The organism is Lysinibacillus sp. RS11 (assembly GCF_042019215.1).
GTDB classification, from domain to species: Bacteria; Bacillota; Bacilli; order Bacillales_A; family Planococcaceae; genus Lysinibacillus; species Lysinibacillus xylanilyticus_A.
The window spans coordinates 2,825,241-2,882,911 of the sequence record NZ_CP168124.1; the positions used below are offsets into that span (position 1 = coordinate 2,825,241).

Annotated in this window: 62 protein-coding genes and 5 pseudogenes (1 of these 67 only partly in view); 14 read left to right on the forward strand and 53 right to left on the reverse strand. The window is 37.4% G+C overall.

The genetic code is table 11. From position 1 onward, the window contains the following. Positions 1-66: 66 nt before the first annotated feature. The 10 genes and pseudogenes from leuC to AB9L17_RS14540 form a co-directional block, all read right to left on the reverse strand. A complete protein-coding gene (gene leuC / locus AB9L17_RS14495; RefSeq protein ID WP_068984642.1) occupies positions 67-1,476 on the reverse strand; it encodes a 3-isopropylmalate dehydratase large subunit in 1,410 nt (469 codons plus the stop codon). Between the two features lie 261 nt (positions 1,477-1,737). Beyond that, positions 1,738-1,884, reverse strand: a complete 147-nt coding sequence (locus AB9L17_RS14500; protein WP_375200798.1) for a zinc ribbon domain-containing protein — start codon at positions 1,882-1,884, stop codon at positions 1,738-1,740. A 775-nt stretch (positions 1,885-2,659) separates the two neighbouring features. After that, a complete protein-coding gene (gene leuB, locus AB9L17_RS14505; protein ID WP_068984643.1) occupies positions 2,660-3,760 on the reverse strand; it encodes a 3-isopropylmalate dehydrogenase in 1,101 nt (366 codons plus the stop codon). A 302-nt stretch (positions 3,761-4,062) separates the two neighbouring features. Next, positions 4,063-4,170 (reverse strand): annotated as a pseudogene (locus AB9L17_RS14510) (hypothetical protein); the annotation flags it as partial. Then, positions 4,157-5,191, reverse strand: coding sequence for a ketol-acid reductoisomerase (gene ilvC / locus AB9L17_RS14515; protein ID WP_068984644.1), 1,035 nt, complete (start codon positions 5,189-5,191; stop codon positions 4,157-4,159). The pseudogene AB9L17_RS14510 and the gene ilvC, both read right to left, overlap by 14 nt. Positions 5,192-5,289: 98 nt before the next feature. Further along, entirely contained in the window at positions 5,290-5,805 is a 516-nt protein-coding gene (gene ilvN / locus AB9L17_RS14520) for an acetolactate synthase small subunit (protein WP_068984645.1), read from the reverse strand. Next, positions 5,802-7,568: a biosynthetic-type acetolactate synthase large subunit gene (ilvB, locus tag AB9L17_RS14525; RefSeq protein WP_375199304.1), complete on the reverse strand. Its 1,767-nt coding sequence runs from the start codon at positions 7,566-7,568 to the stop codon at positions 5,802-5,804. Before ilvB ends, ilvN begins: the two co-directional genes overlap by 4 nt. 567 nt (positions 7,569-8,135) lie before the next feature. Beyond that, positions 8,136-9,806 carry a dihydroxy-acid dehydratase gene (gene ilvD / locus AB9L17_RS14530; RefSeq protein WP_068984647.1) on the reverse strand — a complete coding sequence of 557 codons (1,671 nt, stop codon included), beginning with the start codon at positions 9,804-9,806 and terminating at the stop codon, positions 8,136-8,138. 344 nt (positions 9,807-10,150) lie between these two features. Then, the gene (locus tag AB9L17_RS14535) at positions 10,151-11,473 is read right to left on the reverse strand and encodes a D-arabinono-1,4-lactone oxidase (protein ID WP_375199305.1); all 1,323 of its coding nucleotides are present in this window, start codon (positions 11,471-11,473) and stop codon (positions 10,151-10,153) included. Next, positions 11,461-12,636 carry an amino acid deaminase/aldolase gene (locus tag AB9L17_RS14540; RefSeq protein ID WP_375199306.1) on the reverse strand — a complete coding sequence of 392 codons (1,176 nt, stop codon included), beginning with the start codon at positions 12,634-12,636 and terminating at the stop codon, positions 11,461-11,463. Before AB9L17_RS14540 ends, AB9L17_RS14535 begins: the two co-directional genes overlap by 13 nt. A 583-nt stretch (positions 12,637-13,219) precedes the next feature. Between AB9L17_RS14540 and AB9L17_RS14545 the strand changes: the two are divergent. The 3 genes and pseudogenes from AB9L17_RS14545 to AB9L17_RS14555 all read left to right on the forward strand — a co-directional run. Then, positions 13,220-13,310: pseudogene (locus AB9L17_RS14545) on the forward strand (isochorismatase); the annotation flags it as partial. 246 nt (positions 13,311-13,556) lie between these two features. Beyond that, positions 13,557-13,805, forward strand: a pseudogene (locus tag AB9L17_RS14550) (cysteine hydrolase family protein); the annotation flags it as partial. 116 nt (positions 13,806-13,921) lie between these two features. After that, complete coding sequence (locus tag AB9L17_RS14555; protein WP_068984652.1) at positions 13,922-14,179, forward strand: GlsB/YeaQ/YmgE family stress response membrane protein; 258 nt, start codon at positions 13,922-13,924, stop codon at positions 14,177-14,179. A 159-nt stretch (positions 14,180-14,338) separates the two neighbouring features. On the opposite strand, the gene AB9L17_RS14560 is transcribed toward AB9L17_RS14555, so the two are convergent. After that, positions 14,339-15,037 carry a lytic transglycosylase domain-containing protein gene (locus AB9L17_RS14560; protein ID WP_223553240.1) on the reverse strand — a complete coding sequence of 233 codons (699 nt, stop codon included), beginning with the start codon at positions 15,035-15,037 and terminating at the stop codon, positions 14,339-14,341. A 38-nt stretch (positions 15,038-15,075) separates the two neighbouring features. Beyond that, positions 15,076-15,219 carry a hypothetical protein gene (locus AB9L17_RS14565; protein ID WP_375199307.1) on the reverse strand — a complete coding sequence of 48 codons (144 nt, stop codon included), beginning with the start codon at positions 15,217-15,219 and terminating at the stop codon, positions 15,076-15,078. A 347-nt stretch (positions 15,220-15,566) separates the two neighbouring features. Between AB9L17_RS14565 and mscL the strand changes: the two genes are divergently transcribed. From mscL to metC, 3 genes are all read left to right on the forward strand, one after another. After that, positions 15,567-15,956, forward strand: a complete 390-nt coding sequence (mscL, locus tag AB9L17_RS14570) for a large conductance mechanosensitive channel protein MscL (protein WP_068984654.1) — start codon at positions 15,567-15,569, stop codon at positions 15,954-15,956. Between the two features lie 355 nt (positions 15,957-16,311). Then, positions 16,312-17,427 carry a methionine biosynthesis PLP-dependent protein gene (locus AB9L17_RS14575; RefSeq protein ID WP_068984655.1) on the forward strand — a complete coding sequence of 372 codons (1,116 nt, stop codon included), beginning with the start codon at positions 16,312-16,314 and terminating at the stop codon, positions 17,425-17,427. Between the two features lie 2 nt (positions 17,428-17,429). Further along, complete coding sequence (gene metC / locus AB9L17_RS14580; RefSeq protein ID WP_375199308.1) at positions 17,430-18,590, forward strand: cystathionine beta-lyase; 1,161 nt, start codon at positions 17,430-17,432, stop codon at positions 18,588-18,590. An 80-nt stretch (positions 18,591-18,670) separates the two neighbouring features. Here the strand turns inward: metC and AB9L17_RS14585 are convergent, their stop codons facing one another. Beyond that, positions 18,671-19,099: an NUDIX hydrolase gene (locus AB9L17_RS14585; RefSeq protein WP_375199309.1), complete on the reverse strand. Its 429-nt coding sequence runs from the start codon at positions 19,097-19,099 to the stop codon at positions 18,671-18,673. Between the two features lie 100 nt (positions 19,100-19,199). Here AB9L17_RS14585 and AB9L17_RS14590 point away from each other — a divergent pair, with 100 nt between their 5' ends. Further along, entirely contained in the window at positions 19,200-19,499 is a 300-nt protein-coding gene (locus tag AB9L17_RS14590; protein ID WP_375199310.1) for a hypothetical protein, read from the forward strand. Between the two features lies 1 nt (position 19,500). On the opposite strand, the gene AB9L17_RS14595 is transcribed toward AB9L17_RS14590, so the two are convergent. The 11 genes from AB9L17_RS14595 to AB9L17_RS14645 all read right to left on the reverse strand — a co-directional run bounded on the left by AB9L17_RS14595 (position 19,501) and on the right by AB9L17_RS14645 (position 25,470). Beyond that, positions 19,501-19,839 (reverse strand): cupin domain-containing protein, encoded by a 339-nt coding sequence (locus AB9L17_RS14595; RefSeq protein ID WP_375199311.1) that lies wholly within the window; start codon positions 19,837-19,839, stop codon positions 19,501-19,503. A 43-nt stretch (positions 19,840-19,882) separates the two neighbouring features. Continuing rightward, the gene (locus AB9L17_RS14600) at positions 19,883-20,044 is read right to left on the reverse strand and encodes a hypothetical protein (protein ID WP_375199312.1); all 162 of its coding nucleotides are present in this window, start codon (positions 20,042-20,044) and stop codon (positions 19,883-19,885) included. Between the two features lie 202 nt (positions 20,045-20,246). Further along, positions 20,247-20,720 carry a hypothetical protein gene (locus tag AB9L17_RS14605; RefSeq protein ID WP_375199313.1) on the reverse strand — a complete coding sequence of 158 codons (474 nt, stop codon included), beginning with the start codon at positions 20,718-20,720 and terminating at the stop codon, positions 20,247-20,249. 14 nt (positions 20,721-20,734) lie between these two features. Further along, complete coding sequence (locus AB9L17_RS14610) at positions 20,735-21,613, reverse strand: YwqG family protein (RefSeq protein WP_068984660.1); 879 nt, start codon at positions 21,611-21,613, stop codon at positions 20,735-20,737. Positions 21,614-21,754: 141 nt separating this feature from the next. Further along, positions 21,755-21,907 carry a YpzG family protein gene (locus AB9L17_RS14615; protein WP_068984661.1) on the reverse strand — a complete coding sequence of 51 codons (153 nt, stop codon included), beginning with the start codon at positions 21,905-21,907 and terminating at the stop codon, positions 21,755-21,757. A gap of 69 nt (positions 21,908-21,976) precedes the next feature. Continuing rightward, complete coding sequence (locus AB9L17_RS14620; RefSeq protein WP_375199314.1) at positions 21,977-22,771, reverse strand: nucleotidyltransferase domain-containing protein; 795 nt, start codon at positions 22,769-22,771, stop codon at positions 21,977-21,979. 89 nt (positions 22,772-22,860) lie between these two features. Beyond that, positions 22,861-23,109 carry a hypothetical protein gene (locus tag AB9L17_RS14625; RefSeq protein ID WP_375199315.1) on the reverse strand — a complete coding sequence of 83 codons (249 nt, stop codon included), beginning with the start codon at positions 23,107-23,109 and terminating at the stop codon, positions 22,861-22,863. Beyond that, positions 23,102-23,605, reverse strand: coding sequence for an RNA polymerase sigma factor (locus tag AB9L17_RS14630; protein WP_375200799.1), 504 nt, complete (start codon positions 23,603-23,605; stop codon positions 23,102-23,104). Before AB9L17_RS14630 ends, AB9L17_RS14625 begins: the two co-directional genes overlap by 8 nt. A 7-nt stretch (positions 23,606-23,612) precedes the next feature. Beyond that, positions 23,613-23,993, reverse strand: a complete 381-nt coding sequence (locus tag AB9L17_RS14635) for a group-specific protein (RefSeq protein ID WP_068984664.1) — start codon at positions 23,991-23,993, stop codon at positions 23,613-23,615. Positions 23,994-24,001: 8 nt separating this feature from the next. Next, the gene (locus AB9L17_RS14640) at positions 24,002-24,751 is read right to left on the reverse strand and encodes an ABC transporter permease (protein WP_375199316.1); all 750 of its coding nucleotides are present in this window, start codon (positions 24,749-24,751) and stop codon (positions 24,002-24,004) included. Continuing rightward, entirely contained in the window at positions 24,748-25,470 is a 723-nt protein-coding gene (locus AB9L17_RS14645) for an ABC transporter ATP-binding protein (RefSeq protein ID WP_068984666.1), read from the reverse strand. The genes AB9L17_RS14640 and AB9L17_RS14645 overlap by 4 nt, the downstream gene beginning before the upstream one ends. A 360-nt stretch (positions 25,471-25,830) precedes the next feature. Here AB9L17_RS14645 and AB9L17_RS14650 point away from each other — a divergent pair, with 360 nt between their 5' ends. Beyond that, positions 25,831-26,418, forward strand: a complete 588-nt coding sequence (locus AB9L17_RS14650; protein WP_375199317.1) for a hypothetical protein — start codon at positions 25,831-25,833, stop codon at positions 26,416-26,418. 75 nt (positions 26,419-26,493) lie between these two features. On the opposite strand, the gene AB9L17_RS14655 is transcribed toward AB9L17_RS14650, so the two are convergent. The 11 genes from AB9L17_RS14655 to AB9L17_RS14705 all read right to left on the reverse strand — a co-directional run bounded on the left by AB9L17_RS14655 (position 26,494) and on the right by AB9L17_RS14705 (position 37,772). Then, complete coding sequence (locus tag AB9L17_RS14655) at positions 26,494-27,597, reverse strand: C45 family autoproteolytic acyltransferase/hydolase (protein ID WP_375199318.1); 1,104 nt, start codon at positions 27,595-27,597, stop codon at positions 26,494-26,496. An 86-nt stretch (positions 27,598-27,683) separates the two neighbouring features. Then, entirely contained in the window at positions 27,684-28,553 is an 870-nt protein-coding gene (locus AB9L17_RS14660) for a MerR family transcriptional regulator (protein ID WP_375199319.1), read from the reverse strand. Positions 28,554-28,972: 419 nt separating this feature from the next. Further along, positions 28,973-29,260: a DUF3784 domain-containing protein gene (locus tag AB9L17_RS14665; protein ID WP_375199320.1), complete on the reverse strand. Its 288-nt coding sequence runs from the start codon at positions 29,258-29,260 to the stop codon at positions 28,973-28,975. 161 nt (positions 29,261-29,421) lie between these two features. After that, the gene (locus AB9L17_RS14670; protein WP_375199321.1) at positions 29,422-30,711 is read right to left on the reverse strand and encodes an alpha/beta fold hydrolase; all 1,290 of its coding nucleotides are present in this window, start codon (positions 30,709-30,711) and stop codon (positions 29,422-29,424) included. 13 nt (positions 30,712-30,724) lie between these two features. Further along, on the reverse strand, positions 30,725-31,804 hold the full coding sequence (locus tag AB9L17_RS14675; RefSeq protein ID WP_375199322.1) for a DUF1648 domain-containing protein: 1,080 nt from the start codon (positions 31,802-31,804) through the stop codon (positions 30,725-30,727). A 7-nt stretch (positions 31,805-31,811) separates the two neighbouring features. Beyond that, positions 31,812-32,189 (reverse strand): GntR family transcriptional regulator, encoded by a 378-nt coding sequence (locus AB9L17_RS14680; RefSeq protein WP_375199323.1) that lies wholly within the window; start codon positions 32,187-32,189, stop codon positions 31,812-31,814. A 379-nt stretch (positions 32,190-32,568) separates the two neighbouring features. Further along, positions 32,569-32,724 (reverse strand): hypothetical protein, encoded by a 156-nt coding sequence (locus AB9L17_RS14685; protein WP_223553269.1) that lies wholly within the window; start codon positions 32,722-32,724, stop codon positions 32,569-32,571. A gap of 210 nt (positions 32,725-32,934) precedes the next feature. Then, positions 32,935-34,308 (reverse strand): argininosuccinate lyase, encoded by a 1,374-nt coding sequence (argH, locus tag AB9L17_RS14690; RefSeq protein WP_375199324.1) that lies wholly within the window; start codon positions 34,306-34,308, stop codon positions 32,935-32,937. Between the two features lie 74 nt (positions 34,309-34,382). Next, positions 34,383-35,576, reverse strand: a complete 1,194-nt coding sequence (locus AB9L17_RS14695) for an argininosuccinate synthase (RefSeq protein ID WP_068984675.1) — start codon at positions 35,574-35,576, stop codon at positions 34,383-34,385. Between the two features lie 442 nt (positions 35,577-36,018). Further along, positions 36,019-36,768 (reverse strand): SDR family NAD(P)-dependent oxidoreductase, encoded by a 750-nt coding sequence (locus AB9L17_RS14700; protein ID WP_223553272.1) that lies wholly within the window; start codon positions 36,766-36,768, stop codon positions 36,019-36,021. A 14-nt stretch (positions 36,769-36,782) separates the two neighbouring features. Next, positions 36,783-37,772 carry an MBL fold metallo-hydrolase gene (locus AB9L17_RS14705; RefSeq protein ID WP_375199325.1) on the reverse strand — a complete coding sequence of 330 codons (990 nt, stop codon included), beginning with the start codon at positions 37,770-37,772 and terminating at the stop codon, positions 36,783-36,785. A 249-nt stretch (positions 37,773-38,021) separates the two neighbouring features. On the opposite strand from AB9L17_RS14705, the gene AB9L17_RS14710 reads away from it, so the two are divergent. From AB9L17_RS14710 to namA, 3 genes are all read left to right on the forward strand, one after another. After that, positions 38,022-38,201: a hypothetical protein gene (locus tag AB9L17_RS14710; protein WP_375199326.1), complete on the forward strand. Its 180-nt coding sequence runs from the start codon at positions 38,022-38,024 to the stop codon at positions 38,199-38,201. Between the two features lie 24 nt (positions 38,202-38,225). Next, complete coding sequence (gene proC / locus AB9L17_RS14715) at positions 38,226-39,029, forward strand: pyrroline-5-carboxylate reductase (protein ID WP_068984678.1); 804 nt, start codon at positions 38,226-38,228, stop codon at positions 39,027-39,029. Positions 39,030-39,236: 207 nt separating this feature from the next. Next, positions 39,237-40,247 (forward strand): NADPH dehydrogenase NamA, encoded by a 1,011-nt coding sequence (gene namA, locus AB9L17_RS14720; protein WP_375199327.1) that lies wholly within the window; start codon positions 39,237-39,239, stop codon positions 40,245-40,247. A gap of 157 nt (positions 40,248-40,404) precedes the next feature. On the opposite strand, the gene AB9L17_RS14725 is transcribed toward namA, so the two are convergent. From AB9L17_RS14725 to AB9L17_RS14745, 5 genes are all read right to left on the reverse strand, one after another. After that, complete coding sequence (locus tag AB9L17_RS14725) at positions 40,405-41,019, reverse strand: Imm43 family immunity protein (RefSeq protein ID WP_068984680.1); 615 nt, start codon at positions 41,017-41,019, stop codon at positions 40,405-40,407. A gap of 237 nt (positions 41,020-41,256) precedes the next feature. Then, the gene (locus AB9L17_RS14730) at positions 41,257-41,808 is read right to left on the reverse strand and encodes a hypothetical protein (RefSeq protein ID WP_068984681.1); all 552 of its coding nucleotides are present in this window, start codon (positions 41,806-41,808) and stop codon (positions 41,257-41,259) included. A 34-nt stretch (positions 41,809-41,842) separates the two neighbouring features. Beyond that, entirely contained in the window at positions 41,843-42,349 is a 507-nt protein-coding gene (locus AB9L17_RS14735; protein ID WP_223553286.1) for an imm68 putative immunity domain-containing protein, read from the reverse strand. A gap of 218 nt (positions 42,350-42,567) precedes the next feature. Further along, positions 42,568-42,894: a DUF5713 family protein gene (locus AB9L17_RS14740; RefSeq protein WP_302621793.1), complete on the reverse strand. Its 327-nt coding sequence runs from the start codon at positions 42,892-42,894 to the stop codon at positions 42,568-42,570. A gap of 65 nt (positions 42,895-42,959) precedes the next feature. Further along, on the reverse strand, positions 42,960-43,388 hold the full coding sequence (locus AB9L17_RS14745; RefSeq protein ID WP_375199328.1) for a hypothetical protein: 429 nt from the start codon (positions 43,386-43,388) through the stop codon (positions 42,960-42,962). A 749-nt stretch (positions 43,389-44,137) separates the two neighbouring features. On the opposite strand from AB9L17_RS14745, the pseudogene AB9L17_RS14750 reads away from it, so the two are divergent. Next, positions 44,138-44,455 (forward strand): annotated as a pseudogene (locus tag AB9L17_RS14750) (NADPH dehydrogenase); the annotation flags it as partial. 233 nt (positions 44,456-44,688) lie between these two features. On the opposite strand, the gene AB9L17_RS14755 reads toward AB9L17_RS14750, so the two are convergent. Then, positions 44,689-44,976, reverse strand: a complete 288-nt coding sequence (locus AB9L17_RS14755) for an Imm51 family immunity protein (protein ID WP_254660156.1) — start codon at positions 44,974-44,976, stop codon at positions 44,689-44,691. A gap of 393 nt (positions 44,977-45,369) precedes the next feature. Here AB9L17_RS14755 and AB9L17_RS14760 point away from each other — a divergent pair, with 393 nt between their 5' ends. Then, the gene (locus AB9L17_RS14760; RefSeq protein ID WP_223553293.1) at positions 45,370-45,465 is read left to right on the forward strand and encodes a putative holin-like toxin; all 96 of its coding nucleotides are present in this window, start codon (positions 45,370-45,372) and stop codon (positions 45,463-45,465) included. A 330-nt stretch (positions 45,466-45,795) separates the two neighbouring features. On the opposite strand, the gene AB9L17_RS14765 is transcribed toward AB9L17_RS14760, so the two are convergent. Beyond that, a complete protein-coding gene (locus AB9L17_RS14765) occupies positions 45,796-46,677 on the reverse strand; it encodes a LysR family transcriptional regulator (protein ID WP_223553295.1) in 882 nt (293 codons plus the stop codon). Positions 46,678-46,923: 246 nt separating this feature from the next. On the opposite strand from AB9L17_RS14765, the gene AB9L17_RS14770 reads away from it, so the two are divergent. After that, on the forward strand, positions 46,924-47,949 hold the full coding sequence (locus tag AB9L17_RS14770; protein WP_375199329.1) for a DUF2332 domain-containing protein: 1,026 nt from the start codon (positions 46,924-46,926) through the stop codon (positions 47,947-47,949). Positions 47,950-48,018: 69 nt separating this feature from the next. On the opposite strand, the gene AB9L17_RS14775 is transcribed toward AB9L17_RS14770, so the two are convergent. From AB9L17_RS14775 to AB9L17_RS14825, 11 genes and pseudogenes are all read right to left on the reverse strand, one after another. Next, complete coding sequence (locus tag AB9L17_RS14775) at positions 48,019-48,585, reverse strand: NADPH-dependent FMN reductase (protein ID WP_375199330.1); 567 nt, start codon at positions 48,583-48,585, stop codon at positions 48,019-48,021. 12 nt (positions 48,586-48,597) lie between these two features. Then, positions 48,598-49,653 (reverse strand): LLM class flavin-dependent oxidoreductase, encoded by a 1,056-nt coding sequence (locus AB9L17_RS14780; protein ID WP_375199331.1) that lies wholly within the window; start codon positions 49,651-49,653, stop codon positions 48,598-48,600. A gap of 15 nt (positions 49,654-49,668) precedes the next feature. Beyond that, positions 49,669-50,610, reverse strand: coding sequence for a ring-cleaving dioxygenase (locus tag AB9L17_RS14785; protein WP_068984689.1), 942 nt, complete (start codon positions 50,608-50,610; stop codon positions 49,669-49,671). A 51-nt stretch (positions 50,611-50,661) separates the two neighbouring features. Continuing rightward, positions 50,662-51,105 (reverse strand): MarR family winged helix-turn-helix transcriptional regulator, encoded by a 444-nt coding sequence (locus AB9L17_RS14790; RefSeq protein WP_375199332.1) that lies wholly within the window; start codon positions 51,103-51,105, stop codon positions 50,662-50,664. 98 nt (positions 51,106-51,203) lie between these two features. Further along, positions 51,204-51,824: a sporulation-specific diadenylate cyclase CdaS gene (gene cdaS, locus AB9L17_RS14795; RefSeq protein WP_083227000.1), complete on the reverse strand. Its 621-nt coding sequence runs from the start codon at positions 51,822-51,824 to the stop codon at positions 51,204-51,206. 287 nt (positions 51,825-52,111) lie between these two features. Then, a complete protein-coding gene (locus AB9L17_RS14800; RefSeq protein ID WP_068984691.1) occupies positions 52,112-52,342 on the reverse strand; it encodes an acyl-phosphate glycerol 3-phosphate acyltransferase in 231 nt (76 codons plus the stop codon). Between the two features lie 96 nt (positions 52,343-52,438). Then, complete coding sequence (locus AB9L17_RS14805; protein WP_375200800.1) at positions 52,439-53,386, reverse strand: methyl-accepting chemotaxis protein; 948 nt, start codon at positions 53,384-53,386, stop codon at positions 52,439-52,441. After that, positions 53,387-54,433 (reverse strand): annotated as a pseudogene (locus AB9L17_RS14810) (HAMP domain-containing protein); the annotation flags it as partial. A 353-nt stretch (positions 54,434-54,786) separates the two neighbouring features. After that, positions 54,787-55,719 carry a ribonuclease Z gene (gene rnz / locus AB9L17_RS14815; RefSeq protein ID WP_068984693.1) on the reverse strand — a complete coding sequence of 311 codons (933 nt, stop codon included), beginning with the start codon at positions 55,717-55,719 and terminating at the stop codon, positions 54,787-54,789. 95 nt (positions 55,720-55,814) lie between these two features. Next, positions 55,815-56,651, reverse strand: coding sequence for a class I SAM-dependent methyltransferase (locus AB9L17_RS14820; RefSeq protein ID WP_375199333.1), 837 nt, complete (start codon positions 56,649-56,651; stop codon positions 55,815-55,817). Continuing rightward, positions 56,648-57,671, reverse strand: partial view of a cobyric acid synthase gene (locus tag AB9L17_RS14825; RefSeq protein ID WP_375199334.1) — the 3' portion only. It continues 476 nt past the right edge of the window; 1,024 of the gene's 1,500 nt are visible here — the last part of the coding sequence; its start codon lies beyond the right edge, outside the window; the stop codon is at positions 56,648-56,650. Before AB9L17_RS14825 ends, AB9L17_RS14820 begins: the two co-directional genes overlap by 4 nt.

Here is a 57,671-nt window from a genome sequence, read left to right on the forward strand (position 1 = left end):
GAATAGAAATTACAATCGTAATAATCTCACCACAAATATGAGGTGCCTTCTGAATGAAGATAAAAATTACACAGTTTCCTTTACGAATTCACGAACATCCACAAAGTGACCAGCAATTGCTGCCGCCGCTGCCATTGGCGGTGATACTAAGTGTGTACGAGAACCAGCTCCTTGACGGCCTTCAAAGTTACGGTTTGATGTTGATGCACAGCGTTCACCAGCTGGTACTACATCATCATTCATTGCTAAACACATGGAGCAACCTGTCTCACGCCATTCAAAGCCTGCATCTGTAAAGATTTTATCTAATCCTTCTGCTTCTGCTTGTTTTTTCGTCGAATGTGAACCTGGTACAACGATAGCTGTTACATTCTCATGCACCTTACGTCCTTTGATGATATTCGCTGCTGCACGTAAATCACTGATGCGTGAGTTTGTGCAAGATCCGATAAATACGTGTTGGATATCGATGGAAGTTAATGGTTGACCTTCCTCTAAGCCCATGTAGGCAAGTGCTTTACGAAGAGCGGCTTTATCTGACTCATCTTCATAATCTGCCTGTGTTGGAACATTACTTGAAACACCTGAACCCATTGACGGATTTGTTCCCCAAGTAATGATTGGTTCAATTTCTTCTGCTTGAATGATTCGAACTGTATCATATGTTGCGTCTTCATCGGATGCTAAACTTAACCAATAATCTGCTGCTTCCTCAAACTTTTCTCCTTGTGGTGCATGTTTACGTCCACGGATATAGTCAACAGTCGTTTGGTCAGGGGAAATTAGCCCTGCCTTTGCACCTGCTTCAATCGACATGTTACAAATTGTCATCCGTTCTTCCATAGATAGCTTGTGGATAGCCTCTCCAGTGAATTCCACAATATGTCCTGTGCCGACACCGATACCGAATTTAGAAATAATCGCTAAAATAATATCTTTGGCCGCTACCCCTACAGAGAGCTCACCTTCTACACGAATTTCCATTGTTTTTGGCTTGTTCTGCCATAACGTTTGCGTTGACAATACATGTTCTACCTCGGAAGTACCAATACCGAAGGCAATCGCTCCAAAAGCACCGTGTGTAGAAGTATGGGAGTCACCACAGACAATCGTTTTACCAGGTTGAGTTAAACCTAGCTCTGGTCCAATTACGTGAACGATTCCTTGGTCAGGATGCCCCATCCCTGCAAGCTCAACGCCAAACTCTTCAGCGTTTTTTGCCAACGTTTCGATTTGGTTTCGTGCAATTGGATCATGGATTGTTGGTAGATTTTTTGTAGGCACGTTATGATCCATTGTCGCAAAGCTTAATTCTGGACGACGCACTTTACGTCCGTTCATTCGTAAACCTTCAAAGGCTTGCGGAGAAGTTACTTCATGAATTAAATGGAGATCAATATATAACAGGTCCGGTTTGCCCTCTTCCTGATAAACGACATGTTTATCCCAAATCTTTTCAATTATATTTTTGCCGATACGAAAAACATATACATTTCTTAAAAAATGTAGACATCTCTACTGTGACACAACTTATATCTTTTGACATTCGTTTTGTGTCTTCCTTATTCACCGAGCCTGGTTTCGCCGAAGCTACTGCCATTTTGTATGACTCTCCAAAGGCTTAAATTCCGCAGTATCGTTGCGTACACATCCAAGGCTTAGTTTCAGTTAAGCTCCTTAGATTGAATAATTTGCTAAGTTAATGCTTGTGTTCAAATCTCTATCCAACTTTAATCCTCAAGAGCAGATAAATAATCTGTCTTTCAGTCTCAAATCGGATTTGATTTGTCCACAACTAGAACAAGTTTTTGATGATGGTAACCATCTGTCGGTTTCAACAAATTCAATTCCGTATTTTTTACATTGCCTTCGCCAGATGTTTATTTTTCATCAACCCTTTTACCTTTAAATGTTCCATTACAATACGAGATGGCTTGGTTTTCACAATCTCATTAGAACACTGATGTAAATGATTTGTTCGAATGTCGTTAAGTCGCTTATAAAAATTAAGGATTTCAGCGTTTAGCAAATTTCCCAATGGACATTAATTCCATGTGCACCACCTCTCTTTCACTAAGATAAAATACTTTACCCTATTTAGAGAGGTTGTTAACATTTTTATAGTTGTATATATTTTTCTTGTTCACACAAAGGCGCAACCCTTCATGCAGTCTTTCTCTCACGAGTAGACCTCTTATGCTTTCACATAAGCGCAGACTATATCTTCATCTTATCTTTTAATAAGAGCCACATTTTTCTTCCGCCATTCGCTTGCGGTTTTACTCTCCCTCAAGGAGATAGTCGTTGAACGTCTTCCTTGTCTCATTAGAGATTTAGGAGTTCGCTGCTAAACATCCATTGCCAAAGCACTTAGCGCCACCGTTTTCCGTTGTCACGATGATCCTTTACGGACACTGAGTAATTTTTTTCAGCTTATGCCATCCTTGTTGTTTTTTCTGCTTTCGCACCGTTACGTCTGCCGTTTCCAGCTCCGCTTTGGTCACAAGGCTTTAGGAGTTAAAAGCAATTAACGTGGAGTTCGCACCAATCGCTTGATACGAAGGGTATTCTGTTATCAATCTATGCTTCTATACAGATTTGTATAGCTTTGTCTAAATTTGTCGTAACAGTTTAGTTACCCATCATCTTCACCTATTTCCTAAATGTATGTTGTCATAATGCTTTCCGAAACAAAGCTAGTATCAATCTCATTCATTACTTTATCTGTCCATTCGTTTGTAGATAGTATACGATCGCCATCTCGTGCAAGATCTGCAGTGAAATAGCCATCATCAAATACTGCACTGACAGCACGTTCAATTTCTGCAGCCTCTTCTTTTAAGCCAAATGAATATTGTAGCATCATGGCAACTGAAAGAATGGTTGCTGCTGGATTTGCTACACCTTGGCCAGCAATTTCTGGTGCGGAGCCATGTACTGGTTCATATAGACCAAAATTATCACCCCGAATAGATGCAGATGGTAATACACCTAAAGAACCTGTAATAACCGATGCTTCATCACTTAAAATATCTCCAAACATATTTTCAGTAACTACTACATCATAATGACAAGGATTTGTAATTAATTTCATCGCAACGGAGTCTACTAAATTGTGCTCCACTTGCACATCCGGATAATCTTTTTTCTTCGCTTCTACAACTTCGCGCCATAAACGACTTGTTTCAAGTACATTTGCTTTATCAACAGAGCATAATTTGCCTCCACGTAAACGTGCTAATTCAAAGGCATTTTCAACGATACGCTCAACTTCTGCAGTTGAGTAAACCGTTGTATCAATCGCGCCATTCTCAGTACGCATACGTGGTTCCCCGAAGTATACGCCGCCTGTTAGTTCACGTACAATCATTAAATCGACGTTTTCGGCTACTTCACGTTTTAATGGTGAAGCATCTAGTAAACTCGGGAACGCCTTTACTGGACGTAGATTTGCGAATAAGTCAAAGTGCTTGCGAATACGTAATAATCCTTTTTCTGGACGTAATTCAGGTGGGTTATGGTCCCATTTCGGCCCACCAACAGCTCCCAGTAAAATAGCGTCACTATTTTCACACATCTCGATTGTTTCATCTGGCAGTGGATTATTGTGTTGGTCGATGGCAGCGCCCCCGATTGTTGCATAACCTAAATGGAATGTATGGTTGAATCGCTTACCAATTACTTGTAATACACGAACAGCAGAAGCAACAACCTCTGGTCCTATTCCGTCACCAGGAAGTACTGTAATTTTTTTCTCCATCGTCAAAACACCTTTCTTTGTATAGCGTTGAATCCGCTATTTTAGTAAAGACTCTCACCTATATTTATAGATGAGAGTCATCAACTACGTCTTTGCGTAATTGAAATGCTTAAAATACACAACGGCCTAATTGCGTCTGGAATGTGAAGTACACTAATACCATTCACTACCATCTAAATCTGTGACATTTACCAGTTGCCTACTAATCAATTAACTCACATACTGTGCACCAAGGCTTGCTTGAATTAAATGACGGTTAATAGCATTTAATTACGCTTTTACTGATGCGTCTAATACATCTGCCGCCCCAGTTGCTTGGCGATTTCAATTTTCTCTGCTGTGTTTAGGTTCATACCAGCAGATTGTTCGCCGTCGCGAAGTGTTATATCGAAAATATCAATTTTTCGCACTTGCAGCTACTTCTCTCACAACTTTTTCCTTACCTTCGTTGATGAATGGCATCATAGCACGTAATTTAGCACCAACTTCTTCGATTTGGTGATTTGCACCCGCTTCTTTGAATTTTGTATATTCTGGACGACCGTTTTCATTTTCCTGAATCCAACGGCGAGCAAATGTACCATCTTGAATATCTGTTAATACATCTTTCATTCGAGCTTTTACAGAGTCATCAATGATACGTGGTCCTGCAACATAGTCACCCCACTCAGCTGTATCGGATACGGAGTAACGCATTGTTGCCATACCACCTTCAAACATTAGATCAACGATTAATTTCAATTCGTGAAGTGTTTCAAAGTATGCTAACTCTGGTTGGTAACCTGCTTCTACTAATGTTTCGAAACCTGCTTTTACTAATTGTGTAGCACCACCACAAAGTACTGCTTGCTCACCGAATAGATCAGTTTCCGTTTCTTCTTTGAACGTTGTTTCAAGTAATCCACCACGCGCAGCACCGATTCCTTTACCGTATGCAAGGGCTATATCTTTTGCTTGACCAGTTGCATCTTGGTGAATTGCGAATAAGCCTGGTACACCAGCACCTTCTTGGAACTGACGACGCACTAAGTGTCCTGGACCTTTCGGTGCAACTAAGAATACGTCAACATCTGCTGGTGGTGTAATTTGACCGAAGTGAATGTTGAAGCCATGTGCAAACATAAGTGCTTTACCTGCTTCAAGATGTGGAGCGATTTCAGCCTCATATACAGCTTTTTGACGCTCATCAGGAAGTAAAATTTGGATTACATCTGCTTCTTGTGCTGCTTCAGCAACAGTTTTTACATCTAATCCATCCGCTTTTGCTGCATCGAAAGATCCGCCTGGACGAACTCCTACTACTACATCGAATCCTGATTCTTTAAGGTTTAATGCATGCGCATGACCTTGTGAGCCATAACCGATGATTGCGATTTTTTTTCCTTTTAATACTTCCTCGTTGATGTTTTGATCATAGTACATTGTAGCCATAGTTTGTTTCCTCCTAAATTTGGGTTAATTTTTTTTAACTCTAGATGCACGGTACCAAAAAGTGCTATGCATCTAAAGCTATCCATTTTATATGCCAACTATTTTAAAATAGAGAGCTGCGTATTTGAGATTTTTTGTGTTTCACGTACTGATGCAGTAGCTCCTGTACGCGTTAATTCTTTAATACCATAAGGTCGAATTAGTTCAATAAATGCATCAATCTTATCTGGATGTCCTACTACTTGATATGTGACAACGTTTTTCGCTGTATCAATAATTTGTGGACGGAATGGTTCAACAATTGAATTCATTTCCAGTCGTAAGTTTGGTGGTGAAATTACTTTCACAAGTGCTAACTCGCGTAATACGATCGATTTATCTGTAATGTCATTGACCTTCAGCACATCAATTTGCTTTGATAATTGCTTCACTAGCTGTTCAATTTTACACTCATCCTCTACGTGTACAACAAAAGTCATTTTCGAAAAGTTTGGCTGTTCAGTATGACCAACTGTGATGGATTCGATATTGAATTGACGCTTCATAAGTAAACCTGTTACACGGTTTAACACACCGCTCTGGTTAATCACTGTTACTGTAATTACTCGTTTCACTTCTTTTTCACCCCAATCATTTCATGTAAACCTTTGCCTGGTGCTACCATTGGGTAAACACATTCCAGCTGTTTCACACGACAATCTATTAACACTGGATCATCAGAAAGTAGTGCTTCACGGAAAATACTTTCCGCCTCGTCGATTGTGTCAATTCGATAGCCTTTAATGCCATATGCATCAGCTAATTTAACAAAATCTGGTTGAATCGGCATAAGCGATGATGAATAACGCTCCTCATAGAACGTCTCTTGCCATTGGCGTACCATTCCAAGACAGCTATTATTTAAAATCACCACTTTTACTGGTAAGTTGAATTCTTGTAGCAGAGAAAGTTCTTGTGCAGTCATTTGGAATCCTGCATCCCCTACAATGGATACAACTTTTTTGTCTGGCTTCGCAAACTGGGCGCCAATTGCAGCTGGGAAACCGAAGCCCATCGTACCAAGTCCACCAGACGTTACCCATCCATGATCATTGTTTAAGCGATAATACTGTGCAGCCCACATTTGATGCTGCCCAACGTCTGTAGTGACAATCGCGTCACCTTCTGTAATTTTATGCACAAGCTCTAATGCTTCCTGCGGTAAAACTTCTTTATCGCCCTGCTTCTTGCTATACCATAATGGATATTCGTTTGCATGATTATTTAAGAATGCTAGCCATTCTGTTGTGTCCGGACCCTTGAAGTCTTTTTTCAATAATGCTTTTAATGCTTCTTTGGCATCTGCAACAATTGGAATATCGGTTGGAACATTTTTTCCAATTTCCGCCGGGTCAATATCAATGTGTACGATCGTTGCATTCGGAGCAAATGTTGCTAAATCACCAGTTAAACGGTCATCAAAACGCGCACCAATATTCAACAATAAATCTGATTTTGTAATAGCTGTATTCGCTGTTACAGTTCCATGCATTCCAGCCATTCCGATGAATAATTCATGTTCTCCATGAATTGAACCAAGCCCTAATAAAGTGTTCGTTACTGGGATACGATATTTCTCAGCCAATGCTGTTAGTTCCTCACGTGCATCTGCAAAGAGTACACCAGCTCCAGCTAAAATTAGTGGATTTTTAGCCAATGAAATTGCTTGAATAGCCTTTTGAATTTGTAAATAGTTCGGTTTGTATGTTGGCTGATAACCCGGTAAATATATTTCTTCAGGTGCTTGAGGTGGATTCTCCACATCAAATAACATTTGGGAAACGTTTTTCGGGAAATCGACAACAACAGGACCCTTTCGACCAGTGCTTGCAATATGGAACGCTTCTTTTACAATACGTGGGATATCATTGACATCTTGCACCTGATAGTTGTGCTTTGTGATTGGTGTTGTAATTCCCATAATGTCTGCTTCTTGGAAAGCATCTGTACCAATTACAGAGGTTGCTACTTGGCCTGTGAAAATAACTAATGGGATGGAATCAATCATCGCATCAGCAATACCAGTTACTAGGTTTGTTGCTCCTGGACCACTTGTTGCAATTACAACACCAGGTTTATTGGAAACACGTGCATATCCTTCCGCTGCATGGATTGCACCTTGTTCATGTCTAGTTAAAATATGACGAACCGGATTTTTATACATTGCATCATAGATTGGTAGTACCGCTCCACCTGGGTACCCAAAAACAATTTCAACGCCTTGTTCATGCAATGCTTGCACTAATACGTCCGCACCATCTTTCGCTTGATAGGTTTGTTCAGCTTTTGCTGTTGTTGCTAATTCTTCTTTTTCATTGATAGAAACATTCGCACTCATCAAATCTGCCTCCTTCTTATCATTCAATTTCACATTAGCGATGCGCATCATTGAAGTGTCACTAGCTGGATGTCTCCTTGAAAAGGGACTCTTGCTAACATCGTCAAAAATAATAAAAAGCCTTTTTCTCCACACGCAAAGAACTACCTTACGTAGGGATGAAAAAGACTTTCCATGGTACCACCCTTCTTTATAGCAAATAATTGCTACCTCGTGAACAAATGTAAGCATTTATGCACCCATACGAGAAAAATTCGCATTCAATACCGTGTCATAAATCATTTATTCATTAATAACGAGCACTTCGATTATGCCCGGAGCTATCTAATGGCGAAAACGCGTTTAATAGCTCGCTCCGAGGGGATGTCAGATCTAGTTGTATCGCCGGCTTCCAGCACGACCGGCTCTCTGGTAAATACAAGGCTCTAGAACCTTTAACCTCATCAACGCTTTATCTTTTTCAATTGTGCCTTGGCATAATTGCGTCTGGAATCGGCTTTGTGCTTGCACAAAGAACTCCTTTCCGATTCCATGACATCCGCCGGAGGCTTTAACTTCTGAAAGAAGTTAAATTTTCATAACGCCACCTGTAGAAGCGTTTGTTACTAATTTTGAATATCTTGCTAGCCAACCGCGTTTAATTTTCGGTTCAAATACCGGTAGTTTTGCACGACGTTCAGCTAATACTTCATCTGAAACTTCTAAATTGATTGTTCGATTTGGTAGATCAATTGTGATCACATCACCATTTTCTACTAAAGCGATTGGACCGCCTTCTGCTGCTTCTGGTGAAATATGACCGATTGAAATACCGCGAGATGCACCTGAGAAACGACCGTCAGTAATTAATGCAACTTTTGTTCCGAGACCACGCCCTTGAATTGCAGAAGTTGGTGCAAGCATTTCAGGCATCCCTGGGCCACCTTTAGGTCCTTCGTAGCGAATGACGACTACATGGCCCTCTTTAACCGTCCCATTATCGATATTTTCCTGTGCTGCTTCCTGCGAATCAAAGACGATTGCTTCGCCTCTGAATACTTTAATAGAAGGGTCTACAGCTCCTACTTTAATAACAGATCCTTGCGGAGCGATATTGCCAAATAACACCGATAAACCACCAACTGGGCTATAAGGATTGTCTTTCGTACGAATAACTTGATCATTTGTAATATGATAATCCTTTACAAGCTCAGCCATTGTCACTCCTGCAACTGTTGGACGATCAGGATGAATAGCACCTGGAATAGATGTCAATTCATTAATGATGGCACTAACGCCACCTGCTTTATTAATATCATCCATTGAAATATCTGAAGCAGGCATAATTTTTGCTAGATATGGAACACGCTCTGCAACTTTATTAATATCTTCAATGTTATAATCGATTTCAGCTTCATTGGCGATTGCTAAAGTATGGAGGACTGTGTTTGTCGAACCACCCATCGCCATATCGAGTGCAAATGCATCATCAATTGCTTCTTTTGTAATAATGTCACGTGGCTTGATGTCCTCTTTAATCATACGGACTAATTGTTTAGCAGCTTCTTTAATAAGCTGATGACGTTCTTCAGAAGTAGCTACGATTGTGCCATTACCTGGTAATGCTACTCCTAGCATCTCCATTAAGCAGTTCATAGAGTTTGCTGTAAACATTCCTGAACATGAACCACATGTAGGGCATGCATTGTTTTCAATATCTAACAGCTCTTCAGCTGACATTTTTCCTGATTTAAGAGCCCCTACACCTTCAAAAACCGAAGTTAATGAAAGTTGCTTGCCTGTAGCAGAAGTACCAGCCTCCATTGGACCACCAGAAACGAAGATTGATGGTACGTTAGTACGAACTGCTGCCATTAACATTCCAGGTGTAATCTTGTCACAGTTTGGGATATAGAATACACCATCAAACCAGTGTGCATTAATAACTGTCTCTGCAGAGTCTGCGATAATTTCACGACTTGGTAATGAATAACGCATACCTATATGACCCATTGCTATACCATCATCTACACCGATTGTATTAAATTCGAATGGAATACCACCCGCTTCAATAATGGCCTCTTTGACAACATCAGCAAATGTACGTAAATGAACGTGACCTGGAATAATGTCGATATAAGAATTACAAACCCCAATAAATGGCTTGCCTAAATCTTTTGCTTTTACTTTGCCTGTTGCATATAAAAGACTTCGATGTGGCGCACGATCTACGCCTACTTTAATCATGTCACTTCTCATTTTAAACGCCCCTCATTTATTGCTATGTTCGTTGCTTTATACAAAATGTTCTGTCTATTTTGTATTTGTGTATAAGTTAATTGACTTAAAGACAACTAACTGCTGTAACGAACGTGTTAAATTGTTGTAATCATAGTACGAAAAAAAGGTCTCGTCAACACTATTTTTGAATTATTTAAACAATTCAAACAATCCAATAAATTTTGAAATCGTTTTCATGCTGACTAAGCATCACTTTTATCTCGATTTGATAAATATTTTGACATTTCGTTCAAATTTAAATTTTTTCAATAATCTTTTAAATTATTCAAAAGCAATTGGTTAGCTAGATAATAAGATTACACTTACAATGTGAATAATTTTCTTAAGTAGCCTGTAAAAAACACATGTTCTGGATCATATTGACGACGAATCGCTAAAAATTTTTCGATATCTGGATATAACTCATACACGTATTTAGCTGTTAAATGATTTTGTTTACCCCAATGTGGTCGTCCCTTATACTTTTTCATCATTGTGTGAACCCATTCAAAATAGGGCTCTTCTGGCAGTCCTTTATACATGTGAAAGGCAATAAATGCTGATTCTTGACCTTGGGTAGGACTTAAATAACCTGCTTCGCCTGCCGATGTCCGACATTCTAACGGAAAATGTACATTAAAAATCCCTCTTTTCAAGGTTGCGTGTATCTCTTCCATGCATGCCTCAAATTGCACTAATGGAATAGCATATTCACTTTCTTGGAACTTTACGCTACGTGGAGACGGATATATTTCATAACTGATCCCCGTTTTCTCACCTTCAACAACATTGGCTGCTGCTAATTTACTCATAGCGCCACTTAGCGAAGGTCTCCATTTACAAAGCTCTGAAATAGCATAAAAAGCACCGTTCTCTACTATTTGAAGTTTCAATGTTTCCATTCTCTTACTCCAATCACTCTGATAAACAGGTGCTACAGCATTCATACGCTTCACTTGAATGGTTTCACTACCAGGGAAATAAAACCACTCAACATGTCGATATTGTCGAATATCTTCAGAAAATATTGCCAGTCCATTTGCTAAAGTATCTCTGGTGCCCACATAATGTAAGCTGTATAGCGGCATCACCCTAATCGTTACTTGCACAAGCACACCAAGCATGCCAAGTGAAACATGCAAAGCTTCCGATAAATCATCCATTCCTCTAGTATGCTCTCTATAAGTCCCTGTGCCATCAACAAAGCCCCATCTTGTTACGGTAGAAGATAACGAACCAAGTGTTACACCTGTTCCATGGGTGCCTGTTGATACCGCTCCTGCAATCGTTTGCTCCTGAATATCCCCCATATTTATAAGGGCTAAGCCATATTGCGCAAGTAATGGTCCAATTTCATATAAATACGTGCCAGCCCAAAGTGTCGCTTCTTGCTTCTCCTTATTCACAGCTATGAGCCCACGCATATTATGTAAAGAAAGTGCTATATGCTCAGGCATTGCAACAGCGCTAAAGGAATGAGCTGCACCTGTTACACGAATCGTTTTTCCTGATTCACGTGCATGCTTCACGATTTTTGTAACTTCTTCAATGGATTGAGGTAAGTACATCTCGGACGGATATGAGATGACATTATTAGCCCAGTTCGTCCACTTCTCTCCATTTTTCCACTTATCTATAGAAAACATTGTCCATCCCCCCTATAGGTTGTATAAGTTCCTATATACTTGTCCCCTCTAATTCCATGTAACACTTGAAATCTTTCACACAATTCACCAGCCTTCGCATGTCGAAAATACAGCGTGTCTCCCACATTAACTTTTTTACGATTAACTTTAACGGGTGTCTGAACTTCTCCTACTCCTTCTAAACTAAGATACGAAAAAAAGGTTGGTTCATAGAATACAGGTAATCGATCAATACTGATTGCACCCGAGGCGGTATAACCCCCACCATGACAAACAACAATATTTTTTTCTGGTTTTCTTGTTACCCTTAAAGCAAATCCAGCTGCTTTTTCAAGCTGTAAATGCGTAAATTGGTCAAATAAAGCTGGTGCATAAAACGCGGAACCAACCGTAATTTCTGTTACCTCCTTCTGTTGTGCCGTGTAGGCCATACTTCCTGAGCCACCACCATTTACAAAACGTAAGTTTGGGAAATACGCTTTTACATGGGCAATTGCTAATCTACGAAACTGGGTAACTTGCTTTTTTGCTTGCAATTGCATGACTTCTATAATTCTTCCTTTAACTGTATTTGCTGGACGATTACCGACTCCTGCAATTTGAGCCTCGTAACCCATCGCACCTACTACTTCAATAAACGGTTGATTTTTAATATATTCGAGAAATAGTGTTAGTAGCTCAAGTGAATGAAGTGAAGAGCGTTTTGTACCAAAATAAAGGAGCTTAAAATCATTGGATACATTAATATCAATGCATACACGCGCACGAACGCCTAACTCTTGCCCTAGCTCAGCTAAAAATTCGACATGCTCCTGCTTATCCACCATAAAAGTGACGGTTTTCCCTTCTTTTACAAAGTGCAATAACTGTCGAACAGCAGCTTCTTCCATCACTGGGTATCCTAGTAGTAAATCATCAAAATGCTGATGAAGTAGAAATATTGTTTCTGCCGCAGTAAACGTCATAAATCCCGTCACATTTGGGAGGTTTTTTTGTAAATAGCGTAATATTTCTACAGAACGAACTGATTTCGTAGCAAGGCGAATATTTTTCTCCCCACAAGCGTTGTGTACAGTTGTAATGTTGTTATCTAGCGCATCAAAGTCCAACCAAGCAAATGGACGCTCTAGTTCACGGAACACTCGATCAAATCTAGTTGTCATCCTATCACTCCTCTTTTTGTACTATATATCTGATATTCGTTAGAGACATTCCTTTTATTAGGTGCTATTTAGTATCCTCTATGCAAATTCTGGTTCATCATCATAACGTGTGGTTTATTTCCGTTCCGACTGGGGCGTCCAACCTCCACTCCAATTAACTTATATACAAGGTATATGTCTTAACAAATGTCATCCATAATTTTGGATAATGAGCACAAATTCTCTCAAGACAATAAAAAACAACCGTGGACATAATCTAATTTGTCTTCACGGTTGTTTTAGAATTGGACAAGCATTTAACTCACCTTTCTATTTTATTTAAGAGATTACGAGGCTAATAAAAAATCTGCTGCTATATTTAACATTACTAACAAATGTAAGCCTGCAATAAGAAATCCTTGTCGATTTAAACGTTTCATAGCTGTCATATTCATATAAAACACTCTCCTTTTTTCACATTATACTCTCAGAAAAATCAATTTTCAAACTATTCTTAATATTAAATTAGAATCATTTTTCTGACAAACAGGCCCAAATATGGCATGAAAAAAGTGAAATTATACCTATTAGGAGAGTGAAAAAGTTGAAAAAGGCTCTATTAGTTGTTGATTATACGTATGATTTTGTAGCCACTGATGGAAAACTAATATGTAGTGAGCCCGGTCAAGCATTAGATCAATCTCGCCTTGGCGTAATTGCCACTGACGCTTTGCTTTCGCTACAGAAAACATTTGCCGCTTTCGCGCAGAAAAAACCGTGTTGCTGACGCTTCGCTTTCGCACAGATAAATTGCCACTGGATGTGCGCTCTTAGACTGAGTTCCTCTATTCCAGTAGATGTTGTTGGACACCACTGAAAAGGAATCACATTCGCATTCATCTAACACCTTTAGAGGCGGGAGTTTTACGCTGAATGAAGGTAAAACACGTTATAGCGCATTTGCCGGAACCAATTTATCGATTTTATTCAATGAAAGAGGTATCAAAGGAATTCATTTAGTTGGCGTTTGTACTAATATTTGTATTTTACATACAGCAGTTGATGCTTATAATTTGGGCATTTCAACGGTTGTTTATGCAGATGATGTTGCAAGTTTTGATGCTGCAGGTCATGAATGGGCATTACGTCATTTTGACCATAGGTTAGGCGCAACAGTTGTTAAGTCATAAAAACCAATTCGCGAAATTGTAATGATTACCAAAGAAGCTGGACGCGTTTAATCTGTTCCTTTCAGGGCATAACTAAGCAATCGCCATTATATCTTAATTTTAAGGAGATGAAAAAAATGATTAGCTTCATTTGGTATTTAATCATTGGCGGGCTTTTAGGTTGGTTAGCAGGCGTCATTATAGGTAAAGATGTACCTGGCGGCATCGTTGGAAATATTGTTGCAGGGATTGTCGGTTCTTGGATCGGTAGTATGGTTCTTGGGAACTGGGGTTGGCAAGTTAGTGATTTTTACGTATTCCCAGCATTAATTGGTGCTATCGTGCTGATCTTCATTGTAAGCATTATTTTAAAAAGTATGCACAAAGCAACCTAAATATGAATAAAGAGCCATCTTTTTTGATGGCTCTTTATTTGTTTTTGAAAAACCTGATTCAAGGAAATGATGAGAATAATTAACTCGCTTTCTTATGGGTGCCGAGTATTGAAATGGAACGTAAACCAACTTAGGTACCTTTTTGAATGGCACTTTATTTTACTTTTCTTTATTTAAAACGACTGCTTCCTTTAGCTCATCATGATAGTCATTATACAGATTGAAATAATATAACACATCTTCAACATATTCATCACTGTGATTGTACTGAAATACGGCTTGCTTCACATCTCCATCTGCCGCACCATTTTTCGCTAAATAATTCGCTGCACTAAATATAGCGTCCTCAATATCATAAGGATCCGCAACGCCATCCCTGTTAGCATCTACACCAAAACCACCATATTTTTTTATCGTTCCTGGATTCATTAATTCAGCTTTCGGTATATCTCCTTTTCCGAGTCCAGAGCAGGAAGGATGTTGCCAGCCAACAAATGTACAGGGCATAAATTGTAAATGACCTTCTGCCCCGGCTGGTGAAACAAGTGACTTCATCGTGGAAAAGCGTGTTTCAATTCGATGATGGGCGGCAAGTAAAGTCCAGGGTACACCGTATTTCTCTTCCGCCGCTACATAAATGGGAATATACTGCTCAGGAATTTCCATATCAAAATTTTGTTGAATTTCTTCTATTGCCTTTTGTTGCGCTAAATCTTCAAATATCGGTAATGTTTGAAGCTCCTTCCATGCAAAAAAAGCAAATACATAAACAGTTATCGCTATTGGTATTAATAATGCTATCATTCCCAATTGGGCGGAAGACGATAACATCGGTTTTTTCTTCTTTTTTTTCGCCATATGTCACACCTAATCTTGTATTCTATCAGGTGTGTTGATTAACCATTTTTATACATTCGAATAGGCTGATTTCCGCTACGGGCTACTCGCTTTCCTTCGAGCGAGCGCCGAGCCGCTTCCTCCGCTAAAGGAACGAAGGCTAAGAGCGTCACGTCCTGTGACAATACCTTCGTGACCAACATCGTGTTGGCCCCAGGGTCTCGTCTGTCTCTCTTTTACGTGGGAAGCTTTGCTCTACGACGTGAGCGAAGCGGCAGGAGCACTCGAGTAGCCCTACGCTACAATCAGTTAAAATGGGTATATATTTACAAAACAGCAACAAAAAAATCTTTTATATCGCTCAATAATAAATCTATTTTTCCTAATCAACACAACTGATAATCTCTTTCTATATTACCAAAATTTCCGTTTTATGTAGTAGATTTTTCAGTATATGTTTACCACTTTAATAATAGTTGAAAAGATAGGGAAAAATATAGTAAAATATAGTTTGATTATTTTATAAGGATAAAAATAGGAGGAATTTATTTTGTGGAAAGACTTTAAAGAATTTGCTATGAAAGGCAATATTGTCGATCTAGCAGTGGCAGTTGTAATTGGTGGTGCTTTCGGTAAAATTGTTACCTCCTTAGTTGAAAATATCATTATGCCGTTAGTCGGTGTTTTAACTGGTGGTATTGATTTAACAAAAAGCTTTGTTTATGGTTCAGGCGAAGCGAAAATTCAATTAGGTGTATTTTTACAGTCAATCATTGACTTTTTAATAATTGCCTTTGCTATCTTCATGGCATTACGAATTATGACAAAGTTAACTCGTAAAAAAGAAGAGGTTGTTGTAGAGGAACCAGCACCAGAATTGGATGCTAAAGAAGAGCTTCTAAAAGAAATTCGAGATTTATTAAAAAAAGAGCAAGCTTAAATTATATTTAATTAAGAATCTGTTTTTTTCTTGGATCAACCGAGGAAATAGGCAGATTCTTTTTGTTTAATAGATTTATTCCCTTTAAGGTAGGAATTTCATGGTTCAAAAATAGTAACCTGATGACTTTACTTTTTAACCCTAAAAAACGTCCTTCAATTCTCCTCCTTTTAACATATCCTACTATTCCTAGGTGATTTCCTATAAATAATATCACCAATTTTCTGAAATTATCTTGTTCTTCTTTAGTATACATGTTAAATTGATAACAATTATTTAGAATATGGGAAATGAGTTCTAGTCTAACAGTATTTTTTTGACTTCCCGTTATTATGATGAAGAAAAGAGTGACGACATGACAAACAACAGAAGCATTGAAACAAAACTTGTACAACTTGGTAATTTAAGTGATCCGAGAACAGGCGCTGTCAGCCCACCAATTCATTTATCGACAGCATATAAACATACAGGAATCGGTGAATCCACTGGTTTTGATTATGCACGTACCAAAAATCCAACTCGTGCCCTATTAGAAGCTGGAATTGCTGATTTAGAGGGCGGAGACATGGGCTTTGCCTGTAGCTCTGGTATGGCAGCCATTCAACTAGTTCTATCATTGTTTAAGCCTGGTGATGAATTAGTGGTACCTGATGATTTATATGGAGGTACATATCGACTTTTTAATTTCTTCGAAGAGACATATAATATTAAGCCTGTTTACTCTAAATTTGAATCAGTTGAGCAAGTAGAAGCTGTAATCACTGACAATACACGTGCCCTTTTCATCGAAACGCCAACAAACCCACTTATGCAGGAATTTGATTTAGAAGTGTATGCTGAATTAGCTCATAAGCATGGCGCATGGTTAATTGTAGATAACACATTCTATACACCTTATTTCCAACGCCCTATCGAGTTAGGTGCAGATATTGTCCTTCATTCAGCTACTAAATATATCGGCGGACATAATGATGTATTAGCTGGTTTAGTTGTTGCAAAAGGAGCAGAATTAGCTGAACGTATTGGCTTTATTCACAACGGTAGCGGTATGGTATTAGGTGCGATGGATTCCTGGTTGCTGATTCGTGGCTTAAAAACGATGCATCTTCGATTAAAGCAGCACGATGCAAATGCGAAAGCAATTGCTGCCTATTTAGAGGAAGAAGAACTTGTGACAGACGTGCTGTATACAGGAAAAGGTGGCATGCTATCATTCCGCTTGCAACAAGCTGAGTGGATTGACCCATTCCTTCGTAACTTGAAGCTAATTACTTTTGCCGAAAGTCTTGGTGGTGTTGAAAGCTTTATTACATATCCTGCCACTCAAACACATGCAGATGTGCCTTACGAAGAACGTATTGAACGTGGTGTATGTGACAGATTACTGCGCTTCTCAGTTGGAATAGAAGAGGTTGAAGATTTAATTGCTGACTTAAAACAAGTATTCGATATCCTTAGAAAAGAGGCATAAAGATGAAGCAACATATTGAAACAAGCCTTATTCACGCTGGGGTTCGTGACGGCTATGAAAATAAAAAGGGTGCGGTTAATGTGCCTATGTATTTATCATCTACTTTCCATCAAGAGAGTATCGATGAATTTGGTGAATATGATTATGCGCGATCTGGAAACCCTACACGTGATGCACTAGAAAAAGCAGTCGCAGAGCTTGAAGGTGGTGTACGTGCACATGCATTCTCTTCTGGGATTGCTGCAGTTTCAGCGGCATTAATGCTACTTTCTCAAGGTGATCATATTGTGATTACTGAGGATGTTTATGGTGGAACGTACCGCTTTGTTTCCAAAGTTTTACCACGTTTTGGTATTTCCCATACTTTCGTTGATTTTACAGATTTAGCAGCGGTTGAAGCAGCCATTACTCCAGCAACAAAGCTGCTTTATATGGAAACACCGTCGAATCCAACACTTGGCATCACAGATATTCGCGGAATTGTTGCTCTAGCCAAACAGCATCATTGTTTAACGTTTTTAGATAATACTTTTATGACACCTTTACACCAACGTCCACTTGAGTTAGGCGTCGATGTTGTTATTCATAGTGCTACAAAGTTTTTATCTGGGCACTCCGATATTATCGCAGGATTGACAGTAACTGCTGACGAAAAGCTTGGTCAGGAGCTGTACTTTATCCAAAATTCATTCGGCAATATATTAGGTGTACAGGACTGCTTTACTCTTTTGCAAAATATTAAAACAACAGATGTGCGTTTTAGTCGTTCTGCTGAATCAGCACAAAAGATTGCGGAATTTTTAGCTGAAAATTCCCTTGTCGAGCAAGTATACTATCCAGGACTTGCATCTCATCCTGGCTATGAGATTCATCATCGTCAAGCCACGAGTGCAGGTGCAGTACTATCCTTCCGTCTACCAAGCTATGAAGCTGCAAAAGCACTTGTAGAAGCGATGAAAATTCCTGTTTTCGCGGTCTCTCTTGGTGGTGTTGAATCAATTTTATCCTACCCTGCTAAAATGAGCCATGCAGCCATGGAACCCGAAGAACGAGCAAAACGCGGTATTACGGATGGACTATTACGTTTCTCAGTAGGACTAGAGCATGTTGATGATCTGATTGCAGATTTCGCTCAAGCATTAGATGTTGCCGCAAAAGCTTAGAAAATGACAAAACAACCGCGTCTCTTTTATTAGAGACGCGGTTTTGTTCAATTAAATGTAGCTTTTATATAGATGACAAATCAATTTTTCACACGAGCCAATACTCGATGCAAATAATCTCCATGTCCTTGTGCTAGTGTCACTTCCTGCTCGCTTGAGATCCAGTAAAATGAAAACACAAAACCTGACTCGTTTACACCTGTAGGACAATGCTGCCATGTATCTCGATTTTCATTCGTAGTTAAATGATAAAAATAACGTTTTTGCAGAACCCCTGAATGATGATTAAAATAATCTTGAGCAATTAACGCCTTAACTGTTAAATGGGATAAACCTGTCTCCTCAAACATCTCTCGGGTTACAGCCTCTAACGGTGTTTCCCCTTTCTCTACCGTGCCTTTAGGAATTTGAATTCCTGCTCCTTCTGTATTTTGCTCAAATACTAGCACCTGTAACCGACTCTCATGCTCTCTCGTAATATAGCCAAACGCTTTTTCAACAACTTGCATGAAGTCATCCCCCTTCGAGTAATTTAATGTTACAATAAATAGAAAATTTAGAATTGCGTGTGAAAAATGTTGACATTAATTATACGACAGATGGTAGAGAATGACATCATTTTTGTGCAAGAAATTGCCAAGAAAAGCTGGCTTGAGCATACTCTCACTTCGTTCTAGTGATTCTGATTTTTTTATCAGCGATGTTCTAGGTTTTATCAGCGATTCTGGCACTTTTATCAACGATGTTCCAGGTTTTATCAGCGATTCTGGCACTTTTATCAGCGATGTTCCAGGTTTTATCAGCGATTCTGGCACTTTTATCAGCGATGTTCCAGGTTTTATCAGCGATTCTGGTACTTTTATCAGCGATGTTCCAGGTTTTATCAGCGTTTGTGGTTCAAGTATGTAATTTAAGCAAGATTAATATGCTCGGATTGGATGACTAATGCTGTTAACCCTGTACTACTCCTAGATTCATGTGCCTCTCCCGTTTGCCAAAGAACACCGTCTCCAGTCTTTATACTTACTTTCTCTCTATCTTCACCACAAATCCATCCTTCGCCTTGAATAACAATAAATAACTGTGGGACGGGTGCCTCATGCATTCCAACAACACCACCTGGCTCTATATAAATGAAGCCAATATTTGCAGGCTCCACTGTTTTCATGATTTTCGTATAAAAAGCATCTATCGATTGATAATTGTTAATTTGATTGGCCAACTCTTGTGTGAAATTATATATTTTCATGTGATTTGCATGCTCCTTTCTATTAAAAGCTAAAATAGGCTTATCACCAAAACGTGTGGTTGATTTCCGTTCCGACTGGGCGCTTTGTTGCTGTCGCTTCGCTTTCGCACAGATAAAACATTTGCCGCTGACGCTTCGCTTTCGCGCAGAGCAGAGCTTCCTGGGGGCGTCCGATGAGCCGCTTCGCTTCGCTGCAGGGTTTCATCTGTGACGCTGATCCCCAAGGAGTCGCCCAGCATCCACTACAATCAACTAATATACAGGGCATATATTTTAAAAAATGTCGTCCACAACTTTTGGTGATGAGCCATTTGCGAACCATTCTATACATTAAAACATCATCTATATATTCATTGTCATGTAGCTTTATTTTCAAAGCTTTCTTTCCAACTTTATTTTTAACGGTTCTACAACAACTGCTCGACATCATCATAGGTTTGTCGGAATATTTTTGTATCAGGCGTAATACTCATAAAATACTCTTTTACGTTTTCTAACCCGAATTGCTGTTCAAGGGATGACCATTCAGCAGGTGTTAGGAAAACAAAGCCTAATGTATCTGAACCTCTTGATTCCATCCACATGCGTATTTCATAATCAGGCTGTAAAATCTCGTTTAAAGCAATGATAGTTGGATCACAGCTATCATCGGCCTCCATCACCACAAGGGATTTTTTATCACCATAGATAATATATAAATCAACACCTCTCTCATTGTCTACAACATGCTCATACGTCAGCTTCCCTGTATTTAAGAGTTTCTCGCTATAATGGACAATATCAGCATTATCTTCACGCCAGTCAATCCAAAAAACGTGTTCCTCAAATTTTTGATAATCAGTATCAGTTAGATAGTTTTGAATAAATGTAATATCTCGCATTCCATCATCCTCCTTTAAAAACACTGTAAAACAACCCATGCTTTATCAAATTGCTTATTTTTACAATCTTCCTCACGTATCCAGAAGTACAATCTGCCACTATCGCCCCACATTAACCCTAGATCATCCTCGGAATCAAATTGCAGCAGTAATCGCCAATCAGTTGCTCCAGCTTCTAATTCTTTTCGCAAAGGGTCGCTATACCCTGTTGAGTCGCCACAATATAAGCCATTTGTCACCAGTTGACATTCCAAATACATGTCGCCTTGAATCGCATCTGGATAACCGTCTATGCGATGAGTAGCCCTAGACAAATCATCCTCCTCCATCCACTCATATTCAAAATCTCTATAGCTATCCGTCTCCTCTTCATTTAAAATTTCTTGTAATTCCATCGAGTATGGCGAGTCCCATGATGGAAGTGTCAATTCATTTTGAAATTGTAGTGCCGCGCTGTCAATGTTGCCATGCTCGTGTAATGAAGCAGGAATTTCCCTTCTATCCAGGCTACTAGTCTCTTGAGAAAAGTAGAAAACTTTAAAGCCATCATGGTCTTTCGGATCGTATCCCCAAGGTTGCTCGATAGCGTCATAGAAAAAAGACAGTATACCCTCTGCAGGTAATAAACTATTTGTATCGTAAGGCTTGATTTCTTTTAAATTTAGTTGACAAAGAAAATATAACGGTCTATTGTCGTTTGTATGTGGCCATGAGAAATCAGATGGTACATCCGGACAGCCACCAATTTTTGAGCTGCCAATCTGAATTTTTTCGTCAGGTTTTTGGTTTACCATCATTCGAATGGATTCCTTTGCGAGAGGTAATAATTCCTCCGCTTTATGTTCTAAGCCAAATTCCTTTAATCCCTTTTTCAGTTTTTCAACGTTGCTCATTTTCATTCCCCTCCTAAAAATCTATTTATTTCTTCATATATTCATTTTATCAGAGCAAGAATAAAAGTCCCATAAATTAACAACAAATAAAAAAACCCAGAATAAATTCTGGGCATGATGACACTTACTTTTCTAGCATGATTAAAACTGACGGGCTTTTGCTTCACTTCTCAAGATACGGTTATGAAGGGTAATCTCCGTTTCCCCGTTAACTTGAGATTTTGAGTGCTTAATCCTTGACCAGTTGCGGTGGATTTTTTGAGATTTCGGGTCTAAATGTTCAAACCTACTCATTTGCCATCCTCCTCATCATTATAGATTTCATAAGTGAAATCTGAATTAGTATGACCTTGCAAGTAAAAATTATTCAGTTTTTCCCCACACTTCTTGCAATGTACTTCTAAATAACGCATCTAATTTTTGTGTTGGATCATCAACTTTGATATTTAAATTTTTACAGTACGTCTCAATATGCTTTATTTCTTTATCTAAATACTCATTAATACTGTCAATTTTCGGCTCCATATACAGTTCTTCTCCGGCTATTTTTCTCTTTAAAAGTTGCTGAATCTCCGTTTTTAAAGAGCCTTCAGGAATGATTTCATTTAATAATTCTTGAAAATCAATTGGTGGTACCGTTTGGTTTTTTTCAATCCATTTACATGCCAAAACCGGTCTTAGTACATAAAAATATTTTTTCATTTTAACTTCTGAACTTTGCAAATATTCCCGATAGTTGTTTTTAGCCATGTTTAAATAGTGATATAAGCTTGCGTTTGGATAAAATACTTCTTTTTCCAATAATCGTACATTGTCAATGAATGAATATTGCTGATCATAAACAATATTGCTTCGTAACCATTCTAAAAGCGGTGGATTACTTTTACGAAATAGCCTTAATGCTTTTGTTATTTCCCAGCCACTAATATCCAATAAATCATTAATAGGCACTTCAATAACATCTCTCTTAGCACCAATTCCTTGTGGATCTATTGAAAGGTACCACTGTGGTTGATGAATATATATGAAACGAACATCATAATCACTGTCCTTGGAAGGAAATCCCCAAGCGCGACTACCCGATTCTACTGCATATAAAATTTTTATTTGATACTCTTTTTCAATTTCTTTTAATTTATTTAGTATCATTTCTTTCATTTAATACACCACCTTCCAAATTCTTCAAAATATTTAAAAACCTTCTATCACAGCTATAATTGTGGCAGCGGGGAAATTAGTCGATTCTTTTATTGCAATAAAATTTGAAGAATTGTAATACATACAGCCGCTACAATGGGCACTACTTTCAAAGATGTGTAGCCGACTGAAGATGTACATATTGGTTCTAACGGATCCTTCGTTGGTGAGGCTAAATACTGAAGAAAACGTTGCCAGCGACTTTTCTTGTATGTCATTAGTTGCTTGGGAATCTCCACTTTATCGTGATCTAAGCTGTCTTTTAACCATTGCTCCTTTTGAAATTCATCCTTAAGCATCGAAATCCTCCTTTAGCTCTTCCTTTAAAGTCCTTATCGCATTATGTAGCCTCGATTTAACTGTACCAAGCGGAATGGACAAAATTTGTGCAATTTCCTCCTGTGGCAAATCATGATAGTAAACGAGCAAAATAACAGCTCGTTGCTTTTCGGGTAATTGAAGTATCGCCTCTTGTATCGTTAATTTTTCGTCAGTAGACATTCGATGACTTGATGTCGGTACTAAAAACGGGAAGAGCGTACGCCATTTTTTGCGCCGATTCAATTTATTAATCATTAAGCGATAGGCGATTTGAAATAAAAAAGCTTTCACCGTTCCCTTTTGCTGATCCAAATCTTCTTTTATATATTGTAAACGCTCAAAGGTATCTTGCACAATATCAATGCTTAGCTGTTCTTCCCGAGTATAGCGAAATAAAAAGCAGTACAATGGCTCATATAACCGACTATAGAGCTGTTCAAAGCCCTCGATATCGCCACTTTTATAGGCCTCCATCCACTCTTCATTGTTCATCATCTAGCTCATCCCCCCAATGAGCCTTAATGGACTTTAAAGTTAAAGAAAGACGTGAAACTAAGTATCCAACTATTACAATGACCCATGTTGACGATTGATTTGCAAAAAACTGCAAATATGGATTTTCGATTGTTTGAGAGGAAGTTAAAAGTATGAAAACTGCCTGCACACAAATTATTGTATATATGGCTAAAACGAGCGTTAAAGTATCAAATACATTCCAACGTAAATAAATGGTTGTTTTTTTATAATTAATTTTCCCATTTTCGCGAACAACATATTTTTTATCCATCGGGATTGTAATTCCCAAAATAATAATACTCCAAACGCCAATGACAATTAAAGATACAATAAATCCAATTCCCATAAAATCACCTACTTACTTGTATATACTTTTTTAGCGATGGCTGCCAACACCAGGCTAAGAACTGCTAAAATTATACAATATTGATATTGCGGAAGCCATGTGTCGTTAATTAAATTCAAATACTTTTGCAAGCTATCATTTAAATAAAGCATTGGATTCCAGCTTAAAAAAATATAATAATCATGTGGGTTCTTCCCCGCAATTGATAAAAACATCGTTGTCATCGTTACTGAAAACATAAATAATATCATAATTGGCACTAACATACTTTGAGCTACTTTCTCGTTTTTAAATAGACCTGCCAATATAAAGCTCAATGGATATAATGCCAGTAAAACAAAATTACTAATCAAAATAATCATAAAATAAGATGAAAGTGAAATATCAATGATAAAGGAATAACCAATGAGTAGTAGCACTAAAAATATATTTAGTAATGTAAAGACACCTATTCCCATACCAATATAGTAAGTGTGTGGCTTAACGCCTGTTCGTTGTATCCATTGGAACGTTTTATTAGCCTTCATATCTGCCAAATATATAGTAGCGCTAGAAAATGCAAATGAGAAAATTAACATTAAAATTGAAACTGGTAAAAACTGACCTTTAATCAGATAATCAAATGATTCTTCGGTCATCATGTTTTTACAAATAACTGACATGATCAAAAAAATAAAGGCTGGCGACAAGTTTCCAATAGTCATTCCTAGGTTACGAATATTTTCCAACATATACATACGTGCAATTTGTTTCATCATCCTGCTCTTCCTCCTAAAATTTGACCTGTCACTTCATAGTAAAGACCTTCAATTCCCGGCAATTTCGCCTCTGTGTATTTTCTATGGAGCTCATCCTGTGTACTATTTTCAATAAGCTTCCCATCTTTTAAGATCACTACATAATCAAATAACGATTCTAATCCTGCCACCTCATGACTAATAATGATGATCATTTTGTTACGTTGACGAATTTCACCTTGTAAGTAAAACATCAATTGCTTTTTCTTCGTTAAGTCTAAATCAGCAAATGGCTCATCTAATATGATAATCGGTTTATTTAATAAAAAAGAAAGGAAAATCGATACTGCTTTTCGCTGACCACCTGACGCATTTTTCAACAAGATATGGTCATAAGTTGGTAAACCTAATATTTCATAGAGCTCTCCCAATTCAACTTGGTTGTTCGTTAATGTAGTAAAAAGTGCCATTACTTCACGAATTTTCAGATGCTGATAACTCGTAAAAAGTTGGTATTGCAATGCTACTTGCTCATGCACTTGTAGCGACGAATCATTGAATAAAATAGAACCTCCATCAGCTTTTTCATCTCCAGCTATACATTTCGATAATGTAGATTTCCCCGCTCCATTCTGCCCCAACAATAAATAACAATAACCCATTTTAAATGTGGCCGACACACCATCTAAAACGTTCACACCATTATAATTTTTCACAAGATCCTTCACAATAAGCTTCAAAATAAACCCTCCCTATTTTGTATTTTCACTAACTATACAAACGAGGATTGCAAAAGGTTCACTTTATTTTTAAAAAAATGAAATAAAATTATATGTTTCTATAAAATGATTTTTTATGTAAAATAAATAATTATTGGAAATTATTTAAAGACAAAGGCTCATCACCATAACGTGGGACGATTTCCTGAATATACACGGAAAATATTTCAACAAATGTTCGATTAGAATTCACCCTTCAATATCCTATTGGCTACGGTATTTCACAACGAACAAAACTAAAATCGTATTTATATAGAGAAAAAAATTTTATTGTTTTTACAGTACGAATAATAGAAAACTATGTTAAAGGGAGTTACATAAGTGAGTGATTTAAAAGAACTTAAGTATTTTTTAGGACCATATTTTGGTTCAGAAATTGGCTGGGAGCTAATCGAATACGCTGTAATTAATCATAGAAAATTAAGTAGAGAAGAACGTTCCAAATTTAAAGAAGAACTTCTTTATATAAAACAACTGTTAGAACAAAATCAGTATGATAAAATACAACAGATTATTGAGAAGAATGATTTTGAAAATACAAAGCTTTACGATATAAACAAAATACAAAAATTTATTGATGAGATTTTGCCTATTATTGAGAAATATGAATATAAGGAAGAGATCCCCTATGTACCTTTTAAAGCGTTAAATTATTTATTTGATACAATTAATATCTCCGCTAAAGCATTTTTATCTTTTGACTTTATTGCTGTAGATATTAAAAGACAAGGGGATACATTTATACATCATATCTTGCAGGATTTACAATATGTTAAAAAAGTCTTTATAGAGAAAGATGAGACTAAAATCGAAAAGTTACTCCAACTTGCACGAGAAAAAGGAGTTTATATTTTAGACTCTCAATATCGTGATGAATTTATCCAAGTCGTAACGAATGAACTAAGTTAATGAACAAGAAAGTCCTTTGATTAGCTTGCCAAACATCACAAAAGACCTCTCATCAAAGAAAGGTCTTTTTGTTGTTTAGGATTTAATGATTTTCCAAAATTCTGTTCCATAGCTTTTATGACAAAATTCAACAGGTATTTGTGTCTTCTCTAAGTTGTCACCGACACCTATTTTATTAACTTTATTTTGTAATGGTGAGCCAAATGAAAATGCCAGTTGCAAATCAGTAAGGTTAAATAAAATTGAATGCACTGTGCCAAAGCCTTCTTTGTAATTATGAACAGATAACCCCTTAGGAAACTCTGTTAAAAGTAGTTCTTGGATTTCATCACTAGATCTTTTTCCGCCTTCCTTACACTTTTTCTCTAATATATCGTATCTTAACTGAGAATGCTCAAGTTTGCCTGGCTCCATTTCTTGTATTGTTGAAAACAGACCATGGTTAGTTGCAATTAAATAATCTAATTCGGCACGTTTAACTTCTTTTACACCGTCATATGTTCCAACCAAAGCTGCGTCGCCATGTGCATCAGCTATAAGTAAATTCATATTCGTTCCTACCGGCATATTGTTAACCATATAAATTGCTTCTCCAACATTTTTACAATTTTCTAATAGCGCTCTGACGATAACCATAAACTGTAAACCATGTACTGCTGGTGATCTCATACCTGGATATTTGCCAATAGGCATACCACACGATGCATAAGCAACACACAGACCTTTTTCGTTTAAACCTTCACTTCGGCCGAATGTAGAAACAGAAAATCCTGTATGGGTATATTTCCCTTCTACATTTGTTGTACATAAGCGCATATCAGAAATATCAGGAGAAAGATCATAATTTCTTACAACATATGTTTTACCATCAGCCATTTTTCCTGGCAAAATAGCCCCTAAACTACATCCTCCAGGAATTAACCACGCATTTTGATAATAATTTAATTGGTTAGGTTTATAGCCAAAGCCTTCCGCAAAGCCTTCTAATTCTTCGTTTAAACCTGGGCAATACTGTGCTATTTGTGCTTTCATTTCAAAATAAGCTTTATCAGAAGTGATATTTTCCGTAAAAAAAAGTGATTTAGCAATAGGATTTTTTTGGAATTCTCGCGCTTGCTGTTTTCCAATCTCGTATGAATTGCCTTTAAGAAATGTAAATTGTCCTGTATTAGTTCTCATTGATATACTCCATTCTGTTTGTTACTAGCAAGCCCTTGTTACCTTGCTAATTACAGAATAAAGTCTCCATCTACTGGAGAGTTTAGCTAGTATCGTTCTTCCTTGATCGACTTTCTTACCTTCACAAACACTTTTGTCAAAAAATCATTTGGATGTATCTCAATATTCGGTTTAATATTTATTGGGTTTACTAGTTCAGATGGGATTAACCCCTTTATGTATTGCTCCATAAACATCCCTTCTACCTGAAGGGATTGCTTTGTAAGCCATTCCTGCAAGCAACTATAACCATAATGTAGCTCTGAATAGGGTCCTTTTATATTGATACAAGCATACTTGCCTTCTGGTATTTCTTTTATATTCGAATTCTGTTGAGATGCTTTTACTGGTAACAGTAGCTCAACATCTGCTATATTTTGATGTCTATCATGTTGATGAAAAATCGCAAGAAGCTCCCCATCAATCTCTAATTGATAGGCATATATTCGTTCAAATAATTTTTGCACTAGCTTATCCATGCCAATGATATTTATCTTTTCACGGAGGGATAGCACGAGTATTTTTGGTCGTTCTTCTATGTAACAAGTGGATAATGTTGGCTTTGGGGTTAATGTCTCAGCACTCTTTAGAGAATTTTTCACCTGGACTATATTATGAATTTGTTGCACGATCATTTCTTGTTGGTGCTCTAATTCCTGAATTTTATTAGTTAATCTCAGCTCTAAATCTTCCCTATCATTTTGTCCTTTAGTAACCTGTTCAATTTCTTTTAATGAAAAATGGCAATTTTTTAGAACCTGTATCGTCTTTAGCTCTTCAATTTTATCGTAATCATAATAACGATAGCCGGTCACTTGATCTATAAAAGATGGCTCGAGTAACCCAATATCATTATAATATCGAATCGTTTTTACAGGGACATCGCACAGTTTCGAAAACTTTCCAATGCTATACATAATAAAACCTTCTTTTCAAATTTTGTTGAATTCAATTAATCGTACTATTTCTTTTACTTTCAAATCGCTCCTTGCTTAGTTATTATATATCGTACGATAGAATGTGGTAAATGTTTCAAATCGTATGACCATAACATGGGGTTGATTGGGTCGTTCGATGACCTGCTCCGTTCGCAGTCTCATCGATCAGCTTGCCCAAATACATAAGATGATTTATATAAAGAGCCCTAAGAAAACAAAAGAGTATGCTCTGATTTGAGCATACTTCCTTTGTTAGATACTAATTATGAGCATTTCTGATACTATGCAATGGATGATTATACAGTTTCGTAGGGACATCGTCTTTCTTCCGCGGGTATTTACTAATTTCAATCGTTTCACCTCTTAATAAACAGGAGATGAATTGCTCATATAGAAACTTACTTTTTAAAGCGATTGCCTATATTGGCGTATACAATTGCGAAAATTGTAAGCCCTATAAAGAGAATTAACCCTACGATAAATAGCCATTCCGTCTTAAATAGCTCATTCAGCCCCCCTAATAGCAAGCAAAAACAGTAGCCATACATCACCTTACCCATAAATTTAGCAAGTGCTTTTTCGTTATATTTCTCTTTTTCACTGTCAGACATCGTATTATAGCCTGCTAGTAAAAATGCTCCTTTTCCTTGAGATAAAACGATCGCAAAGATTAGGAATGGAGTCATGTATCAATTATGCCTCGGCATAATTGCGTCCGGAATCGGCTTTGTGCTAGCAGAACTCCTTTCCGATTCCGTGACATCCGCCGGAGGCTTTAACTTATTTCATCGGATGTTTGAACATCTGTTGAAATAAGTTATAAAACAAACAACGGCTTCCATCATACTTAGTCTCTATTTTCATTCATAATAAATTGCTGAATGGCTGGTAGTAGTTCTTTATGAAGTGGCAATGATGGGTCTGAATACGTCGCTAAATTGCCTGCACGATCTGCTGGGGCATCCTTTAACACATGATTCATGCCGTCCATATATAAGAGCTCAGCATCTTGTTTACCTTTCTTTAACGCCTCCGCATCAGTTGCTGTTACTTGTAGGTCATTCGTACCTTGGACAAGTAGAACACGGCTATTCACTTTTGCTAACTCACTTGCAGGGTTATATTTTAACCATGACATCATATAGGGTTGAACAGAAGAACGGAATAATGCTTGTAAATCTGGTGATACGTTCTTCACTAGCTCGCCTTTTTTCAGGGATGCCAGTATATCTGTTGATTCCTTTAGAAGCTGTGGCGATAACTGACCTTTTAATTGCTCTAGCAGAACTTCATCTATTGGTCTTCCAGTGCCTGCTATGGAAACAAAGGACTCTACGTTTGTTTTTTGTGCTGCTAATAAACCGATTAGTGAGCCTTCGCTATGTCCAATAATATGAACACTTGAATAAGCTTTATTAGCTAAAAGGGTATTAATTACTTGAACTGCGTCGTCTACATAATAGTCAATAGACATATCCTCTTCCTTTGTTGAGAGAGATTTATTGTCCCCAATTCCACGCTTATCGTAACGAACAGATGCTATCCCTTCATTAGCTAAGCCTTTTGCCAGCATTTTCAAACTATCATTTTTCCCAGCTAAAGCCGAATTACCATCCTTATCAGTTGGACCCGAGCCAGCTAAAATTAGTACAACTGGAGATGGCTCCTTACTAGCCTTTTGAAGTGCCACTGTTAAATCACCATCTTTAACAGGAATCTTCACTGTTTCATAAGTCACAGGTTGTTCTTTATAAGGTTTTAACACTAGTGGGAATTTGCCACCATTTTGTTGGAATGTTGCCTCAATTTGCTGATCTTCTAATGTACCGTTAATTTCAATATTAGAACCATTTAAGTTGATTGCAACCGTTACTTGATCGCCGTTATATTTAATGTTGTTAAATGGATAATTGGCTAAGCCTTGTGCTGGTACTGATAATGTCCCACTATCCTTTTTCAACTCAACAATAATCGGAAGTGCTCCGTTTGGTGTCTCAATATTGCCTTGCCATTTTCCTACTAGCTGTTCATTCATTTTATTGTTCCCCTTAGTCTCTTTTCCTTTTGCATTATCTTCCTTCTGAGCGCATGCTGCTAATAAAAAGAGTGCGCAAAATATAAATAACAGTTTTTTCATAAAATCTCCCTCTCTATTTAAAGATGGTCAATAAGATTGGCAAAAATATGACGAATAAAATGATATAGCTCCATTTATTTGCCAGATTCAGGGTCCAACCAACACCGAATTTTTTTTGTACTAATAATGAAGGGTCATTTTTATTAATGTATAAAATACCCCATTTCCAGTATCGATCATCGGCAGCAGCTGTTTCATTTGTATGTAAATCATCAAAACGTTCATTACTTTTATTGAACTTCCAAATTAAGAGGATAAGCCCACCTAAAGTGACTACATTAAAAACGATAAAGAGCGGGAAAAAGTAAGGAACTATTTGATCCTCTAAAATCACTGTCGTGTAATGTGAAACTACAAAAAGAATGGTTAAACTAAAATTAATTGCAACTAAGTACCAGCTTCCATACTTACGTTGTTTAAGCTCTCTATTGGCTGAAGCTTCTTTGTCTTGTGCACTCAACTGTATTTTGGCACTTTTCATACCTTTACTCATGATGAAAAAGCTAATTTGTAGCCCTAGTAACATAAGTGGCAATTCGATAACTGATAGCCATGTTTTTTCTGTCCAGGCATCTACCTCACCTGCTGCATTCCAATGGGTAGCAAATACATCTGGGATGGAACTGTAATTCATATAAGTAAAGGTAATCAATGCTAAAGTGATAATAATTGGTAATGTAAAAAATGTAGATGAAAGTGCTTCATCTCTGTCTCGTATAGATAAATCCATGACATAAACAGTCTTTACGTGTGCTTCCCAATCTTCTTGTTTTTTCAGCTTTTTTGTTTTTAAATGATAAAACATATAAAGTCCAGCTGATATGAGTAGCATGACGTATAGTAAAATAAAGGATAATAAAACAAATTTCTCTTCCTGAATGGACGTATATAGTAGTGAAATTTGGCCTAAAAGAAAGGCAGTTGCTATGCTCCCAACGAACATGCTGTAGTGCTTTTTGAATATTCGTAATTGCTGATGTTGCACATAGGGCTCTGGAATTGAAACACCAAACACGATTGTTTTTCTAGTTAAATGTGGTGTTATTGTTTCCAATACTCCTACGAAGATAAAAATGCCTAATATAAAAAGCATATTTTCCCTACTTCCATTGTTTTAAAATTCGATGAAACAAACTCGTCATCTGATCTTTTTCAAGGCCACGTGCAAATGCTTCAGCCATAATTGGCTTTAATGCATTTTCTACTTTTTCCACTTCTGTCTCTTCCAGTTCTTTTTTTTGACCACCGATAATGATCGCCTTTGCTTTTGGCTTTAATTCGATTAAGCCTTTTTCTTCAAGTTCATGATAGCTTTTACTTACCGTACTGACATTAATACCTAAATCCGAAGCCATTGAACGAACTGACGGTAATGTATCACCATTTTTTAACTCACCCTTAGCAATTAACTCAATTAACTGATTCGCTAACTGTTTATAAAGCTGTAATTCACTGCTTGGATCTAAATAAATTTGCATCTTATCCCTCCAATCTGTATCGCTTATCACCAAACAGAAATCTGTCATACTTAGAATAATACAGATTTGTATTTAATGTCAAATTCATTACAATCTTTTCATATAAAAAGGACCCAGAAAAATTCTGGATCCAAGAACACTTATTACTATTTGATTTTATTTGTATCGGTTTTTGCTTCTTCTTAAGCTACAGCAAAACAGAAGATCCTCTGCCTCACCAATTCCTTAAGATTTTTAGAAGCTCACCTTATACAACTGTGGCGGACTTTCCTGAGATTCCTGGTCTTTGGGTGTTAGACTACTCATTCTACATCCTCCTAATCATATTAGATTAATAAGTGATTCCGCACTTAATATGAACCGTTTCATAAGTGTTTATTCATGTGAAGAGCATTTCATAGGCAAATTCAATAATCATTTTACGTAAATCTGGTGCTACATCAGCTAGTGCATCTGCCTCAATCATTCGTGCCGCTTCTTCCTTTGTCACATACTGTTTTATTGTTTCGTACCCCTTTGAAAAACGCTCATTCATTGAAATCCCTCCCATTGTTATTTCTTTAAACAAAAACCCCAATTCCGCGTCTCCAGAATTGGGGATTGTCCTTCACGTATGTAAGGGTCTCTATTCCGTCTCACCCTCTGGCTCTGACGAAAAAGGATAATGGTTTTCATAGTGCCTCACTGGACAGCTTTAATGAATATCTATGCAAAAGTCACGAGGACATGCACGCTAAGGTAATGGTTATGCGAGACAAGCTTTTGCTTTTTCAATTTGGGTTATTACTTGATCAAATCCTGTACCACCTAATGAATGACGACGACGAACGGCTGCTTCAGGCGCTAATACATCGTAAATATCCCCTTCGATCAGATCACTTTCTTGTTTCATGTCTTCAAGCGGTAAATCTAATAAATAGATGCCCTTTTGGATACATGTGAATACAAGTTTTCCTGTCACTTCATGTGCTTCACGGAAAGGCATACCTTTTGTTGCAAGGTAATCTGCAAGCTCCGTAGCATTGGAGAAGTCAGAGTGTACTGCCTGGTGCAAACGCTCTGTCTTGACAGTCATTGTGCGAATCATACCTTCAAAGATTTTTAGGGAACCAAGAATTGTATGGACGGTATCGAACATACCTTCTTTATCTTCTTGCATATCTTTGTTGTATGTTAACGGTGTTCCTTTAAGGACTGTTAATAAGCCCATTAAGTTACCGTATACACGTCCTGTTTTTCCACGAATTAACTCGGCCATATCAGGATTTTTCTTTTGAGGCATAATGGAAGAACCTGTTGAGAAGGCATCATCCAATTCGATAAATTTGAATTCGTCTGTTGACCACAAAATAATTTCCTCTGCAAAACGAGATAAATGCGCCATTAATAATGATGAATGGCTTAAAAATTCAACGATAAAATCACGGTCACTTACCGCATCCATGGAATTGGCATAAACTTCGCTGAAGCCTAGAAGCTCCGCTGATTTTAATCGGTCGATTGGGAAAGTTGTACCAGCCATTGCTCCTGCACCTAAAGGCAGAATATCAATACGCTTCATCGATTCCGTAAAACGTTGTTTATCACGCTCTAACATCCAGAAATAGGCCATTAAGTGATGAGCAAATGAGATTGGCTGTGCACGTTGTAAATGTGTATAGCCTGGAGCAATCGTTTCCACATGCTCTTCTGCCTTTTCTAGCAATGTTTTTTGGAATGTTTCAATTAAACCGATTGCTTCCTTCACACGCTTCTTTAAGAAAATATGCATATCCGTTGCTACTTGGTCATTTCGGCTACGGCCTGTGTGAAGCTTACCACCTACAGGACCAATTAAATCAATGAGCATTTTTTCCAGATTTAAGTGAATATCTTCATTGGCAACTGTAAATTCAAGCTCTCCTGCGATTGCTTTCTCTTGTAATTGTGCAAGGCCACCGAGAATTGCCTCTACGTCAGCAGCTGGTAAAATTCCTGTTGCGCCAAGCATCGTAACATGCGCTATGCTACCTTCTAGATCTTCTAGAACAAGCTGTTGGTCAAAGCCAATCGATGCGCCGAACTCGTCCACCCATGCTTCTGCTGATTTTTGGAAACGTCCGCCCCAAAGTTTTGTCATAACAGCTCACCTTTTCCTTCATGACTGATCAAAAAGGTGCAGCGCAATGCTACACTACACCTTACTTGTCAAAATTATTTTTTATTAACAGAAGAATTCACTACTGTTGGCAGACCCCATAATTCGATAAAGCCTACTGCTGAAGCATGGTTGAATTGGTCTTCTTTAGAATATGTTGCTAGCTTCTCACTATAAAGTGAATTTGGAGATTTACGTCCTTCCACAATTGCATGACCTTTGTAAAGCTTCACACGCACAGTTCCATTTACAAATTTTTGTGATTCAGCAAGGAATGACTCCAGTGCTACACGTAATGGAGAGAACCATAAACCATCATAAATTAATTCAGATAATTTTTTCTCAATGACTGGCTTGAAGTGTGCTAACTCTTTTACAAGCGTTAAGTCTTCAAGCTCTTTATGAGCCGTTAATAGCACTTTTGCTCCTGGAATTTCGTATACTTCACGAGATTTTATACCAACTAATCGGTTTTCTACGTGATCGATACGACCAACACCGTGTGCTCCAGCTACTGCATTTAGCTCTTGGATTAAATCAGCAAGCTTCATTTCTTTACCGTTTAAAGATACTGGCTTACCAGCAACAAATTCAATTTCTACGTATTCCGCTTCATCTGGAGCATTTTCTACAGAAACTGTTAAACCATATGCTTCTTCTGGTGGAGATACCCATGGATCTTCCATTACGCCCGCTTCATTTGCACGACCCCATAAGTTTTGGTCGATAGAGAATGGTGAATCTAACGTTGCAGGAATCGGTACATCATGTTTCATTGCATATTCGATTTCCTCATCACGGCTCCAGCCCCACTCACGTACAGGTGCTAATACTTCTAAGTCTGGATTTAACGCTTTGATTGAAACTTCGAAACGAACTTGGTCATTCCCTTTACCTGTGCAACCATGAGCTACTGCGTCCGCACCTACTTGGTTTGCAATTTCCACTAATTTTTTAGAAATTAATGGACGAGAAAGTGCCGATACTAGTGGATATTTTTGTTCGTACCAAGTATGAGCTTGTAATGAAATTAATGCATATTCTTCAGCAAACTCATCCTTCGCATCTACCATATATGATTCAATAGCTCCTACTTGAAGAGCTTTATTTTTTACAAATTCAAGATCCTTACCTTCACCTACGTCAAGACAAACTGCAATAACGTCCCAACCTTGTTCTTTTAACCATGGAATTGCTACCGAAGTATCAAGACCGCCTGAGTATGCTAATACTACTTTTTTATTTGCCATAACAAATGCGCCTCCAATTTGCTCTATAGGGTATGTATTTTTATACATTCACTTAAAAGTTTATACACGAATAGTATCATGTTATAAAAATAAAAACAAGTGTATTTTTATAAATTTATAGACTTTTATGTTTATTGTAAAAAGTAAGTCATTCCTACACTTTCAGCCATTGTACAAACTGTGAATATTTTCACTCGGAAAAACGATTTTTTACTCGCTACATGAATGTATATAATATAAATTTTAGGAAAGTAAATGGTCCATCACCATAACGGGGTTGATTTCCGTTCCTGCTGTGCGCTTTTTGAGGACGTCCAGCCTTCACTCCAATCAACCTATAAACATGGCATATGTTTTAACAAAAATAAAAAACTGTAAACACACTCAATTCTTACTTAAGTATGTTTACAGTTTGATTAAAATTATTTTATTGAGATTTTCGTTACTTCTTATTGAAAAATGATTTGCCTAAAAATTCAACTGTTGCAGGCGCGATCGCATAAAGCTTGCTTGATAACCCCATGATTCTTGGTAAATTTACCTCTCGCACAGGGCGTTCAATTGTTTTTACAGTAGCCTGCGCCACTTCTTCTGCTGTTAATAAAAATCTTCCTAAAGACTCTCGATAGCCACTTTCATCACTCGCTTTATCTAAAAATGGTGTATCGATTGGACCCGGATGTATCGCTGTAACTTTAACATTGTACGGAGCCAGTTCCATGCGAAGACCATTTGTAAAGCCGACAATCGCATGCTTTGTTGCAGCATAGACACTGGCCTTCGGTGTCGCTACTTTCCCAGCTTGTGAGCCAATAAAGATTAACTGACCTTGCTGACGTTGTATCATTGCTGCTGCAAGACGTTTTGCTAAATACATCGGTACACTGACATTTAACTCTACCATTTGTCTAATAGCTTCATCTGATAAGTCAGGTGCAATGCCAAATTTACCTACCCCGGCTGATAAAATAGCTACATCAAGAGGCGGTAGCTGTGCACATACTTCATCTATTGTTGCTAAATTAGTTAGATCTGCTTGGATCACGTTGGCGCCTACCCGTTCTAATGCTTTCAATGCCACTGTATTGCGTCCTGTTGCATAAACCGTATGACCTTGTGCGACTAATAATTCTGTAATTTTCAATCCTACACCACTTGTTGCACCTGTAACGAAGATCGTCTTTTTATTCATTTTCTTGTATAAACCTACTTCCTTTTATATAAATAGATACCTTCTTCGGTTTTCGTCGATGTAATATAATTGTTTGCTTCTAAGTAATCTATATGGCCAAGCGTTTTGGACAGTGTCAATCCAAATTGACGCTGAAAAATTGCCGGATATAAGCGTTTCGTTACTTGCACGACAGTTAATGGTTCGTCCTCAAATAATTCGCAAACTTTCAGAGATTGCTGATGTTGGCGTTCTAGTCGTTTATCAATTAAATGAGGAATATCCTCTAACTCCGCACCATGACCTGTATACATCGTTTTTACTGGTAATCGACGTAAAATTTCAAGCGATTCATTATATTGTAGTATCGATTTCGTACGCCCGATTGTCCGATCCAATGGTGGTTCAATTAATGGATTTGGCGTTATTTTTTCAAGCAATAAATCTCCACCAATGACATGATGAGATTTTTCATCCCAGAAGATGAGGTGGCTTTGTGCGTGACCCAATGTTTCAATTGCCTTTAATCCCGGATGTCCTGGCACTTCATCACCATCATATAGAACTTGTGTTAATGGTCGTTCACCTACAAGCTCTAATTCACGACGTACATGTACATTTGTTTGGATATATTGTTTAGGAACACCGTGCTCAAACAAGCGTTCACTATAAAACTGCTCATGGTAATTTAAAAATTCCTCATCATGACGAAGCCACTTATCATTATAGGCATGCCCTAAAATTTCTGCATGTGGAAAGGCATCCACCCAACCTGCATGATCAGGATGATGGTGGGTTAACACAACCTGTTCAATATCTCGCATATCAAAGCCCGCTGCGCGAATACCCCATTTTAGCGCATCATAGGCATCCATTGTTTTTGGACCTACATCAAAAATTGTCAATGCATCGCCTTTTACAACAAAAGCATTGACATCTCCTACTTCATAGGGTGTTGGTATTTCTATTTTGAATATAGACAAAGCTGTTTCCCCCTTTTGTGCAACTAGTGAATACCGATTCATTCTATTTTACAAGTTTTTCTTCTGTTCGTCATCCTTCTGTTGACAGGTTGACGTATTATCAATATAATTTTGAATAATCAAATTATTTTTGTGCGTTGATGAAGCCAAGTACGTATTTGGTGAAGGTGTTTAGAGAGTGTTACATTTGCTGAAAGTAACATCACCCGCTCCCATTACCGAACCTACTTCTGAGCAGTTATGAAAACATAACCGTCTCCCTTGCGATAAAAGGGCTGTGAGTTGTGCCAATTGGCAAACAAAGGTGGTACCGCGGAAACAATAGCGTTTTCGTCCTTCTATATAAGGACGAAAACGCTTTTTTATCTTCTTTCAGCAAATTTTTTCTGTGCGAAAGCGAAGCGTCAGCTACAAATCGTTTCTGTGTGCGAAAGCGAAGCGTCAGCTACAATTACGCCAAGGCGAAATTGATTTTGAGAACTGGAGGTTTTAATCATGAAAAAAATACTATTTATTGGTGCAGGCTCTATGGCAGAGGCATTGATTCAGGGCTGGATTAAACAAAAGGTATTTACAGCACAAGAAATTTACGTCACCAATCGCTCAGACAAAGAACGTTTACATTTTTTACACGACACATATGGTGTAAATTGCAATTTTAGCCATGATATTTATCAACAGGCTGATTTAATCATTTTAGCTATGAAACCTAAGGATGCCGTGGCAGCGATGCGTGAGTTAAAGCCTAAAATTACAGAGCAATCATCCGTTCTTTCAATTTTAGCAGGTATTGCTATTACTACTATTACAGAACATTTAGGTGCCCGTCCAGTCGCACGCGTTATGCCTAACACTTCTGCCACGATTGGGATGTCTGCAAGTGGGATTGCATTTAATGACAAAGTTACAGCTGCACAGCGCTCAATTTTCTTACAGCTTTTAGAGGCGGTTGGTTCAGTCATTGAGGTGGATGAGGATCAATTACATGCGGTAACGGCCCTTTCAGGTAGTGGTCCAGCTTATATTTATTATTTAATGGAGGCTTTTGAACGCGTCGGTACAAAGGTCGGGCTCTCAAAGGATACTGTACGACTATTAATGACACAAACACTTGCTGGCACTGCGGAAATGTTGAAGCAATCTGTTGACGAGCCTGATGTATTGCGTCGAAAAGTAACAAGTCCAGGTGGCACAACGGAAGCCGGAATTAAGGCACTTGAACAATATCAATTTAATGAGGCCATTGAAGCATGTATTAAAGAAGCTGAGGCGAGATCTCGTTCACTTGCAAATAGTTAAGTAATGAGTGCAAAATAAAGTGAAACTTTAATCAGTGGGGGTTTTCTTCATTCCCCCACTAATTATTAGTTGAACGAATCGGGCTTTTACGGACAGTTTATCTCCCATTTAACTAACTTCTTTGCTTTTGCTAAAATTTTGAGGTGGGCGTATTACTGCACGTTAATGCGGGGTAAAGTATATTACTAGGAATTAGGGGGCTTTATTTTGACTAAATTATTCGAACCTTATCAATTACAAACTATTTCTTTAAAAAATCGTATTGTTATGGCACCGATGTGTATGTACTCAGCACAGGATGATGGGCTGGTCACACCATTCCACCAAGTACATTACGCAACGCGAGCGGCTGGTCAAGTAGGTTTAATTATTGTCGAAGCTACCGGTGTCGTTCCAGAGGGGCGTATATCTAGTAACGATCTTGGGATTTGGGATGACGCTCATATCGAAGGGTTAAGCCAATTAGTTCAAGGCATGAAGGCGTACGGGGCAAAAACCGGCATACAACTTGCACACGCTGGCCGTAAAGCAACTGTAGAGGGAGAAATATTTGCACCATCAGCCATAGCATTTAGCGATGCTTATAAAACACCAACTGAGATGACTTTAGAAGATATTGAATATATTGTAGAAGCATTTAAGCTAGCAGCTATTCGAGCAGCGAAAGCAGGCTTTGATGTACTGGAAATACATGGAGCACATGGCTATTTAATTAGTGAATTTTTATCACCAGCAACGAATAAACGCAATGACCAATACGGTGGCTCTCAAGAAAATCGTTATCGCTTCCTTCGTCAAGTCATTGATGCTATTCGTAGTGTTTGGGAGGGTCCATTACTTGTGCGTGTTTCCGCTGAAGACTATGCAGAGGATGGCACTACAATGGAAGATTTTATCGTCTTTAGCCGTTGGATGAAATCACAGGGGATCGATTTAGTGGATGTTTCTACAGGTGGTGTCGTGCACGCACATATACATGTTTTTCCAGGCTACCAAGTACCTCATGCTGAAGCGATAAAGCACGGTGCTGATATTCCAACTGGTGCAGTCGGCCTTATTACGACCGCCATCCAAGCTGAGGAAATTTTACAAAATAATCGTGCTGACTTAATTTTCTTAGCACGTGTTCTTCTTCGCGAACCCTATTGGCCACTACATGCTGCCAAGGAATTAGGAGAAGAAGTGAAACCTCCAGTGCAATACGTCCGAGGTTGGTAAAAATAAACGGTATATTTACTATACCCCATAAAAAAACAGCTTGTGCAACAAGCTGTTTTTCATTTTAATAAGGCCACATCGGCGGCGATTCGATCATATTGACTCAATAGATAAGTATTCTTTGTACTTGCTGCGGCACGTAGCTCTTTCACTAACTCTAAGGTTTATACACACCAGCTTCATTTGAAGGGACAAAGGTAATACCCTTCAATTTAAGTTTTTCAGCTTCTTTTTTAAATTCTTCTGAACAAAACATCACGCTGTAAAGTTTTATATTATTAATTAGAAACACTTCAGGAAAAGTAATTGTATCTTTCAATTGTAAATCCCATATTTTTTTAAGATGTCCATTTTGCTTATAGAATTCAATGTTTGATTTTTCCATATCTATAACATTTTCCAACTTATCGAAAAATCGTACATAAAAATAATCCTTTGACGATATGCTTTTTTTATGCTTGTTCACCATATACAATTTAGTGTATTGAAAATTGTTAATTCCAAATTTCTGCAAAAGGTTTAGAAAATCTAACGATGCAAAAAATCCACCACCCCCCCATCGTAAATCAAAATCATATTTTATATCTTTTGTAACAAACCATATTTCCTCAGGTAACTCTGTCATAATATTTCTTGAGGTTCTCCATTCCCCAGCATCAGAGTCTCTTGCTTCAAAAGGATTTTTTTCAAAAAATTCTGTATGTATTATTCCTTCTAGGTAAGTGGGACAGAATATACCTTCTTTTCCGAAAATCGCAAATGTATTTCCCATATTAAAAACGACATTCCCTTCATTTAAGATATTCTATCACTTGGTGTTTTAGTTTTTATTTTTTCAGAAGTAATTTTCTTACTTAGATTTCTTTGTAGAGATTCAGTATATTTTTTACACTTGTTTCAATTTGGTGAAAACAAAAGCCTAATTCACTTCTCTAATTTAGTTCCCACAAAAATGATTCTTAATATGTCATCTATAGTTTCTATTGTAGCTGTTTTTCCGAAGCGCTTTTTATATAGACTTTTCTATTTTTTGTATATATTCAAAGATGATGGCCCAACCGTCCATAGGGCTACCATATCCCCAAAGAGGTCCCGTCATTTTATCCAATTGATTGAGCTTTTCCTGATATTGCGTCACCATGGCTTGACGCTCTTCTTGCGTATACGCGTTCAAACGTTCGTTACTTACCTTAAGTCGCATATTATGTAGGAAGTTGATCATTTCACAATAAAGTGAATCATCCTTAAATGTAATGAAATCTGGGAAAATCGCAATAACTTCGTCAAAAGCATGATGCAAATGCTGCAAGCCAAATTTCGCCAAAACCTCGGAAATATACGGCACGAGATGCGGCTGATACGCGATAATACCGTCCCAACCATCACACTGCCAGTTACCAATCATATTGATGGCGATGTGAAGTTGAAATAACTCTGGCGACACCTTCTCTTGGATGGCATCCAGTTCGCCGATCTCCCATATTTTATCGGATAATTCCGCTAAATTCATTTCATCTGCAGGGATTTTTCCATTCCATATCTCATTCAATCCAATACTCATAGTGACACCTCTCGAGGAATTCTTATTTGTGATTTTACATGTTTAGTTCTGTAATAATCTCCTTGCATTGCTTTGCAATTTCTCTCATATCATCTTCTGGGCAAAACTCCGCCAAATCATAACTTAAAGGGTGATGAATAAAGTCGTCCAATATTCCCCTCAACAAAGCCAGTTCTTCTTTTTCCACTTTTAAAGAAATAACAGCATTTTTGTCCATGATGCCGCCAGCTAAATCCGTTAGATGAACCTTACCGTTTTTTTGACATTCCAGAATAATAGCCGTAATATCCATCATCAAATTGATCACACAGCCTATATCTTGAAAAAAACCTTTTTCTCTAATAAAGTAAATGTCTTTCGTTTGGCGTAAGTCTTTTATTTCCCGAGCATTATTCAGTTGAAAGTCTTGAAAAATATTTTTAACGTTTATTTCTGTTGGAATATCCGACTCAAATTCTCTGTCAACTAAATAGTCGATTAAAGTGCATGTATCGTCGGTTCCGCCAATATATTCTCCCCACCATCGCTCAATGTACATCATCGCTTTTCTATCCCCTTCCAAAGTCTTGTTTGTTTAGCAAATTGGGAAAACTGGTTGTAATTGTTTTCGCCATTCTATTTGCGTATCGTGGCAATATAGATAAAGTTTTCTTATATTTTCCTATTTCGGAAAAGGCGTAAATGAATTTCAGTTTTCAGAAGCTTTCTCACTCTCAATATGATTACTAATCAAGAGTAAGCTGACCCTATACCAATTTTTCACCAATCGCGTTCTCTAAGAGCTTCTTCAATATCGATATCAATCTCAAAATATTGTAAAATATCTTCTACTGTTACTCCGATTGAATCCCGTGCAAACGTTTCTATTTCACTGTCATTTTCATAAAACTCATTTTGTAGCTCATTGATAGCTATAGTCATTTCGTCTAACTTTTCCTGAATCGCTTCTACAGTATGAGTGCTCTCCTCAATAAAATGAACTACTTTAACAATATGTAATTTCAGTTTATCCACTAAAAACGTTGGAAAAAAAGGATCTTCGTACATATCCACTAAATATTTGAATTCAGAATCAAGTTTCTTCAAAACATTTCCTCCCTTTGATATAAAAAATAAAATCTAAGCCAATTTTTATTTAGAAAAATTTTCACCTATTCATACTTTGGAACCCCAGAGCGCCACATTTCTTCTACTGTTTTTAATGGATAGTTATCTTTACCAAGCAATCGCTGTTCTTTTAATGGATCGATCCAACGGCTATTCTCAAAAGATAAAATTAAGCGACGTACAAATTCATAACCAGTGTTGTATCCAACAATTTCATAGTTATCTAAAATTCCCAGGTCATTTCTATTGATATTATATTGGATAATTTCATTACCCATAAGACCCTTATCACCGACTGTGGGATCAATTCTCACCAAATTATATATAAGTTCATCATCACTAAATTCCGATTGCTTTCCCCACTGTCCTCTGTCACTACTAATAAAAATCTCTGGTATAGGGATATTCAAGTTAGGTTTTACATTTTTTACCTTTCCGACAGAACACTTTTTAAAAAACGCGTTTAAAACCATACATACCCCAAAAGGTTTTAAATCATTTAAGTCAAGTGACTTCTCGTTAAAATTATTACTTTCACTCGAGATATTAAAAAATGCAACATATGGACTTTCTAATAATTGAGCAATGATATATAAATTATCTTTTAAATGATATATAAATTATCTTTTAATTGAATTGAATGTATATCATTTTTCTTCCAGCTAAACCTTTTTAACATTCCATCAACCTTTCTTATCTATTTTGCCAGTCGGATTATTCTTTAAACTTTTAGTATATGTGTTATCAGTTTCTTAGAATCATACTAACCTATGATTTAAACTATATTCGCAACATTAAAGTTATAATTTTCATCTTCGCATGATCATTAAAACTTTCTAATTCATTTTGAAGATAAATATTGAATATGATTATCCTGAAAATTTTTTAAACCTTTTTTAAAAGCTTTTTTGACCTAACTTTTTCTTTATTTTAAAATCTTCTAATACGTCTAATGAAAATAAACAAATTCCGTAACCGGAGGCAGTTAACATTCTCATCAATTAAGATTTCCTTTTCTCCTAATGCAAGTCCAATCCAAATTGTTTTAGGTTTACCTAAAGTTATTAAATCGCCATTATCGTAATCCTCACTACATATACTATAATTACCATAAATAGTTTTATATTTCCACAAAAGTTATTACATTTTGTTTTCGCTGTAAACGTTTTATGTATTCTTATAGCCAAAATGCAATAAGCTTCTTGGCTACCATTATTACAAATTCAGTCGTTGGATGAAATCACAGGGTATCGATTTAGGGGATGTTTCTACAGGTGGTGTCGTGCAAGCACATATGCATGTTTTTCAAGGCTACCAAGTGCTTCATGCTGAAGCGATAAAGCACGGTGCTGATATTCCAACTGGTGCAGTCGGCCTTATTACGACAGCCATCCAAGCTGAGGAAATTTTACAAAATAATCGTGCTGACTTAATTTTCTTAGCACGTGTTCTTCTTCGCGAACCCTATTGGCCACTACATGCTGCCAAGGAATTAGGAGAAGAAGTGAAACCTCCAGTGCAATACGTACGAGGTTGGTAAAAATAAACGGTATACGGGCACTCATCAAAAAAGAATAAACAGCTTGTTGATTTATGCTAGCAAGCTGTTTTCATTTTAATATAGAGGAATTTGTTTATTTATTTATCAATTGCCTTCACTGGCGCATGTTTCGCCCTATAAAATCTTAAACAATCTGAAAATAATACCTTTAATCCAATAATTCTGCACGAGAACATAAATCCGTAATAGTAGATTCATCTTCACATGTATTATTAAATGAAATAGCAAATTTCTCTAACGCTTTCTGAGGAATAAGCACAAAACATACTAGCTTCGGAATCAAACTTGACAATTCCTTTTAATTCGGGCATTTTTTCTTCAAGAAAGACAATCGCCAAAGATTCCCAATCATAACCTCCTCCTTCAAACTCCTCATCAGCTCGTGTATCAAAAAGCTCTTGCTTATATTCACCTACATAAAAACACAAGGACGCAGAATCACTCTCACGATCCACCCAAAAAAACGGAGCTATTATCTGTTTATCATTAATAAAATTCATCTTAAGCCACCATCAAAATAAAATTTTTTTGAACCTTGAAACCTCTCACTTTCACCGAGCACATGATAATCACAATACTTAAAACTACATTATTACCTAGTTTAAGAGATAGAATTTACCTTAGACCATATCATGTCGGCAAATATGAATTAATTGGAGAATAATGAATTGAGTTAATGAGTGATAAAGTTTAATAAATCGAAGAAGAGAATAACTAATCAGTTAGAGGAATTAGAATCTAGTAAGAGATAGCAAAGTTATGATAATGATAGAAGAAATGGTATAATTAAAGAGTAACAGAATAAAGGTATTTAAGGGTGATTGGCGATCTTCTCTACTACTCCTAATTCAAATTTTGCTATTTAGTTCTAGGAGAGAAAGGAGGGATTGCTTATGACAACATATGAAGCATTAAACATAGCTATTGGTCTCGGTACTTTAATTATAGCTATCCTTGCATTGTCATATACTTTTTCACAAAAAAAGTAAAAGCACCCTTTCAAACCTAAGCAGGGTTAAAGTGCTTTTACTTTCGCTCTTGCCAATCGCTCTAAAAGCGTTTGTTTTGTTACTTGACCGCATGGTGTTACAGCACCATACGGTCTTTTTCTTACCCCTATTATAACACATCGCTTTTATTTCTCAAGAATTTATACCCCTATTACCCAGTATCTATGCTAAACCTGCTTGCTCAAACAATTCCTTTAACCTTGCATTTACATCTTCATGATCCTCGACCATTAAAATTCTCAATACAATCACGCCTTTTTAAAATATATCTCTCATACTATATAAAACTTAATTACATTTATAAAAATCTCACAAATAATCCCTCGTTTGAAATAAACTTAATAATTCTTCTGGAACTTGTACAGAATCCTTATAAAAAAGATAAACAGGAACACTAGGCAAATCTATTTCATCGAAAGGAACGATGTTAAACCGCCCTTCCATACGCTCTCTTCTAACAATCATCCGTGGCAAAAATGATATACCGAGCCCATCTTTTATTAAGCGCTTTACGACATAAGATTGAGATATGGAAACTTGCTTGGTAACTACATATTTTTCCTGTATTTTATGTAATAAATCCCCCCAAATAGTCGGATGATGGTGCGTAAATAACGTGTAGGTTTGAAATAATTCCTCATAATCAATATAAGCTCCTGTCTCATCATCACAAGCATCCAGTGGAATAACCAATTCTAAAGGACTCTCTACTACAAGCTCTTGACGCCAATGTCGATAATGAGTTGGCAATAAAGAAATACCAATATGTGCCTTGTCATTATGGATTAAATCTTCAATTTTTGCTGATTCCTCCACTAGAATAGATATTTCGATAGAAGGATTTTCATTGATAAACTGATAAATAACATGAGGCAATATTGTTTCCACCATTAAAGGGGTCATGGCAATAACTAGCTTTTCTTTAATTCCTTTCGTTGCTAACTGAAAACGTTCAATACTTTTTTCCCATTGAGAGATGATTTGCTGAGCTTCTATTAGAAAGAGCCTTCCCGCCTCCGTTAATTGCACACGATTTTTCTCACGTTTGAATAATTTTACATTCAAAGATCGTTCTAACTGATGAATATGGACTGTGATACTTGGCTGCGATAAATGTAATTCTTCTGCGGCCACTCGAAAATTACAATATTTAGCTGCTACTACAAAAGACTGTATCCATTTATAATCCAAAACCGCACCTCTTTCGATCAATTATGCCTCGGCATAATTGCGTCCGGAATCGGCTTTGTGCTTGCACAAAGCCGATTCCTTGACATCCGCCGGAGGCTTTAACTTCTTTCAGCGGATGTTTGAACATCCGCTGAAAGAAATTAATGTTTTTAATCAACTTCATTAACTATATTTAATTTACTAAATTATCCAATAATAATAAACTCTAAATTAGATAAATTAATTTTTTTCAAAGGGGAGAATCGTATGTTAGCTAAATTAAGTAAACAATTCCGTACTTTTGCAAAAAATGAATGTGAAAACTCAAGTCCACTTTATGAACATTTAGCAAATAAAATTGCTGATGATGATGAAATGTTAAAAATCGCCACATTCGTACCTCAAGGACAACCTGTACCTAATTTATTTTTAGCTGGGGTTCATTATTTACTGTCATCATCAAAAGACGAATTAGTTCATTTTTATCCATCCTTCACGACAACGCCAAAACCAATCAATGAAGTGTATCCTGTTTTTAAAGCGTTCGTTTTGTCACATTCAGACGAATTAAAGGCTTTATTTCAAGAGAAACTTGTCCAAACTAATGAAATTCGCCGTTGTTCATACCTTTATCCGATGATGACAGAAATCTATGAACGTCATCAAAAACCGTTAGCCTTCATAGAAATCGGAGCAAGTGCAGGACTTCAGCTCGGTATGGATCGATACAATTACTATTATAATGAAAAGCTTCACATAACTAATTCAGAGAATGCTTTCGTTTTGTCTTCAGAAAATCGTGGAGAATCGCTGCCAGCCTCTATAACGAACCCTCCTGTAGTTTGTCAAAGGATTGGCATCGATTTAAATCCTATTGATATCCATGATGAAGAAGAACTTCGATGGCTCCAAGCGTTAATTTGGCCAGAGCATCAAGAACGAAGACTTTTATTAAATCAAGCACTCCCTATTTTAAAAGAGCTCAATTTACAGCTGATGAAAGGAGATGCTATTAAACTTTTAAAGGAAATTAGTAGTGATATTAATCCAGATGCAATGTTAGTTGTCTATCATACTCATGTGGCCAATCAAATCCCAATGGAATTACGCCTTGAATTAATCGAACAATTAAAAGAGGTAAGCAAGGAACGACCGCTCTATCATTGTTATAACAATTTATTTGATTCACAACTGCATCAAGATTTTATTGATCAAGGAGAAATAGAATCTATACGAATCATGGAACGTCCGGATGGTCATGCGCGATGGTTCAAGTGGTCCAACCCAAAATAATAAGCACTGAAAAACGCTACATAAGATTTCCTCTCATGTAGCGTTTAAACTTTATTAAATACGTAATCTCTAAAAATCATATTCCGCATCTTTTTTCGCACGGATTGCTGTAAACGCATCAGCTACCATCACTGTATCCTCAGCTAAACGCTCAAGGCGGAATAGGACGTCATCATTCACAATTTCCTTCCGCAAAAAATCCTTCTCCTCTATAAATACATATGTTGGAACAATATGTGCTTTCATATAAGCAAGAATTGGCTTTAACTGCTGCTCAACCATTAGATAGTGTTTAGATGTGCCTGCTGTGACAACTATACTTACCACTTTATCACGAAAAGCATTGACTGGTAGTAAGTCAAAAATATTTTTCAACGTTGCCGGAATCGAAGCCTGAAATGTTGGTGTTCCAATGACAATTGCATCTGCAGACATAATTGTTTCGGTCACATATTTTGTATCCCCATCATATTCAAAATAATTTCGTCCATCACTGAATTGCATGTTGTATTCGGCAAGATCAAGTAACGATACTTCATGCTCTGGATATTTTTCTTGTAAAATTTCAACCACTTTACTAATAGCTGTTTTTGTTTTTGAGCCGACAATGGAACCAGCTAGTGCAACAATTTTCATACTGTCCCCCCCTTATTTCGCAGTATATTTTTTAATGGCAGGCAGAATATCGTTCCCGATAATTTCAATATTTTTCATCAATTTTTCAAATGGCACACCGCCAAAATCAATTTGTGCCATAAATCGTTGCATGCCAAATAGCTCGTATTGATACAGTAGCTTTTCAATAATTTGTTCCTTGCTTCCGACCATTAAGGCATCACGTGTATCTGGCGCTTGCGCGAACTGTTGCTTTGGATAACAGCCGCCACGAATTGCTTGGAAACCACCATTTATATGTGGATACATCCCTTGTAGTGCTTCTTTCGTCGTATCAGCAACATAGAAAAGGCTTGTTGTAGCAATCGGTAACTCTTTCGGATCAAAGCCACTTCGCTCTGCCGCTTCTCTATAGGCATCCACTGAAGGTTTAAAATTAACAGCTGGTCCGCCTAATGTCGTCAACATCATTGGGATGCCCATATAGCCTGCTTTAATGGCACTAGCAGGTGGTCCGCCAACAGCCCGCCAAATTGGCAACGAGCCATTTTTAGGTTGTGGCAAAATTTGCGCATTATGAAGCGGTGCACGGTATTGTCCTTCCCAAGTGATAAGCTCCTCTTCATTAATTTTTTTCAGCAGCTCTAATTTTTCCTCAAAAATTTCTTCATAATCCTGTAAATCAACGCCAAGTAAATGATATGCGCCAACACGAGAGCCACGCCCTGCAACGATTTCTGCACGTCCATCTGAAATTAAATCAATCGTCGCAAAATCCTCATATACACGTACAGGATCAGAGACACTCAGTACCGTTGCCGAGCTTGTTAATTTGATTGTCGATGTAGCTTGAGCGATCGCTCCTAATACAACCGTGTGTGCCTGTGTTGTAAAGTACGATTGATGACTTTCACCTACGCCAAATACATCAATACCTGCTTGCTCTGCTAGCTGGCTTACTTCAATTAGCTCCTGAATGCGTTGCTGAGCTGGAATACGTTCACCTGTTAAAGGATTTGGAATATGATCACCTAATGAATACAAGCCAAATTCAATGCCTTTTGATTGGTCAATACGATATTTTTCCATGTTCACGCTCTCTCCTTAATCTAGTGGCTCTAGAATGACCTCAATTTCAGCACGTTTTTCTTCTAAAAATGGAGGAAGATCGAGCTCTTTACCAAGATCCTCTACCGCCGCATCAACTGTAAACCCTGGGCCATCTGTTGCCATTTCAAATAAAATTCCATTACGATCTCTAAAATAAAGACTTTGGAAGTAATAACGATCCACTACTCCAGTACTATCTAAGCCCCGCTCCTTAATTTTGGTGTCCCATTCCTGCAATTCCTCGACGTTTGCGACACGTAGCGCAAGATGATGAATACTACCTCGGCCAGGTTTCTCACTCGGTCCTTCTAATTCTTTAACGACGATTTCTCCAAGTACTTCACCAGGTATAGATTGTAAAACTGCTTCTTTCTCGCCTTCTGCAACAACTGTGTAATTAAAAAGCCCTTTTAATAAATTCACTGTTCGTTGCAAGTAACGAACTGTAATTTCAACTGTACCCATTCCTAAAATGCGATGTTCTGTAGGAATTTCGGAGCCGTCCCATGGTTGCCAATGAGCCGGTTTTTCGTGACCATGGTAGTTTAAAAGCACCATTCGTAACCCTTCATGATCCTCAAAAAACAATGCATCTTTATCTGCATATGTGGAAATTTCACTATGTTCAACGTCTAGCTGTTGAAAACGATTTTTCCAATATTGCAGACTGTCATAGCTTGGCACTAGTAAGCCAATACGTGTGATGGCATTTGTGCCTCGAACGGTTCTTCCTGCTACAGGCATTTCAAAAAATGTTAATTCTGTACCTGCCGCCCCTGTTAAATCTCCATAAAATAGATGATACATGGATGGCGAATCTTGATTGACTGTTTTTTTCACACGACGTAATCCAAGAATCTTTGTATAAAAATCATTATTACGTTTGCCGTTTTTCGTTAGCATGGATATATGATGATGTCCGCTTAGTTTGTTCATTATATTTCCTCCTTGTTTTCACTTGATTAAGCAAGTGATAGTGTAAAAAAATCACGCTGGTGGTAATTTTTTTTCACGACTATGCTTTTCTATTTTTGACATAAGTGTATATAAAGATTTCATTTCTTCTTCTGTTAATATTTCTTCAAAAAATGAGGATTGAAAGTGAAGCTGACTTGGCGTCGCCGCATCAATCATCTGCTCGCCTTTAGCTGTGAGCGAGATTGTTTTCGTCTTCCAATTTTGCTTTCGCTCAATTAGTCCCTCTTTTTCAAGTCGAGCAAGCATTCGAGACATACCGCCTTGCGTGACTGTCACTTTTTCCGCTAATTGTGATTGCGTTAACGGTGCATAAGTCTTTATTTGTATAAGGACATCAAATTGTGCAGTCGTTAAGTCAAAGCGTTTTAAAAATTCATTGGATAGCTGGTTACTTTGATTTGTAAAGCGCATCATCCGAATCCATGTCAGAGATCCAAGTGTGTGTTTTCTCATCGCTTCATCCTCCTTTCAAATATCACTTTACTACGCAAGTAATAAACATGCAAGAAAAATATCTTGAATTCGAGATATTTTTTAGTGTGAAGATCACACTATATAATGCCATGCGTAGTAATTGGATATAAGTTTCCTTGAAAGGCAAACGAAATTCTCCCTGTTTCTTCAGACACCACTATGACGAGCGCATCACTTACTTCACTGAGCCCTAATGCTGCTCGATGTCTTGTGCCTAATTTCTTTTCTCCAACATCTCTCTCTGAAAGCGGCAGTACATTGGCTGCTGACTGAATTAAATTTTTGCTTACTAAAACTGCTCCATCGTGAAGCGGATTTCCAGGAAAAAAAATAGTTTCTAATAAGGAATGTGTTACTTCTGCGCCAATATGAATACCAGGCTGAATAAGAGACTTTAAAGAATCCTTTCGTTCAATCACAATTAATCCACCATGTTTTCTTGCAGACATATTTTGTACACTATGCGAAAGCTCAGGATATTTTTCAGTAAACGGGGAAAGATAGCAATTTAAATAAAACGTTGCAGCTTTCATTTCAATCGTGACAAACTTCTCTTTAATTTTTTCAAAGTCCCCAAGAAGACAGTTTGTATCAGTATCCATCGCATCTACACTTTGTTGTAATGAATTAATCACCTGCTGAAGCTCTTCCTTTAATGTTTGTTTCATTGGTGAAAAATCGCAATTCGTTGGATCCACGAAAACACCCCTTTCAAAAAATGTGAAACATCCCTTTCTGTAGTTTCCCTAAATGGAATTTTTTTATTCGCATTAGATTTGTTTAACAAACATAGTTACACCCATCTTTCAACCTGATAAACATAGAAAAGAGGAATCGTGGAATTATCTTTACGTAATTTTCGATTCCTTTTTTTAGATTAATAAAATAATATACCTCAGAGAGCTTGCGTATAAGGGAATTTAATAATAGAAAAAAACACGTGTATTTATTAGATATCTAATAAATACACGTGTTGTAATTTAACTTACATATGGCCAGCACGAATTTTCTTCACAATGCTGAATGTCGTGTAGGCAGCAGCTGGTGCAAGCACTACGATAAAAATAAGCCAAACCGTCAAGTTGTCCGTTGCTTTTAATGTGTCATAATTAGTTTTAACAAAAACAATAAGTCCAAATAGTAATAAATAGCTCAGCACATTTGGAAAAATAACGATTAAACGTAATAGTGCTGGTGGCATTTTTTGCTGATTCATATAAACCACTCCCCTTTATTCAATTATACGAAAATCTACTATTAACCGCATTATATTTCTTTAATATTCCAAATCCTTGTTTTCACTATCTATTTTTCAGACTTTATATTTGCCTGCTGATTGTTGTAAATTGTCTGCTGTTGTATTTAACCTATCAATAATTGATGTCATTTCATTCATATTTACTGCTTGATTTTTAGCCTTTTGTGCGACATCGGTGACACTTGCTGAAGTCTGTTTTGCCAATAATGATACATCTTCCATTGTAGCCGTGACTTCCTCTGTGCTGGCTGCGATTTCCTCTGTCGTACTCGATACTAAATCTACTTGATCTGCTATTACTTGGACATCATTGTTAATGCCTTCAAAAGATTGCTGTGCTTCATGGACAATAGTTCGACCAGCATTTAATACATCAGCAGTAGAATAAATGACTGATACAATGTTAGCTGTTTCCCTTTGTACATTCATCACAACTTGAGAAATACGCTCAGCCGCTAGTTTTGAATCCTCTGCCAATTTGCGAACTTCCTCTGCCACTACGGCAAATCCTTTACCCGCTTCACCAGCTCGTGCCGCTTCAATAGATGCATTTAGCGCCAATAAGTTTGTTTGTTCTGAAATTCCAGTAATGACATTTGTAAACTCACCAATCATGCCAGATAATTTTTCTAATTCCTTTGTACTTTCTACTGAAAGATTTGTCTTTTCATTAACTTCTACTAATTGCTTCTGTAACTTGTTCATAATTTGTAAGCCATTATTCGCATTTTCTTCTGTATTGCGAGAAATGGTAGAAATCTCAACAATGGATTCTGAAATATGTTGGATACTGCGTGCTAATTCTTCCATTGAAAGTGCGCTGTCTTCTGTATTTTGCTGTTGCGCACAAGATGCTTGAGCAACCTGACTAGATTCTTTCTGAATGATTTCAGATGAATCAAGTGTATGATGAGCATTTTCTTGAATTATGTATGTTGCCTCCTGAATTTGGCTAGCTTCCTGCTTCAATTCACGCATTATGAATTGAAAGTTTTCCATCATTCCGTTAAATGATACTACTAATTGACCAATCTCATCCTTAGAGTTTACATTTATTCGCTTAGTTAAATCCGCTTCGCCCTTACTAATTTCCTCAAGTGAATCGCGTACACTTACAATTCGGGAGACCTGTTTAGAAATAGAAAATCCAGTAATGATGAAAATGACACATACAACGATTAATGAAGCAATAATTGTTCCTATCAAAATATGTGAAAGTACTTCATTTGAAACAACGATAGCTAAATATGTACCATTTGATAACGGTTTTACGTATTGAGTAACACGAGTTCCATCATAACGTCCCGAAAAGTCAGATGCTTTTTGTGTTGAAAATGTAGCTGGTAAAAAACCAATATCCGCTAGATTTCTTTCTGCTGTAGCTGCTATTGCTTCGCCTTTGTCATTCACGACAGCTGCATAAAGGACCGTTGAGGATAATGATTTGTTAAGCTGATCAATGTAATATTCACTACCGATACTAGTCTCTAAATCTAATAGCTGCTGTCCTTGTCGAGCAACCTGTACAATTTGAGGTGTTGCTGGATTCCAACTACTTACCCCAACGAACTTGTAAAATTTATCGTCTACATCACGTATTTGCGCCTTCTGTACAATTTCTTTTGCACGTCCATCTACTAGCTGCATATATTCTGCTGCTTGTCCGTCTGGATCAGAACCGAAGTTAAAATCAATTGTCGGTGCTACAGAAGTGACGGTGGTATTTCCTTTATCATCCGTACTCCATATTTCATCAATGCCTCCACGTTCAGCAATCGCCTTCAAATCTTCATATGTAGCGCCTTTATCGATAATATAAGAAGCCATTACTGATTCAGCAATCATTTCCTTTTCCATTATTTCTTCCGCTTTTTCTCTTGATTGAATAGCACCCTCCATCCCCATAACAATGGAATTAGCGAGCGCCTCCCCGTTATTCTTTACACTTTTATATGTTGCTTGATAAATATAAACAGAAAATGCACCGATAATAATTACGACTATGCCCATGATTTCCAGCAACATTTTCCATTTCATTGTTTTCCCCATCTCAACAATACCCCCTAAAATATGCGATTATTTCCATTTCATCATACAATATCAATTTTAGGTTTTTCATTACTTTTCTTTCGAATTTAATATAATAATTTTCAATAATATAAAAATCGTCACAATTTTGTCATTTTAAAATCAGGAGAAAATACTTAGATAAAAAAGACTATAAAACAAACAACTTTTCAAAAGAGAAATAAAGACAATAGCGTAACATATATAAGACGTTTTTAACAAAATATAAATAATTAACGAATGAAATCCCACTAGTCTTAAAGTGCTAATTTAAAGAAAAGAACCTTTTAAATGACGAATCATCTAAAAGGTTCTCCCTTATCAATAATGTTATTCTAGGATAATTTATTGTTGTGCCATGTAAACACTGATTGATCAGATGTTAGGTAGGTCTGTGGGAAAATCTCCTGTGCATCTGCTAATAATAGTGGTAAATCGTGAGGTAAGAAGCGGGCACTTAAATGGTTCAGAAGTAAATAGTTTGCTCCTGCTTGTTGTGCCACCTTTGCCGCTTCGAGATTTGTAGAGTGTCCGTAGCTGGCTGCTAAATCTGTCGTAGTGCCATCAAAAGTCGCTTCATGAATAACGATATCTGCACCATTGGCTAATAAAATTGCCTCTTCGCAATATTTTGTATCTCCTAAAATAGTGAGCGTAAAGCCTTTTTTCGGCGGAGCAACAACATCTTGCGCATGAACAATGGTGCCATCCTCTAGTACAATATCTTTCCCACTTTTTAATTGTCCTAGCAGAGGACCTTTTGGAACACCAAGAGCTTGAGCTTTTCCCATTAATAACTCACCAGGCAAATCCTTTTGCTCAATACGGTACCCAAAGCATGGAACTACATGCCGCAATTCACTTGCGCTTACAGTAAAATGTTCATCTTCATAAATTACACCTTCATGGACTTCAACAAATTGTAATGGATATGTTAAATGCGTCTTTGACAAGGCAAAGGTTTGCTCGATCCATTGCTGTAAACCTTGCGGGCCAAAAATTGTTAATGGCTCATCCCCACCTTGAAATGAACGAGAGCTTAAAAAACCAGGTAATCCAAAAATATGGTCACCGTGTAAATGTGTAATGAATATTTTTGTTACTTTACGTGGCTTTAACGATGTATGCAATATTTGATGTTGAGTCGCCTCCCCACAATCAAAAAGCCACATTTCGCCCACTTCATCTAAAAGCTTTACCATCAGGGCACTTGTATTTCGTTCCTTTGAAGGCATTCCTGCGCCTGTCCCTAAAAAATGTAGTTGCACATATGCCACCTCATTTCTATTTCTATGGCTTTATTGTACCCTATCGTTGACAATAAGAAAAACCTTTGGTGACTAGCTTTCCAAAGGTTTTAATATTATTTTGGTTCCCATGATACGAGTGCAGCATGGAAATCATGACGATAATAATAACGTCCGTTCTTTTCCTCAATAAACGGCAAGAGCGCCTCCTCAACATGTGCTCTATTAAAAGTATCATTTAATATTTTTTTACTTTGTGTTGTTACAAGCTGCTCATAGCTTTCATATTCATACACTCGTTCTAATGGGATGATTTTGCACTCTGCATAAATATCCATCTCATATAGCAAATTTAAAAATTCTATATAATCTCTTCGTGGAAATTTAATATCGTAGCCATACTTTTCGTATAAAATTTCATAATGGGGCTGTATCGGCCCTGTTGTCATGCCAATAATTGCACGCTTTTTAGCAAGACGATTCATATGATAAAGTGCTGATTTGATTTCATACATACGATAAAAGCAATTGACCCCAATCACGATATCATGAGCTTCTACCTCATTCTCAGCAAGGCTTTCCCATTTCGCATGAATATAAGACACATGCTGCTTATCCTGCATGCAATTTTGTAAATAGCTAAGGATGCTTTCGGAGCTATCTATACAAGTTAGCTGTCGCACATTATTAGCTAGAGGAAACGTATAATTGCCCCAGCCTGGACCAATTTCCAATACAGAGTGCTCCGGCTCAATACTTTTATTTATTTCTTGAAAAATTCTTGCAGCATAAGGATCTGTCTGTCCCGTTTTCTTTCGGGCAATTGACTGCGCCCAAAATTGCTCCTCTAACTGATCATTAACCATTCTTTCGGGCATATGACCATACCAGTCCTTCATACCTTCCTGCCATAATGCCTCATAATTAATAGCTAACGGTCCTTTTCTTGTCATACAGATACCTCTATATTCATGATTTCGTATACTTTTTTCATATCGAGATTCGCGCGCACATGCTTTGCTAGCATATTGTAAGCGTCCTCTCTACGTTCTGCGTCACTTTTCACATCGCTAGGTAGAGCATGAAGCCCTTTTTTCACGCGTATGTCATTGACAAGCTGTCGTGTAAAGGTGCGATTATGGAATAAGCCATGGAAGTATGTTCCGATAACTTGATCATCAGCACTTACCGCTCCATCCACTCGCCCATCTGCAAGTTGTAAAAATGGTGACACTTCGTTACGCAAAATCTTTGTACGTCCAAGATGAATTTCATAGCCAGTAAACGTATCTTGTCCTCTTGTTCCTGTCATTTGAACCGTTTTTTTATCACCAACAAAAACAGTTTCCATTGGCAATAACCCTAGACCTTGTGCAGAATCGCCGTTCCCTTCAACTGCATCAGGGTCTAATAACGTTTCACCGAGCATTTGGAAGCCACCGCAAATGCCAATAATTTTTGTCCCTCGTTGACGTAAATTAGTTATCGCTTGATCAAAGCCTTGCTCCTTTAACCATACTAAATCATCCATTGTACTTTTTGTTCCAGGTAGTATAAGTAAGTCAGGCGTACCAAGCTCATTGACATTGCCGATTAATCGTACACCAACCTCTGGCTCATCAAAAAATGGATCAACATCCGTAAAATTTGAAATACGTGGCAAGCGAATCATTGCTACATCCACAGAGAATTCCCCTGGCTTTGGCTTTTTAAAGCGTAATGAAGAGAGTGCCAACGAATCCTCAGCTTCAATATTGACCTCTACATACGGCACAACACCAAGTACAGGAATGCCAGTTTCACGCTCTACCCATTCAATACCATCATCGAGTAATTCACGCATTCCTCTAAATTTATTAATGATGAGACCCTTTACACGTGCACGTTCTGCATCGTCAAGCAACGCGAGTGTTCCAACAATCGATGCAAATACACCACCTCGATCGATATCGGCAACTAGCACAACTGCAGCA

Coding starts and splice junctions, on each gene's coding strand:
- AB9L17_RS14695 (WP_068984675.1), bottom strand. CDS start 35,576: ATGGCAAATAAAAAAGTAGTATTAGCATACTCAGGCGGTCTTGATACT.
- AB9L17_RS14805 (WP_375200800.1), bottom strand. CDS start 53,386: ATGATGGAAAACTTTCAATTCATAATGCGTGAATTGAAGCAGGAAGCT.
- AB9L17_RS14820 (WP_375199333.1), bottom strand. CDS start 56,651: ATGACAAGAAAAGGACCGTTAGCTATTAATTATGAGGCATTATGGCAG.
- AB9L17_RS14705 (WP_375199325.1), bottom strand. CDS start 37,772: ATGAATCGGTATTCACTAGTTGCACAAAAGGGGGAAACAGCTTTGTCT.
- AB9L17_RS14725 (WP_068984680.1), bottom strand. CDS start 41,019: ATGGGAAATACATTTGCGATTTTCGGAAAAGAAGGTATATTCTGTCCC.
- AB9L17_RS14680 (WP_375199323.1), bottom strand. CDS start 32,189: ATGCAAATTTATTTAGATCCAAGCAGTGAATTACAGCTTTATAAACAG.
- AB9L17_RS14755 (WP_254660156.1), bottom strand. CDS start 44,976: ATGAATTTTATTAATGATAAACAGATAATAGCTCCGTTTTTTTGGGTG.
- AB9L17_RS14535 (WP_375199305.1), bottom strand. CDS start 11,473: ATGTTTTCTATAGATAAGTGGAAAAATGGAGAGAAGTGGACGAACTGG.
- AB9L17_RS14665 (WP_375199320.1), bottom strand. CDS start 29,260: ATGACTCCATTCCTAATCTTTGCGATCGTTTTATCTCAAGGAAAAGGA.
- AB9L17_RS14605 (WP_375199313.1), bottom strand. CDS start 20,720: ATGCGAGATATTACATTTATTCAAAACTATCTAACTGATACTGATTAT.
- AB9L17_RS14660 (WP_375199319.1), bottom strand. CDS start 28,553: ATGTATAGCATTGGAAAGTTTTCGAAACTGTGCGATGTCCCTGTAAAA.
- AB9L17_RS14790 (WP_375199332.1), bottom strand. CDS start 51,105: ATGAGAAAACACACACTTGGATCTCTGACATGGATTCGGATGATGCGC.
- AB9L17_RS14625 (WP_375199315.1), bottom strand. CDS start 23,109: ATGCTTAAGGATGAATTTCAAAAGGAGCAATGGTTAAAAGACAGCTTA.
- AB9L17_RS14630 (WP_375200799.1), bottom strand. CDS start 23,605: ATGGAGGCCTATAAAAGTGGCGATATCGAGGGCTTTGAACAGCTCTAT.
- AB9L17_RS14785 (WP_068984689.1), bottom strand. CDS start 50,610: ATGAACAAACTAAGCGGACATCATCATATATCCATGCTAACGAAAAAC.
- AB9L17_RS14640 (WP_375199316.1), bottom strand. CDS start 24,751: ATGATGAAACAAATTGCACGTATGTATATGTTGGAAAATATTCGTAAC.
- AB9L17_RS14610 (WP_068984660.1), bottom strand. CDS start 21,613: ATGAGCAACGTTGAAAAACTGAAAAAGGGATTAAAGGAATTTGGCTTA.
- AB9L17_RS14770 (WP_375199329.1), top strand. CDS start 46,924: ATGTTAGCTAAATTAAGTAAACAATTCCGTACTTTTGCAAAAAATGAA.
- AB9L17_RS14555 (WP_068984652.1), top strand. CDS start 13,922: ATGATTAGCTTCATTTGGTATTTAATCATTGGCGGGCTTTTAGGTTGG.
- metC (WP_375199308.1), top strand. CDS start 17,430: ATGAAGCAACATATTGAAACAAGCCTTATTCACGCTGGGGTTCGTGAC.
- AB9L17_RS14585 (WP_375199309.1), bottom strand. CDS start 19,099: ATGCAAGTTGTTGAAAAAGCGTTTGGCTATATTACGAGAGAGCATGAG.
- AB9L17_RS14540 (WP_375199306.1), bottom strand. CDS start 12,636: ATGACAACTAGATTTGATCGAGTGTTCCGTGAACTAGAGCGTCCATTT.
- AB9L17_RS14615 (WP_068984661.1), bottom strand. CDS start 21,907: ATGAGTAGGTTTGAACATTTAGACCCGAAATCTCAAAAAATCCACCGC.
- AB9L17_RS14735 (WP_223553286.1), bottom strand. CDS start 42,349: ATGATGTACATTGAGCGATGGTGGGGAGAATATATTGGCGGAACCGAC.
- AB9L17_RS14560 (WP_223553240.1), bottom strand. CDS start 15,037: ATGGCGAAAAAAAAGAAGAAAAAACCGATGTTATCGTCTTCCGCCCAA.
- AB9L17_RS14595 (WP_375199311.1), bottom strand. CDS start 19,839: ATGAAAATATATAATTTCACACAAGAGTTGGCCAATCAAATTAACAAT.
- AB9L17_RS14600 (WP_375199312.1), bottom strand. CDS start 20,044: ATGAAACCCTGCAGCGAAGCGAAGCGGCTCATCGGACGCCCCCAGGAA.
- AB9L17_RS14700 (WP_223553272.1), bottom strand. CDS start 36,768: ATGAATAAAAAGACGATCTTCGTTACAGGTGCAACAAGTGGTGTAGGA.
- AB9L17_RS14655 (WP_375199318.1), bottom strand. CDS start 27,597: ATGAGAACTAATACAGGACAATTTACATTTCTTAAAGGCAATTCATAC.
- AB9L17_RS14670 (WP_375199321.1), bottom strand. CDS start 30,711: ATGAAAAAACTGTTATTTATATTTTGCGCACTCTTTTTATTAGCAGCA.
- ilvD (WP_068984647.1), bottom strand. CDS start 9,806: ATGAGAAGTGACATGATTAAAGTAGGCGTAGATCGTGCGCCACATCGA.
- AB9L17_RS14760 (WP_223553293.1), top strand. CDS start 45,370: ATGACAACATATGAAGCATTAAACATAGCTATTGGTCTCGGTACTTTA.
- argH (WP_375199324.1), bottom strand. CDS start 34,308: ATGACAAAACTTTGGGGCGGACGTTTCCAAAAATCAGCAGAAGCATGG.
- proC (WP_068984678.1), top strand. CDS start 38,226: ATGAAAAAAATACTATTTATTGGTGCAGGCTCTATGGCAGAGGCATTG.
- ilvB (WP_375199304.1), bottom strand. CDS start 7,568: ATGAGTGCGAATGTTTCTATCAATGAAAAAGAAGAATTAGCAACAACA.
- AB9L17_RS14775 (WP_375199330.1), bottom strand. CDS start 48,585: ATGAAAATTGTTGCACTAGCTGGTTCCATTGTCGGCTCAAAAACAAAA.
- AB9L17_RS14620 (WP_375199314.1), bottom strand. CDS start 22,771: ATGAAAGAAATGATACTAAATAAATTAAAAGAAATTGAAAAAGAGTAT.
- AB9L17_RS14565 (WP_375199307.1), bottom strand. CDS start 15,219: ATGTTGGTCACGAAGGTATTGTCACAGGACGTGACGCTCTTAGCCTTC.
- AB9L17_RS14730 (WP_068984681.1), bottom strand. CDS start 41,808: ATGAGTATTGGATTGAATGAGATATGGAATGGAAAAATCCCTGCAGAT.
- AB9L17_RS14780 (WP_375199331.1), bottom strand. CDS start 49,653: ATGGAAAAATATCGTATTGACCAATCAAAAGGCATTGAATTTGGCTTG.
- AB9L17_RS14800 (WP_068984691.1), bottom strand. CDS start 52,342: ATGAATCAGCAAAAAATGCCACCAGCACTATTACGTTTAATCGTTATT.
- AB9L17_RS14635 (WP_068984664.1), bottom strand. CDS start 23,993: ATGGGAATTGGATTTATTGTATCTTTAATTGTCATTGGCGTTTGGAGT.
- AB9L17_RS14575 (WP_068984655.1), top strand. CDS start 16,312: ATGACAAACAACAGAAGCATTGAAACAAAACTTGTACAACTTGGTAAT.
- AB9L17_RS14745 (WP_375199328.1), bottom strand. CDS start 43,388: ATGGTTTTAAACGCGTTTTTTAAAAAGTGTTCTGTCGGAAAGGTAAAA.
- ilvC (WP_068984644.1), bottom strand. CDS start 5,191: ATGGCTACAATGTACTATGATCAAAACATCAACGAGGAAGTATTAAAA.
- AB9L17_RS14685 (WP_223553269.1), bottom strand. CDS start 32,724: ATGAATGAGCGTTTTTCAAAGGGGTACGAAACAATAAAACAGTATGTG.
- leuB (WP_068984643.1), bottom strand. CDS start 3,760: ATGGAGAAAAAAATTACAGTACTTCCTGGTGACGGAATAGGACCAGAG.
- AB9L17_RS14590 (WP_375199310.1), top strand. CDS start 19,200: ATGACATCATTTTTGTGCAAGAAATTGCCAAGAAAAGCTGGCTTGAGC.
- AB9L17_RS14675 (WP_375199322.1), bottom strand. CDS start 31,804: ATGCTTTTTATATTAGGCATTTTTATCTTCGTAGGAGTATTGGAAACA.